56 protein-coding genes and 1 pseudogene (2 of these 57 running past the window's edge) are annotated in these 54,776 nt (G+C 72.5%); 34 read left to right on the top strand and 23 right to left on the bottom strand.

The features are described 5' to 3' along the window. Nucleotides 1-1,306, bottom strand: partial view of a KamA family radical SAM protein gene (locus ACTFTM_RS16860; protein ID WP_449561425.1) — the 5' portion only. The gene continues 86 nt to the left of window position 1, outside the view; 1,306 of the gene's 1,392 nt are visible here — the first part of the coding sequence; its start codon is at nt 1,304-1,306; its stop codon lies off the left edge, out of view. Between the two features lie 141 nt (nt 1,307-1,447). On the opposite strand from ACTFTM_RS16860, the gene kdd reads away from it, so the two are divergent. From kdd to ACTFTM_RS16815, 9 genes are all read left to right on the top strand, one after another. Beyond that, nucleotides 1,448-2,509, top strand: coding sequence for an L-erythro-3,5-diaminohexanoate dehydrogenase (gene kdd, locus ACTFTM_RS16855; protein WP_449561424.1), 1,062 nt, complete (start codon nt 1,448-1,450; stop codon nt 2,507-2,509). 4 nt (nt 2,510-2,513) lie between these two features. Then, nucleotides 2,514-4,079: an amidohydrolase gene (locus tag ACTFTM_RS16850; RefSeq protein ID WP_449561423.1), complete on the top strand. Its 1,566-nt coding sequence runs from the start codon at nt 2,514-2,516 to the stop codon at nt 4,077-4,079. 22 nt (nt 4,080-4,101) lie between these two features. Further along, nucleotides 4,102-5,658, top strand: a complete 1,557-nt coding sequence (kamD, locus tag ACTFTM_RS16845; protein ID WP_449561422.1) for a lysine 5,6-aminomutase subunit alpha — start codon at nt 4,102-4,104, stop codon at nt 5,656-5,658. Next, complete coding sequence (kamE, locus tag ACTFTM_RS16840) at nt 5,655-6,437, top strand: lysine 5,6-aminomutase subunit beta (RefSeq protein ID WP_449561421.1); 783 nt, start codon at nt 5,655-5,657, stop codon at nt 6,435-6,437. Before kamD ends, kamE begins: the two co-directional genes overlap by 4 nt. Next, nucleotides 6,434-6,844: a 3-aminobutyryl-CoA ammonia lyase gene (kal, locus tag ACTFTM_RS16835; protein WP_449561420.1), complete on the top strand. Its 411-nt coding sequence runs from the start codon at nt 6,434-6,436 to the stop codon at nt 6,842-6,844. The genes kamE and kal overlap by 4 nt, the downstream gene beginning before the upstream one ends. A gap of 100 nt (nt 6,845-6,944) precedes the next feature. Next, on the top strand, nt 6,945-8,282 hold the full coding sequence (locus ACTFTM_RS16830; RefSeq protein ID WP_449561419.1) for a glutamate mutase L: 1,338 nt from the start codon (nt 6,945-6,947) through the stop codon (nt 8,280-8,282). Nucleotides 8,283-8,838: 556 nt separating this feature from the next. Beyond that, complete coding sequence (lnt, locus tag ACTFTM_RS16825; protein WP_449566658.1) at nt 8,839-10,449, top strand: apolipoprotein N-acyltransferase; 1,611 nt, start codon at nt 8,839-8,841, stop codon at nt 10,447-10,449. 34 nt (nt 10,450-10,483) lie between these two features. After that, a complete protein-coding gene (locus ACTFTM_RS16820) occupies nt 10,484-11,293 on the top strand; it encodes a polyprenol monophosphomannose synthase (protein ID WP_449561418.1) in 810 nt (269 codons plus the stop codon). 62 nt (nt 11,294-11,355) lie between these two features. Beyond that, nucleotides 11,356-11,880 (top strand): FxsA family protein, encoded by a 525-nt coding sequence (locus tag ACTFTM_RS16815; RefSeq protein ID WP_449561417.1) that lies wholly within the window; start codon nt 11,356-11,358, stop codon nt 11,878-11,880. A 70-nt stretch (nt 11,881-11,950) separates the two neighbouring features. Here the strand turns inward: ACTFTM_RS16815 and ACTFTM_RS16810 are convergent, their stop codons facing one another. The 3 genes from ACTFTM_RS16810 to ACTFTM_RS16800 all read right to left on the bottom strand — a co-directional run bounded on the left by ACTFTM_RS16810 (nt 11,951) and on the right by ACTFTM_RS16800 (nt 15,096). Further along, a complete protein-coding gene (locus tag ACTFTM_RS16810; RefSeq protein ID WP_046564157.1) occupies nt 11,951-12,292 on the bottom strand; it encodes an RNA polymerase-binding protein RbpA in 342 nt (113 codons plus the stop codon). A gap of 237 nt (nt 12,293-12,529) precedes the next feature. After that, the gene (locus tag ACTFTM_RS16805) at nt 12,530-13,717 is read right to left on the bottom strand and encodes a hypothetical protein (protein ID WP_449561416.1); all 1,188 of its coding nucleotides are present in this window, start codon (nt 13,715-13,717) and stop codon (nt 12,530-12,532) included. Between the two features lie 26 nt (nt 13,718-13,743). Next, nucleotides 13,744-15,096, bottom strand: a complete 1,353-nt coding sequence (locus ACTFTM_RS16800) for an MFS transporter (RefSeq protein WP_449561415.1) — start codon at nt 15,094-15,096, stop codon at nt 13,744-13,746. Nucleotides 15,097-15,153: 57 nt separating this feature from the next. On the opposite strand from ACTFTM_RS16800, the gene ACTFTM_RS16795 reads away from it, so the two are divergent. From ACTFTM_RS16795 to ACTFTM_RS16775, 5 genes are all read left to right on the top strand, one after another. Continuing rightward, nucleotides 15,154-15,798, top strand: a complete 645-nt coding sequence (locus tag ACTFTM_RS16795) for a TetR/AcrR family transcriptional regulator (RefSeq protein ID WP_449561414.1) — start codon at nt 15,154-15,156, stop codon at nt 15,796-15,798. A gap of 58 nt (nt 15,799-15,856) precedes the next feature. After that, complete coding sequence (locus ACTFTM_RS16790) at nt 15,857-17,158, top strand: flavin-containing monooxygenase (protein WP_449561413.1); 1,302 nt, start codon at nt 15,857-15,859, stop codon at nt 17,156-17,158. Then, nucleotides 17,155-17,976, top strand: a complete 822-nt coding sequence (locus tag ACTFTM_RS16785) for an SDR family NAD(P)-dependent oxidoreductase (protein WP_449561412.1) — start codon at nt 17,155-17,157, stop codon at nt 17,974-17,976. Before ACTFTM_RS16790 ends, ACTFTM_RS16785 begins: the two co-directional genes overlap by 4 nt. Nucleotides 17,977-18,070: 94 nt before the next feature. Continuing rightward, nucleotides 18,071-18,547, top strand: a complete 477-nt coding sequence (locus ACTFTM_RS16780) for a DnaJ family domain-containing protein (protein WP_449561411.1) — start codon at nt 18,071-18,073, stop codon at nt 18,545-18,547. 120 nt (nt 18,548-18,667) lie between these two features. Beyond that, entirely contained in the window at nt 18,668-19,951 is a 1,284-nt protein-coding gene (locus ACTFTM_RS16775; RefSeq protein WP_449561410.1) for an MFS transporter, read from the top strand. Between the two features lie 159 nt (nt 19,952-20,110). Here ACTFTM_RS16775 and ACTFTM_RS16770 read toward each other — a convergent pair whose 3' ends face one another. Beyond that, complete coding sequence (locus tag ACTFTM_RS16770) at nt 20,111-20,686, bottom strand: maleylpyruvate isomerase N-terminal domain-containing protein (protein WP_449561409.1); 576 nt, start codon at nt 20,684-20,686, stop codon at nt 20,111-20,113. Between the two features lie 55 nt (nt 20,687-20,741). Between ACTFTM_RS16770 and ACTFTM_RS16765 the strand changes: the two genes are divergently transcribed. Further along, on the top strand, nt 20,742-21,728 hold the full coding sequence (locus ACTFTM_RS16765; protein WP_449561408.1) for a helix-turn-helix domain-containing protein: 987 nt from the start codon (nt 20,742-20,744) through the stop codon (nt 21,726-21,728). Nucleotides 21,729-21,738: 10 nt separating this feature from the next. On the opposite strand, the gene ACTFTM_RS16760 is transcribed toward ACTFTM_RS16765, so the two are convergent. Beyond that, complete coding sequence (locus ACTFTM_RS16760; protein ID WP_449561407.1) at nt 21,739-22,218, bottom strand: hypothetical protein; 480 nt, start codon at nt 22,216-22,218, stop codon at nt 21,739-21,741. 356 nt (nt 22,219-22,574) lie between these two features. On the opposite strand from ACTFTM_RS16760, the gene rox reads away from it, so the two are divergent. Next, nucleotides 22,575-23,999: a rifampin monooxygenase gene (gene rox / locus ACTFTM_RS16755; RefSeq protein WP_449566657.1), complete on the top strand. Its 1,425-nt coding sequence runs from the start codon at nt 22,575-22,577 to the stop codon at nt 23,997-23,999. Between the two features lie 11 nt (nt 24,000-24,010). Here the strand turns inward: rox and ACTFTM_RS16750 are convergent, their stop codons facing one another. The 4 genes from ACTFTM_RS16750 to ACTFTM_RS16735 form a co-directional block, all read right to left on the bottom strand. Further along, the gene (locus ACTFTM_RS16750) at nt 24,011-24,670 is read right to left on the bottom strand and encodes a dihydrofolate reductase family protein (protein ID WP_449561406.1); all 660 of its coding nucleotides are present in this window, start codon (nt 24,668-24,670) and stop codon (nt 24,011-24,013) included. A gap of 59 nt (nt 24,671-24,729) precedes the next feature. Next, the gene (locus tag ACTFTM_RS16745; protein ID WP_449561405.1) at nt 24,730-25,443 is read right to left on the bottom strand and encodes an AraC family transcriptional regulator; all 714 of its coding nucleotides are present in this window, start codon (nt 25,441-25,443) and stop codon (nt 24,730-24,732) included. Nucleotides 25,444-25,470: 27 nt separating this feature from the next. Beyond that, nucleotides 25,471-26,256, bottom strand: a complete 786-nt coding sequence (locus ACTFTM_RS16740; RefSeq protein ID WP_449561404.1) for a phosphotransferase enzyme family protein — start codon at nt 26,254-26,256, stop codon at nt 25,471-25,473. A gap of 316 nt (nt 26,257-26,572) precedes the next feature. Next, on the bottom strand, nt 26,573-27,094 hold the full coding sequence (locus tag ACTFTM_RS16735) for a DUF4396 domain-containing protein (RefSeq protein WP_449561403.1): 522 nt from the start codon (nt 27,092-27,094) through the stop codon (nt 26,573-26,575). Between the two features lie 194 nt (nt 27,095-27,288). Here ACTFTM_RS16735 and ACTFTM_RS16730 point away from each other — a divergent pair. The 4 genes and pseudogenes from ACTFTM_RS16730 to ACTFTM_RS16715 all read left to right on the top strand — a co-directional run bounded on the left by ACTFTM_RS16730 (nt 27,289) and on the right by ACTFTM_RS16715 (nt 33,073). Beyond that, a pseudogene (locus ACTFTM_RS16730) lies at nt 27,289-30,311 on the top strand (Tn3 family transposase). A 344-nt stretch (nt 30,312-30,655) separates the two neighbouring features. Then, entirely contained in the window at nt 30,656-31,243 is a 588-nt protein-coding gene (locus tag ACTFTM_RS16725; protein WP_449561402.1) for a hypothetical protein, read from the top strand. 24 nt (nt 31,244-31,267) lie between these two features. Next, nucleotides 31,268-31,873, top strand: coding sequence for a hypothetical protein (locus ACTFTM_RS16720; protein WP_449561401.1), 606 nt, complete (start codon nt 31,268-31,270; stop codon nt 31,871-31,873). Between the two features lie 252 nt (nt 31,874-32,125). Then, nucleotides 32,126-33,073, top strand: coding sequence for a tyrosine-type recombinase/integrase (locus ACTFTM_RS16715; RefSeq protein ID WP_449561400.1), 948 nt, complete (start codon nt 32,126-32,128; stop codon nt 33,071-33,073). 232 nt (nt 33,074-33,305) lie between these two features. Here ACTFTM_RS16715 and ACTFTM_RS16710 read toward each other — a convergent pair whose 3' ends face one another. The 5 genes from ACTFTM_RS16710 to ACTFTM_RS16690 all read right to left on the bottom strand — a co-directional run bounded on the left by ACTFTM_RS16710 (nt 33,306) and on the right by ACTFTM_RS16690 (nt 36,431). Next, nucleotides 33,306-34,001 carry a hypothetical protein gene (locus ACTFTM_RS16710; protein ID WP_449561399.1) on the bottom strand — a complete coding sequence of 232 codons (696 nt, stop codon included), beginning with the start codon at nt 33,999-34,001 and terminating at the stop codon, nt 33,306-33,308. Continuing rightward, nucleotides 33,998-34,492 carry a sigma-70 family RNA polymerase sigma factor gene (locus ACTFTM_RS16705; RefSeq protein ID WP_449561398.1) on the bottom strand — a complete coding sequence of 165 codons (495 nt, stop codon included), beginning with the start codon at nt 34,490-34,492 and terminating at the stop codon, nt 33,998-34,000. Before ACTFTM_RS16705 ends, ACTFTM_RS16710 begins: the two co-directional genes overlap by 4 nt. Before the next feature lie 89 nt (nt 34,493-34,581). Continuing rightward, nucleotides 34,582-35,043 (bottom strand): HNH endonuclease, encoded by a 462-nt coding sequence (locus ACTFTM_RS16700; RefSeq protein ID WP_449561397.1) that lies wholly within the window; start codon nt 35,041-35,043, stop codon nt 34,582-34,584. 22 nt (nt 35,044-35,065) lie between these two features. Then, a complete protein-coding gene (locus tag ACTFTM_RS16695) occupies nt 35,066-35,644 on the bottom strand; it encodes a nucleotidyltransferase family protein (protein WP_449561396.1) in 579 nt (192 codons plus the stop codon). 52 nt (nt 35,645-35,696) lie between these two features. Continuing rightward, nucleotides 35,697-36,431 (bottom strand): SDR family oxidoreductase, encoded by a 735-nt coding sequence (locus ACTFTM_RS16690; RefSeq protein ID WP_449561395.1) that lies wholly within the window; start codon nt 36,429-36,431, stop codon nt 35,697-35,699. A gap of 140 nt (nt 36,432-36,571) precedes the next feature. Between ACTFTM_RS16690 and ACTFTM_RS16685 the strand changes: the two genes are divergently transcribed. Next, entirely contained in the window at nt 36,572-37,057 is a 486-nt protein-coding gene (locus tag ACTFTM_RS16685; RefSeq protein ID WP_449561394.1) for an RrF2 family transcriptional regulator, read from the top strand. 24 nt (nt 37,058-37,081) lie between these two features. Here ACTFTM_RS16685 and ACTFTM_RS16680 read toward each other — a convergent pair whose 3' ends face one another. Continuing rightward, the gene (locus ACTFTM_RS16680; RefSeq protein WP_449561393.1) at nt 37,082-38,635 is read right to left on the bottom strand and encodes a glycosyltransferase family 39 protein; all 1,554 of its coding nucleotides are present in this window, start codon (nt 38,633-38,635) and stop codon (nt 37,082-37,084) included. A gap of 110 nt (nt 38,636-38,745) precedes the next feature. Here ACTFTM_RS16680 and ACTFTM_RS16675 point away from each other — a divergent pair, with 110 nt between their 5' ends. The 3 genes from ACTFTM_RS16675 to ACTFTM_RS16665 all read left to right on the top strand — a co-directional run bounded on the left by ACTFTM_RS16675 (nt 38,746) and on the right by ACTFTM_RS16665 (nt 41,058). Next, nucleotides 38,746-39,777 (top strand): aldo/keto reductase, encoded by a 1,032-nt coding sequence (locus ACTFTM_RS16675; RefSeq protein ID WP_449561392.1) that lies wholly within the window; start codon nt 38,746-38,748, stop codon nt 39,775-39,777. Continuing rightward, nucleotides 39,774-40,280, top strand: a complete 507-nt coding sequence (locus tag ACTFTM_RS16670; protein ID WP_449561391.1) for a mycothiol transferase — start codon at nt 39,774-39,776, stop codon at nt 40,278-40,280. Before ACTFTM_RS16675 ends, ACTFTM_RS16670 begins: the two co-directional genes overlap by 4 nt. 142 nt (nt 40,281-40,422) lie before the next feature. Further along, a complete protein-coding gene (locus ACTFTM_RS16665; protein ID WP_449561390.1) occupies nt 40,423-41,058 on the top strand; it encodes a GNAT family N-acetyltransferase in 636 nt (211 codons plus the stop codon). Here ACTFTM_RS16665 and ACTFTM_RS16660 read toward each other — a convergent pair. Beyond that, complete coding sequence (locus ACTFTM_RS16660) at nt 41,011-41,274, bottom strand: flavin reductase (protein WP_449561389.1); 264 nt, start codon at nt 41,272-41,274, stop codon at nt 41,011-41,013. The two genes, ACTFTM_RS16665 and ACTFTM_RS16660, sit on opposite strands and share 48 nt — an antisense overlap. A gap of 201 nt (nt 41,275-41,475) precedes the next feature. Here ACTFTM_RS16660 and ACTFTM_RS16655 point away from each other — a divergent pair, with 201 nt between their 5' ends. Together ACTFTM_RS16655 and ACTFTM_RS16650 are read left to right on the top strand one after the other, a co-directional pair. After that, entirely contained in the window at nt 41,476-42,246 is a 771-nt protein-coding gene (locus tag ACTFTM_RS16655) for a Scr1 family TA system antitoxin-like transcriptional regulator (protein ID WP_449561388.1), read from the top strand. After that, nucleotides 42,237-42,428 (top strand): DUF397 domain-containing protein, encoded by a 192-nt coding sequence (locus tag ACTFTM_RS16650; RefSeq protein ID WP_449561387.1) that lies wholly within the window; start codon nt 42,237-42,239, stop codon nt 42,426-42,428. The genes ACTFTM_RS16655 and ACTFTM_RS16650 overlap by 10 nt, the downstream gene beginning before the upstream one ends. Before the next feature lie 239 nt (nt 42,429-42,667). On the opposite strand, the gene ACTFTM_RS16645 is transcribed toward ACTFTM_RS16650, so the two are convergent. Continuing rightward, nucleotides 42,668-44,188 (bottom strand): helix-turn-helix domain-containing protein, encoded by a 1,521-nt coding sequence (locus ACTFTM_RS16645; RefSeq protein ID WP_449561386.1) that lies wholly within the window; start codon nt 44,186-44,188, stop codon nt 42,668-42,670. A 198-nt stretch (nt 44,189-44,386) separates the two neighbouring features. Here ACTFTM_RS16645 and ACTFTM_RS16640 point away from each other — a divergent pair, with 198 nt between their 5' ends. From ACTFTM_RS16640 to ACTFTM_RS16615, 6 genes are all read left to right on the top strand, one after another. Beyond that, nucleotides 44,387-44,593, top strand: a complete 207-nt coding sequence (locus ACTFTM_RS16640) for a hypothetical protein (RefSeq protein WP_449561385.1) — start codon at nt 44,387-44,389, stop codon at nt 44,591-44,593. A 148-nt stretch (nt 44,594-44,741) separates the two neighbouring features. Further along, the gene (locus ACTFTM_RS16635) at nt 44,742-45,272 is read left to right on the top strand and encodes a DUF2087 domain-containing protein (protein WP_449561384.1); all 531 of its coding nucleotides are present in this window, start codon (nt 44,742-44,744) and stop codon (nt 45,270-45,272) included. Next, nucleotides 45,269-45,784, top strand: coding sequence for a GNAT family N-acetyltransferase (locus tag ACTFTM_RS16630; protein WP_449561383.1), 516 nt, complete (start codon nt 45,269-45,271; stop codon nt 45,782-45,784). The genes ACTFTM_RS16635 and ACTFTM_RS16630 overlap by 4 nt, the downstream gene beginning before the upstream one ends. A 67-nt stretch (nt 45,785-45,851) precedes the next feature. Beyond that, the gene (locus tag ACTFTM_RS16625) at nt 45,852-46,277 is read left to right on the top strand and encodes an Hsp20/alpha crystallin family protein (protein ID WP_449561382.1); all 426 of its coding nucleotides are present in this window, start codon (nt 45,852-45,854) and stop codon (nt 46,275-46,277) included. A gap of 115 nt (nt 46,278-46,392) precedes the next feature. Continuing rightward, nucleotides 46,393-47,391 (top strand): tyrosine-type recombinase/integrase, encoded by a 999-nt coding sequence (locus ACTFTM_RS16620; RefSeq protein ID WP_449561381.1) that lies wholly within the window; start codon nt 46,393-46,395, stop codon nt 47,389-47,391. Between the two features lie 29 nt (nt 47,392-47,420). Then, entirely contained in the window at nt 47,421-48,266 is an 846-nt protein-coding gene (locus tag ACTFTM_RS16615; protein WP_449561380.1) for an LLM class flavin-dependent oxidoreductase, read from the top strand. Nucleotides 48,267-48,333: 67 nt separating this feature from the next. On the opposite strand, the gene ACTFTM_RS16610 is transcribed toward ACTFTM_RS16615, so the two are convergent. Together ACTFTM_RS16610 and ACTFTM_RS16605 are read right to left on the bottom strand one after the other, a co-directional pair. Further along, nucleotides 48,334-48,702, bottom strand: a complete 369-nt coding sequence (locus ACTFTM_RS16610) for a VOC family protein (RefSeq protein ID WP_449561379.1) — start codon at nt 48,700-48,702, stop codon at nt 48,334-48,336. Between the two features lie 43 nt (nt 48,703-48,745). After that, the gene (locus tag ACTFTM_RS16605; RefSeq protein WP_449561378.1) at nt 48,746-50,449 is read right to left on the bottom strand and encodes an acyl-CoA dehydrogenase family protein; all 1,704 of its coding nucleotides are present in this window, start codon (nt 50,447-50,449) and stop codon (nt 48,746-48,748) included. 183 nt (nt 50,450-50,632) lie between these two features. On the opposite strand from ACTFTM_RS16605, the gene ACTFTM_RS16600 reads away from it, so the two are divergent. Both ACTFTM_RS16600 and ACTFTM_RS16595 read left to right on the top strand, forming a co-directional pair. Next, nucleotides 50,633-51,043: an Rv0361 family membrane protein gene (locus tag ACTFTM_RS16600; RefSeq protein ID WP_433539223.1), complete on the top strand. Its 411-nt coding sequence runs from the start codon at nt 50,633-50,635 to the stop codon at nt 51,041-51,043. After that, nucleotides 51,030-52,241 (top strand): low temperature requirement protein A, encoded by a 1,212-nt coding sequence (locus tag ACTFTM_RS16595; RefSeq protein WP_449561377.1) that lies wholly within the window; start codon nt 51,030-51,032, stop codon nt 52,239-52,241. The genes ACTFTM_RS16600 and ACTFTM_RS16595 overlap by 14 nt, the downstream gene beginning before the upstream one ends. On the opposite strand, the gene ACTFTM_RS16590 is transcribed toward ACTFTM_RS16595, so the two are convergent. The 3 genes in view from ACTFTM_RS16590 to ACTFTM_RS16580 are tightly spaced (at most 56 nt apart) and all read right to left on the bottom strand, a layout consistent with a single transcriptional unit that may run on beyond the window. Beyond that, nucleotides 52,208-52,924, bottom strand: coding sequence for a thymidine kinase (locus ACTFTM_RS16590; RefSeq protein ID WP_449561376.1), 717 nt, complete (start codon nt 52,922-52,924; stop codon nt 52,208-52,210). The two genes, ACTFTM_RS16595 and ACTFTM_RS16590, sit on opposite strands and share 34 nt — an antisense overlap. Nucleotides 52,925-52,980: 56 nt before the next feature. After that, a complete protein-coding gene (locus tag ACTFTM_RS16585) occupies nt 52,981-54,375 on the bottom strand; it encodes an MFS transporter (RefSeq protein ID WP_449561375.1) in 1,395 nt (464 codons plus the stop codon). Between the two features lie 22 nt (nt 54,376-54,397). Beyond that, nucleotides 54,398-54,776: the final stretch of a glycerophosphodiester phosphodiesterase gene (locus ACTFTM_RS16580; protein ID WP_449561374.1), read on the bottom strand. It continues 389 nt past the right edge of the window; only the last 379 of its 768 coding nucleotides appear in the window; its start codon lies beyond the right edge, outside the window — the gene reads right to left on this strand; its stop codon occupies nt 54,398-54,400.

Here is a 54,776-nt window from a genome sequence, read left to right as displayed (position 1 = left end):
GCGCCTCCAGGTCGGCGGACTCGATGGAGGTGCGGTAGTTCTTGGTCCAGTAGGAGATGCCGCGCTCACGGTCGTAGTCGGTGAGCATGTGGACCCAGCGCTTGCCGACGAAGGGGACGTCGCAGACGATGCGCGGGGTGGCGTACCCGGGCAGGTAGCCCATGATGTCGTGCTGGAGTTGTTGGGCGTGCCAGACGGGGACCCGCCAGTGCTCGGCGTTGGGGATCATGTCGCACATGTAGAAGTAGTACGGCAGGATGCCCGCTTCGCCTTGCAGGGCGAAGCAGAGGTCGAGCAGTTCCGGGGTGGTGGCGTTGACGCCGCGCATGAGGACGCCCTGGTTGCGGACGTCGCGGACGCCGACGTCGAGGGCGGTCTGGGCGGCCTTGGCGACCAGTGGGGTGAGCGACTGGGCGTGGTTGACGTGGGTGTGGATGGCGAGGTTGACGCCGCGGCGGGCGGCGGTGCGGGCGACCCGTTCGAGGCCCTCGACGACGTCGGGCTGGAGCCAGTGTTGGGGGAGGCCCATGAGGGCCTTGGTGGCGAGGCGGATGTCGCGGACGGTCTCGATGTCGAGCAGTCGCATGAGGTACGACTCGAGGTTGCGCCAGGGGACGTTGGCGACGTCGCCGCCGGAGACGACGACGTCGCGTACGCCGGGGTGGGTCTTGAGGTAGGCGATGTGGGCGTCGTAGCGGTCGACGGGCTTGAGGGTGAGTTTGAGCTTGTCGACGGCGGGGGTGGAGTTGCCGACGAGGTCCATGCGGGTGCAGTGCCCGCAGTACTGCGGGCAGGTGGAGAGCAGTTCGGCGAGGACCTTGGTGGGGTAGCGGTGGGTGAGGCCTTCGGCGACCCACATGTCGTGCTCGTGGAGGCTGTCGCGGCTGGCGTAGGGGTGTGAGGGCCAGTCGGTGCGCCGGTCGGAGGCGACGGGGATCATGTAGCGGCGGATGGGGTCGGCGAGCAGCGCCTCGGTGCTCATCGGCTCGTGCGGCACCATCGTGTTGATCATTTGTGGCGGCACCAGCATGGACATGGTGGCCAGGGCCTTCTGGTCGGCTTCCAGGTCGGCGTAGAAGCTCTCGTCGACGAGGTCGCCGAGGACGGTGCGCAGCTGCTTGATGTTCTTGACGCAGTTGACCCGCTGCCACTGGGCGCTTTCCCACTGGTCGCGGGTGACGTGGCGCCAGCCGGGGAAGCGGGTCCAGTCGGGTTCGACGAGGGGGCGGCGGTGGTATTCGTACGGCTGCCCGGCGGTCGGTGTGGCGACCGGGGCGTGACGGGGTTGGGGGATGGTCTGGGTCACGGCCCCTCCTCGGTGGTGCGGCTGATCATCGAAGCTCGAAGGCTACTGGAAAATATTCGGCAAAGAAATTAGTCTGCCGTAAGTTTTCCCGTTACGCGAGCCCTGGTCGGGGCTTCGAGCGGCTTGGCAGGGGAGGTCGGCGTGACGTCACCGGTGGGTCTGCACCGCGTCGTGCAACCGGCGGGGGTGCTGCCGCAGGCGGCGTGGCGCCTGGACGCGTCGAGGGAGATAGCGCCGAACGAGGTGCGGATCCGGGTGCAGCGCCTGAACCTGGACGCGGCGAGCTTCCGGCAGCTGTCGGAGAAGCACGGCGGGAACGGTGACGCGGTGCGCGCCGAGGTGCTGGAGATCATTTCCACGCGGGGCAAGATGCAGAACCCGGTGACCGGCTCGGGTGGGATGTTGATCGGCGTCGTCGAGGAGGCGGGTCGGCGTTCCCCGCTGGGGCTCAAGGCCGGTGAGCGGGTCGCCACGCTGGTGTCGTTGACGCTCACGCCGCTGGTGATCACCGACGGGTTGGCCCGCTGGGACGGGCGCAGCGAGCAGGTGCCGTGTGACGGGTGGGCGATCCTGTTCGCGCGGTCGATCGCGGCGGTGCTGCCGGAGGACGAGGATCCGCAGCTGTCCCTCGCGGTGCTGGACGTGTGCGGGGCGCCGGCGCTGACGGCGCGGGTGGTGGCGCGTCACGTCGAGGACCGCCGGCGTGCCGGTGATCCGACGCCGGTGAGCGTGGCCGTGATCGGTGGCGCGGGCAAGAGTGGGTCGCTGTCCCTGGCCGCGGCGCGGCGTGCGGGCGCCGCCCGTACCGTCGGCGTTGTTCCGGTGGCGGCGGAGCGTGACGCGCTGACGGCGGCCGGGCTGGCGTCGGTGGTGGCGGTGGCCGACGCGCGGGATCCGGTGGGTCTGTCCACGGCGGTGACGACGGCGTTGGGTACGCCGGCGGACGTGACGGTGGTCTGCGTGGACGTGCCGGGCTGTGAGCACGGTGCGATCCTGGCGACCGCGGACGGCGGCACGGTGATCTTCTTCTCGATGGCGACGAGCTTCTCGGCGGCGGCGTTGGGCGCGGAGGGGCTGGCGGCGGACGTGACGATGCTGGTCGGCAACGGGTACGTGCCGGGGCACGCGGAGTTGGCGTTGGGGTTGCTGCGTGCCGAGCCGGGGGTGCGCCGGCTTTTCGCGGCGCGGATCGCGGCAGACTGAGGTCATGACGAACCCCTCGACGTTGTACCGCGGCGGCGTGTTGCACTGTCCGGCGAATCCGAGCGCGACCGCGCTGCTGGTGTCCGGTGGGCGGATCACCTGGTTGGGCACCGACGGTGACGCGCCGCCGGCGGACCGGGTGGTGGACCTGGGCGGGGCGCTGGTGACGCCGGCGTTCGTGGACGCGCACGTGCACGCCACGGACACCGGGTTGGCGTTGTCCGGGCTGGAGTTGTCCGGGGTGCGCTCGGCGGCGCAGTTGCTGGACGCGGTGGCGGCCTTCGCGGCGGGCCTGCCGGCGGACGCGGTGGTGCTGGGGCACGGCTGGGACGAGTCGGGTTGGTCGGATGCGACGCTGCCGGACGCGGCGGCGTTGGACCGGGCCGCCGGTGGCCGCCGGGTGTATCTGTCGCAGGCGTCGATCCATTCGGCGTTGGTGTCGTCGTCGCTGCTGGCCGCGTGCCCGCAGGTGGTGGACGCGCCCGGCTACGACTCCTCAGGTTGGCTGCGGCGGGACGCGCATCACGTGGTGCGGGCGGCGGCGCAGGGGTCGGTGACGCGGGCGCAGCGGGTGGCGGCGCAGCGGGTGGCGCTCGGGCACGCGGCGTCGCTGGGTATCGCCGCGGTGCACGAGTGCGGCGGTCCGGAGATCTCCGACGAGGAGGACTTCACGGGCCTGCTGGGGATCTCGGGCGCGGGGCTGCCGGAGGTGTACGGGTACTGGGGTGAGTTGGGCGGCGCGGCGCGGGCCCGGGAGTTGGGTGCGGTGGGCGCCGGCGGGGATCTGTTCGCCGACGGGGCGTTGGGGTCGCGCACGGCGCACGTGTCGCAGCCGTACGGCGACGGCGACGGGTGTGGTCACGGCTACCTGACGGTCGAGCAGGTGCGTGATCACCTCGTGGACTGCGCGGCGCACGGCCTGCAGGGCGGGTTCCACGCGATCGGTGACGCGGCGATCGGCACGGTCCTGGACGGGTTCGCGGCGGCGGCGGCGACGCTGGGGTTGGAGCGGCTGCGGGCGGCCCGGCACCGCGTCGAGCACGCCGAGATCATGAGCCGGCGGATGATCGCGCGGTTCGTGGAGTACGGGATCGTGGCGAGCATGCAGCCGGCGTTCGACCGGTTGTGGGGTGGCGCGGGCCGGATGTACGAGGCGCGTCTGGGCCTCGCGCGGTCGTTGGAGTCGAACCCGATGGGCGCGATGCACTCGGTGGGTGTGGCGTTGGCGTTCGGGTCGGATTCGCCGGTGACGCCGCTGGACCCGTGGGGGTCGGTGCGGGCGGCTGCGGCGCATCACAATCCGGCGCAGCGGATGAGTGTGCGGGCCGCGTTCGCGGCGCACACCCGCGGCGGGTGGCGGGCGGTGCACCTGGACGTCGAGGGTGTCCTGGCGCTGGGCGCGCCGGCGACGTTCGCGGTGTGGTCGACGCCGGCCGGTGCGGAGCGGGGCCTGCCGGTGCTGCTGGCGGAGGATCCGGACCTGCGCGGCCCGGACGACCCGACGCCGCTGCCGGTGTGCCGGCGGTTGGTGTTGCGCGGCGAGGTCATCTATGAGGAAGGGTCGTCGTGAGCGAGCAGATGAGCGGTGTGACGTGACCGGGAAGCTTGATCTTGATCCGGTGTTGGTGGCGCGGGCGCGGGAGTTGGCGCGTCGGGCCGGGCAGCCGGTGGTCGACCTGGCGCGCAGCCACACGACGGTGTCGGTGGAGCGGGCGGTGCTGCGCCTGGCCGGGGTGACGGGCGCCGACCCGGACGGCATTCCGTGGGTGAACCGGCTCGTCGACGCGGTCGTCGCGGACGTCGGCCTGGGGCACGGGGTGGCGGCGCCGGTGTTCGACGCGCTGGTGCGCGAGGGCAGCGCCGACGTGACGTTGCTGGCCCAGAAGGCCGCCGCCGGGTCGGTGCGGTTCGGCGTGCCGTCGGGCCGGGCGGCCACGGCCGCCCGGTCGGCGGCCCGCAAGGCGGTGGGCGCGGGCATCCGGCGTATCGACCGGCGGCGCGTCGAGCGGGAACGCCTCGTCAAGCGGCACGGCGACCCGGCGCAGCGGCCGTGGATCTACCTGATCGTGGCCACGGGCGACATCTACGAGGACATCCCGCAGGCGCAGGCGGCGGCCCGGGCGGGCGCGGACGTCATCGCGGTGATCCGGTCGACGGGCCAGTCGTTGCTGGACTACGTGCCCGAGGGCGCGACGCGCGAGGGGTTCGCCGGCACGTACGCCACGCAGGAGAACTTCCGACTGATGCGGGCGGCGTTGGACGCGTCGTCGAAGGAGTTGGGCCGCTACGTGCGGCTGACGAACTACGCGTCGGGGTTGTGCATGCCGGAGATGGCGACCCTGGCCGGGCTGGAACGCCTCGACATGATGCTCAACGACTCGATGTACGGGATCCTGTTCCGCGACATCAACCCGGTGCGCACATTCGTCGACCAGCGGTTCTCCCGGCAGGTCCACGCCCGGGCGGGGATCATCATCAACACCGGTGAGGACAACTACCTGACCACCGCCGACGCCGTCGACGAGGCGCACACGGTGACGGTGTCGCAGTTGCTCAACGAGTTCTTCGCCCACGAGGCGGGGCTGGCGGACTGGCAGTTGGGGCTGGGGCACGCGTTCGAGATCAACCCGGAGGTGCCGGAGTCGTTCCGCCTGGAGTTGGCGCACGCCCTGCTGGCGCGGGAGTTGTTCCCCGACGCGCCGCTGAAGTGGATGCCGCCGACCAAGCACATGACCGGTGACGTGTTCCGGGGCAACCTGCTCGACGGGTTCTTCAACCTGGCCGGGACGCTGACCGGTCAGGGCATCCTGCTGGTGGGGATGATGACCGAGGCGGTGGTGACGCCGTGGCTGTCCGACCGGGACATCGCCCTGCAGAACGTGCGGTACGTCCTCGGCGCGGCCGGTGGGCTGCACGAGGATTTCGTTCCGGCGGCCGGGGGGTTCATCCGTCGCCGCGCCAACCAGGTGCTCGGTGAGGCCCTGGACCTGCTGGAGCGCATCGGGGAGCAGACGCTGCTCACCGCGATCGCCGAGGGCACCTTCGGGATCATGAAGCGGCCTGCGGACCGGGGCAAGGGCCTCGACGGTGTCGCCGCGCACGAGGCCGACTACTACAACCCGGCCACGCACATCCTGGAGGCGGCGTGAGCGAGCGAACCGGCCCGCACAGCGGTGGCGGGAGTAGGCAGATCGTGCGCCCGTACGGGGACACCACCGGCGACGGCATGGTGCAGGTGTCGTTCACGCTGCCGGTGCCGCACGACAAGCGGGCCGAGGGCGCGGCGGTGCAGTTGGCCACCAAGATGGGCATCGACCCGGCGATGGTGGTGCACGCCAAACCGATGGGCGACGGGTTCACGTTCTTCGTCGTGTACGGGCGGGTCAACCACCTGGTCGACGTGGGTGCCGTGCAGGTGGTGGAGCGGGACTTCCCGCTGCTGTCGGCCAAGGACGTCAACACGGTGGTCAAGCAGCGGCTGCGGCGCAAGCTGTCCGTGGTCGGCGCGTGCATCGGCACCGACGCGCACACCGTGGGCATCGACGCGATCCTCAACGTCAAGGGCATCGCGGGGGAGAAGGGCCTGGAGTACTACCGGGAGCTGAAGGTCACCAACCTGGGCGCGCAGGTCAGCGTCCCGGAGCTGGTCGAGGCGGCCCGGCGTGAACGCGCCGACGCGGTGCTCGTGTCGCAGGTCGTCACGCAACGCGACGCGCACCTGCACAACACGCGGGAGATGTCGGCGGCGTTCCGGGAGGCCATGCCGGCGGGCAGGCGGCCCCTGCTGATCGTCGGCGGTCCCCGCTTCGACGAGACGATGACCGACGAGCTGGGCGTCGACCGGATCTTCGGTCGGGGCACCACGCCCGGCGAGGTGGCCAGCTACCTGGTACACGCCCTGATCACGCGACGGAAGGCGGACGCATGACCGACGACGCACGGCTCGGGTTGACGGTGACGCACCGGCGGTACGTGCCGTACGCGCACGCCCACTACGCCGGGAACCTCGTCGACGGCGCGTACGCGCTGGGACTGTTCGGTGACGTCGCGACCGAGGTGTGCATCCGCACCGACGGCGACGAGGGCCTGTTCGCCGGGTACGCCGACGTGCGGTTCGCCGCGCCGATCCGCGCCGGTGACGTGGTCGAGGTGACGGCGCGGGTGTCCCGGGTGGGCAGCCGCAGCCGCACCCTGGAGTTGAGCTGCGCGGTGGTGTGCCGGGGCCGCCCGGACCGCTCCGAGTCCGCCGCCGAGGTCCTCGACCCGCCGATCGTCGCGGTGACCGCGACCGGCACCGTGGTCGTACCCGCGTCGTCAGTGAGCCGCGAGGAGTGAGCCGGGGTTGCGAGCCCCGCAGTCGCGAACAGGGCAGACACAGTGAGCCGCGAGGAGTGAGCCGGGGTTGCGAGCCCCGCAGTCGCGAACAGGGAAACTCATGACCCTCGCGGTCTGCGCGGACGTCGGCTCGACGTACACCAAGGCGGCCGTGGTGGACCTGGCCGCCGGTGTCCTGGTGGGCGCGGCGGCCGCGCCCACCACGGTGGGCAGTGACGTGCTGCGCGGCCTGGACGCCGCGGTCACGGCGGCTACCGCCGGGCTCGGGCTGCGTGACGTGCCGTGGTACGTCTGCTCGTCGGCCGGCGGTGGGCTGCGGCTGGCCGTCATCGGCTACGAGGCCCTCGTCACCGCGCAGGCGGGCCGGCGGGTCGGGTTGTCCGCCGGCGCGCACGTGGTGCACACCGCCGCCGGGCGGCTCGACGCGGCGGCCCTGGTCGCGTTGCGGGCGGCCCGCCCGGACGTGGTGCTGCTGGTGGGGGGCACCGACGGCGGCGACGCCGACACGATCCGCCACAACGCGACCAGGCTGGCCCGCGCCCGCTGGCGCACACCGCTCGTCCTGGCCGGCAACGCGGACGTCCGCGCCGAGTTGACCGCGCTGCTGGCGGACGCCGGGGTGCCGGTGAGCGGTGCGGACAACGTGCTGCCGCGCATCGGGGTCCTCGCGCCGGCGTCGGCGCGGGCGGCGATCCGGGCGGTGTTCCTGCGGCACGTCATCGGTGGTAAACGACTGTCCCGGGGCACCCGTTTCGCGCGGCTGGTACGGGCGGCCACGCCCGACGCGGTCCTGACCGGGGTGGAGGTGCTGGCCGACACCATCGGCGGTGACCTGGCCGTCGTCGACGTGGGTGGGGCCACCACCGACGTGTACTCGGTGCTCACCCCCGACGAGCGGGCCACCGGGCCGGGCCGGGAGGTCGCCGGCAGCCTGTGGCGTGCCCGCACCGTCGAGGGTGACCTCGGCATGCGGTGGAGCGCCCCGGGCGTCGTGCGCGCCGCCGTCGAGGAGCGGCTGCTCGCCGACGCCGACGCCGACGACCTCGCCGACGCCGCAGCCCGGCGGGCGGCCGACCCGGCGTTCCTGGCCGCCGATGATGTCGAGCGGGCCGTGGACGCGCGGATCGCCACCCTGGCGGCGACGGTGGCGCTGCGCCGGCACGCCCGTGGTGTCGCCACCGGCGAGCGGACCGGGCGGGACCTGCGGGACGTGCGGCTGCTGGTGGGCTCCGGTGGGGTGCTGCGGCACGCGCCCGCCGACGCGTCGGGGCGGGTGCTGGCGGCGGTCCTGGCCGACCACGCGGGCGGGTGGGCGTTGCCGCGCGCCGCCCGCGCGGTCGTGGACGTCGACTACGTGCTGGCCGCCGGAGGGCTCCTCGCCGAGGAGCACCGGAGCGCGGCCGAGGCGCTGTTGCGCCACCATCTGTGCCCGCAGTGAGACACACCGATTCGACACGCCGTGGCGCAACACACGACAGGCCGGGGTGGGTTGACAGAGGACGGGGTGCAGCACGTACCGTCTTTGAGTCCTACCACGGGAGGCGGCTGTTGTTCGCTTCGTCCCTTCGTCCGCTGGCCGAGCGACATGTTTCAGCGTCATCGTCGCGGCGGCCAGGTCCAGCGGGCGGGGGTCGGCGGGGCGGCGCGAACCGGCCGCGATTACCGGTGTACGGGCAGGGTGAGGTGCACGGCCAGTAGACAACGGCCCGGCGGGGGCAGCCAGTCAACCGCCTGGTCGGTCCGAAGGTCGGCGTGCCCCATCCTCGCCCCACCGGCCGGGAAGGGCCTGGGAGCATCGGGGCGCGGCGCAAGCCGCGCCCCGATTTCATGTCCGCTCGACGTCGCTCCCCACCTCCGCGCCGATCTTGCGGTTGCTGTCGCCGGTCCGGGTGGGTATACCCCCATTGGTCTGCGCAGAAAGTGCAAGATCGCGGAGCGGGGGCACGGCCGGGTAGCCTTCGGCGGGTGATCGAGGTGAAGCTGCGGTGACGACCCTGGACCGGGACGAGAGCCACGTCCCCACGGTGACCGGTGCGCCGGTCGTCGCCGGTCGGCCGGTGCCGCTGCGCGTGGCCGCGCCGATGGCCGTGGTCGCCGGGTTGGCCCTGCTGCTGGCGTTCCCGCCGTACGGGGTGTGGCCCCTCGCGCCCGTCGGCGTGGCCCTGCTGGCCGCCGCCGCACACCGACGACGGTTGCGCGCCGGCGCCGGCCTGGGCTTCCTCACCGGGGTGGCGCTGTTCGCGCCCATGCTGGCCTGGACGAACCTGCACACCGGTTACCTGCCGTGGGTGCTGCTGTCGCTGTTGCAGGCCGGATACCTGGCGCTGCTCGGCGCCGGCACCGCCTGGGTGTCCCCGCTGGCCGACCGGGGCCCCTGGCAGTGGCCGGCGCTGACCGGGCTGCTGTGGGTGGGGCAGGAGGCGCTGCGCGACCGGACCCCGTTCGGCGGTTTCCCGTGGGGTCGTCTCGCGTTCAGCCAGGACGACTCGCCGCTGTTGCGCCTGGCCGCCCTCGGCGGCGCGCCGCTGGTCACCTTCGCCGTGGCCCTCGTCGGTGGTCTGCTCGTCGCCGCCGTCTGGCGGGGCTGGGCGGCCCGTCACGACGCCCGGCCCGAGTGGTGGCTGGCGGCGGCCGCGCCGACCGCCGTTGTCGTGGCCGTGGGCGCGGTGAGCCTGCTGGTGCCCGTCGCCGCCGCGGGCGGCGGCAGGGAAGTGACCGTCGCCATCGTGCAGGGCAACGTGCCGCGCCTCGGGTTGGACTTCAACGCGCAGCGCCAGGCCGTGCTCAACAACCACGTCGACGCCACCCTGGAGTTGGCCGCGCGGGTCGCCTCCGGCGCGCAGCGGCAACCCGACCTGGTGGTGTGGCCGGAGAACTCCAGCGACATCGACCCGCTGCGTAACCCGACCGCCGGCGCCCGCATCGCGCAGGCCGCCGACACCATCCGCGCTCCCATCCTGGTCGGCGCGGTGCTGCTCGGGCCCGGCCCCGGGCAGGTCCGCAACGCGGGCATCCTGTGGCGGCCCGACACCGGTGCGGACATGACGCAGCTCTACACCAAACGGCATCCCGTGCCGTTCGCCGAATATGTGCCGTTGCGGGACATCGCGCGCAGGGTGAGCGACAAGGTCGACCTGATCCGCAGTGACTTCGTACCCGGCAGCACCCCGGGCGTGGTACGCGCCGGCCCGGCGACGCTCGGCGACGTGATCTGCTTCGAGGTCGCCTACGACGAGGTGGTGCGCGACACGGTCACCGGCGGCGCGCAACTGCTGGTGGTGCAGACCAACAACGCCACCTTCAACGAGGCGGAGGCCCGCCAACAGTTGGCCATGGTGCGGCTGCGGGCCGTCGAGCACGGCCGCCCGGCGCTGATGGCCTCCACGGTCGGCGTGTCCGGGTTCGTCGCCCCCGACGGGCGGGTAAGCGATGCCACCGGGTTCAACACCCGGGAGGTCGTGGTGCGGCAGCTACGGCTCGACAGCGGGCGCACTCTCGCCACCCGCCTCGGCTGGTGGCCGGAGCTGGCCCTGGCCGGACTGGCCGTGGCCGCCCTGGTCGGCGCGGGTGTGCTGCGCCGCCGCCAGCGCGTCCTGCCCGGATAGCAGCAGCCGGTACGCCGGCGGGAGCGGAGGAACCGTGATCCAGGCGACCGATACGATCCGGCGTCCGGACGAGGTGCCCGGCGTGGGTCGGGTCCTCGTGGTGATCCCCACCTACAACGAGGCCGACAACGTCGCGGCGATCGTGGGGCGGGTCCGCCGGGCCGCCCCCACCGTGAGCATCCTCATCGCCGACGACAACAGCCCCGACGGCACCGGCGCGATCGCCGACGCCCTCGCCGACGGCGACCCGCACGTGCAGGTGCTGCACCGCAGGGGCAAGGAGGGGCTCGGGGCCGCGTACCTGGCCGGATTCGGGTGGGCGCGCGAGCGCGGCTACCACGCGGTGGTGGAGATGGACGCCGACGGCTCCCACGCACCCGAGGACCTGCCGGGGCTGCTGGAGGCCGCCCGCGACGCCGACGTGGTGATCGGGTCGCGGTGGACCAGCGGCGCGCGGGTGGTGAACTGGCCGCTGCGGCGGCTGCTGCTGTCGCGCGGCGGCAACCTGTACGCGCGCCTCGCGCTGGGTATGCCCGTCTCCGACGCGACCGGCGGCTACCGGGTGTACCGGACCAGCGCCCTGGACGCCATCGACCTGGAGTCGGTGACCTCGCAGGGGTACTCGTTCCAGGTTGAGCTGTCGCGGCTGGCGCACCGGGCCGGGGTGCGGATCGTGGAGGTGCCCATCACGTTCGCCGAGCGGGAACGCGGCGACAGCAAGATGAGCCCGCGCATCGTCGCCGAGGCGCTGTGGCGGATCACCAGGTGGGGTGTGCAGGACCGGCGGCAGGCCGTACGCCGCAGCCTCAACGGCACCCCCACCGGTCAGGTGCGGTGGCCGTGAGCGCGGGCGTGTCATGCTGGATGGGCGGTTCGTGTCGTGCCGCGGGATGGCGATGAGGTGAGATGCGCCGAGGACTGAGGTTCGTGCCGCTGGCCCTGCTACTCACGGTGGTGCTGGAGCTGGCGGTGTTCGTCGTCGTGGGCCGGGCGGTGGGGTTCGGCGCGGCGGTGCTGCTGGTGTTCGCCGCCTCCCTGCTGGGGCTGGTGCTGCTGCGCCGCGAGGGAATGCGCGCCTGGCGGGGGTTCCGCACGGCCGCGCAAGCCGGGCAGCCACCGGGACGGCAGGTGACCGACGGGCTCGTCGGGTTGGCCGGCGCCCTGTTGCTGGCGATACCCGGGCTGGTCAGCGGTCTGGTCGGGTTGTTGCTGATGGTGCCGCCGGTGCGCCGGTTGGCCCGCGCCGGGGTGCAGCGCGTCGCCGAGCGGCGGGTGTCGTCGATGGTGGCCGGTGACCTGTTCGGGCCGCGTACGGTGCGGGTGCGTCAGGGCGCGCCGCAGCCGCCCCCACGACCGCAGCCGGAGCAGCCGGTGGTCGTCGACGGTGGCCGGGCCATCGAGGGTGAGATCGTCGAGCCGGGCCGCCACTGAGCCCACACAGGCACACGACGGCGCCCCCGGGGTTTATCCCGGGGGCGCCGTGTCGTGCGGGTGGTGCGGCTCAGGCGCGGCCGCGGCGGGTACGAACCTCCTGGAGCCGCTCGGCGAGGATGTCCTCGAGCTCGGCGATCGAACGCCGTTCCAGCAGCATGTCCCAGTGGGTACGCGGCGGCTTGGCCTTCTTCTGCTCCGGCTCGCTGCCGTCGACGAGTCGGGCGACGCTGCCGTCGAACTTGCACTCCCAGGTCGTCGGGACCTCGGCGTCGACGGCGAACGGCACCTCGAACTGGTGGCCCTTGGCGCACAGGTACTCGCGGGTCTGACGCGGCGCGAGCTCCGTGTTGCGGTCGGATTCGTAGCTGACCGCGCCCAGGCGGCTTCCGCGCAGCATACGCTCGCCCATGATCGACTTCCCCTCGTTCGTGGTGCTGGTCTTCTGGGTGTAACGGCGCGTTCCCGTCGCCCCATTCCCGCCCGAGGGCGTGAGGCGTCCACGGGCGGGCCGGGACCAAGGGTAGCCGGCCACGACCGGGACGCCACGGCGGTGGCGTGTCGTGACCGCCACCGGGAATGTTAGGGCGTGTCAAAGCCCCCGGTCGAGCCGAGGACTTTGACACACGCCCTAACCGCCCGGGGGCCGTCAAGGTTGCGGCGACGTCGCATCCGGGTCGGAAGCGCCGGCGGCGGCGGGGGCGGCCGTGCCCAGGCGGGCCAGGGCCAGCGCCAGGTCGCTGACCTGGTCACCGAGCTGCGCCACCCGTCGCTGGGCCACGTCCCGGTCGGCCTCGGCGGCGTCGAGCCGTACCGTCAGGGCCGTGAGCCGGCCCTCGGCGGCGGCCGCGGCCTGCCGGGCGGCGGTCAGCTCGGCGGCGAGAGCGTCGCGCTGCTCGGTCGCGGCGGTCAGCTGCGCGCGGAGCCGGGCGGCCGTCTCGGCGGCCTCCTGCCGGGCGTCGTCGGCCTCGGCGGCGACGGCCTGGGCACGGTCGCGGGCCCGTTCGGCCTGCTCCCCGGCCCGGGCGGAGTCCGCGGCCTCGGCGCGGGTCCGCGTGGCGTCGGCGCGGGCCTGGTCGATCTGGCGGCGTACGTCCTGCGCCTCGGCCTGCCACCGTGCGGCCCGCTCGCCGGCCTCCGCGGCGTCCCGCGTGGCCCGTTCGGCGTCGGCGCGCGCCGTGTCCCGCTCGACGGTCAGGTCGGCCGCGCGCTGCCGTTCGGTGTCGCGCTCGGCCCGCAGGTCGCGTACCTCGGCGCGGGCCTGGTCGCGGTCGCGTTCGGCCTGGGCGCGCAGCGCCTCGGCGGCGCTGGCGTCGTGGCGGGCCTGGTCGCGGGCGGCCTCTGCCCGCTGGGCGCGCTGGTCGGCCGCGTCGGCGCGGTGTACGGCGGCCTCGGCACGTCGGGTGGAGTCGTCGGCCTCGGCGCGGGCCGTGCGGGCCTGCTCGCGGGCGCGCGCCGCGTCGGCCGACGCGGTCTCGGCGTCGTCGCGGGCCTCGTCGCGTTCGGTCTGCGCGGCCGCGACCTCGGTGGCGGCCTCCGCGCGGGCCTGCGCGAGTTGCCGCTGCACTCCCACCGGGGACAGCTCGGCGTGCAGCGCCTCGGTCAACGTCTCGACGATCTGGTCGAGGCGGTCCACCGCCTCCCAGGTGCGGGCCACCTGTCCGGGCAGGCCGGGGGCGTTGCGGTGGCGCATCCGGCTGTTGCGCGAGGCGCGTTGGCAGGCGCCGTCGTTGTCGCGGCAGTAGCGGAACGGCCGGCCCGCGCCGACGCGCTGCGGAACCGGCTGTCCACAGTGGGCGCAGGGGCGGGTTTCGGTGGGGGTGAGCGGGGCGTCCATCGAGGGCGAAGTCTAGTGCCGGCCGCTCAGGTCGCCGCCCGGGCCGTCGCGTCCAGGGTGTAGCGGCGTTGCAGCAGCAGGGCGGCGAGCATCGCCGCCGCCGGCAGCAGCCCGAAGCCGTAGCGGACCGCCGCGAGCGCCGCGTCGGGCTGCGCCGGTGACTCACCGGCGCTCGACGCCACGAAACCACCCACGGCCAGGCAGAGGGCGTACGCGTAGGGGCCCAGGGCGGCGCCGGTGGCCTCGGTGGCCGTCCACACCCCGGTGTACGTGCCGGCTCCGGTGGTGTCCCGGGCCGCGCGGATGACGTCCGGCAGCATCGAGAAGGGCAGCAGTTGCATGCCGGCGAACGCCACCCCGAGCACCGCCACCGCGCCGACGAGCACCGGCAGGCCGGCCGGGCGGCCCACCGCCAGCACCAGCGACCCGGCCGCGAACGCGCCCTGCGCGCCGAGCAGCGCCCGCTGCTTGCCGATCCGGCGGGCCACCGCCAGCCAGGCGGGGGTGACCAGCAGCGCCGGGGCGACGAACGCGGCCACCAGCACCGTGGTCAGGGCGGGGGCGCGCAGCTCGTACTCCGCGTAGTAGGGCACCCCGGCCAGGACCAGGTGGGTGGTGGTGGACATGGCCAGGTAGGCGGCGACCAGCGGGCGGAACTGCTTGTCGCGCAGGGCGGTGCGCAGCGCTCGCCAGCCGCCGTGGCTCGGCGCGGTGCTTGCCGACGCGACGCCGCGCAGCCGGGCGATGCCGGCCACGCCGACGAGCATGGCGGCCAGCATCGCGACGGCCAGGACCAGGGCCATGCGCTGGTAGCCGCCCCGGGTCGCGGTGTCGCCGCCGGTCAGCAGCGGGGCCAGCAGGCCGGAGGCCAGGATGCCGAGGGTCAGCACGACCATCCGGAACGCCATCAGCCGGGTGCGTTCGTCGTAGCCGATGCGCAGGTCGGCGGGGGTGGCCAGGTAGGGAACCTGGTAGGCGGCGAAGAGCAGGTTGCCGGCGACGAAGAGCACCGCCACCCAGGCGGCGGCCGGCGCGCCGGTCAGGCCGCCGGGCACCGCGAACAGCGCGGCGAACGCGACCGGCAGGGCGCAGCCGAGCAGCAGCAGCCGTCGTCGGTCGCCCCGGCGGGCCTGTTCGACGTCGGCGCGGTGCCCGACCCAGGGGTGCAGCAGCACGTCGGCGACCTTCGGCAGCAGCAGCGCCAGGCCGGCCAGCCACGGCCCGACGGCCAGCACGTCGGTGAGGAAGTAGAGCAGCAGCAGGCCGGGAACGGTCACCCAGACGCCCATGCCGAGCGAGCCGGCGGCGAACCCGGCCAGCGGGCCGCGGGGCAGCGTCGCGTCGGTGGCGGCCGCGGGCCGCCGGTCGAGCCCGGTCATCGCCGCATCCTCTCCGCAATCCAACAGTTGCTGGATTCTAGGGGCAGAATGGCGGCCATGACCATGCCCCGACGCCGTCCGGGTCGCCCCCGGCGCGACGAGAGAAGACCGACCCGCGAGGTGGTGCTCACCGCCGCGACCGCGCTGTTCGCCGAGCGTGGCTTCGACGCCGTCGGGCTGCGGGAGGTCGCCGCCGCCGCCGGGGTCGACGTCGCCACGGTCGCCCACCACACGGGTACGAAGGCGGCGCTCTACGAGGCGTGTTTCGCGCGGGTCTTCGCCGTCGAGCGGCAGGTGCTCACCGAGGCCGCCGAGCGGGCCCGTACGGCCCTGGACGCCGGCCCGCACGCGGCCCGACGGGCGTTGCACGACCTGGTCGACGTGTTCGTGGACTTCCTCCAGGACCACCCGGAGACCACCGCGCTGTGGCTGCGACGCTGGTTGGAGCCGCAGCGGCACGCCGAACTGGACCGGCGCTACGCCGAGCCGCTCTACCGGCTGGTGGCGGACCTGCTGACCGCCGCGGCGGCGGCCGGCGCGCTGGCCGAGCCGACCCCGCACATCACCGTACGCAGCCTGGTCTGGGCCACGCACGGACACGTCGTGGCGTTGGCCGCGGGCGCCCCGGCGGCCCGGGAACGCCGTGAGTTCCGGGCGTTCGTGCACCGCTTCCTCACCGCGTTGTACGGACCGACGGGTTGACGGGCCGCCGCCGCCCGACGATTATCCATCGGACGTTGGATTATGCGGGGGAGCGGCGATGCGGGCAGAACCCAGGGTTGCGGTGATCGGCGCCGGAGCGGCCGGACTCGCCGCCGTCAAGGCACTACGCGACGCCGCCGTCCCCGTGGTCTGCTTCGAGGCCACCGACCAGGTCGGCGGCCTCTGGGTGTACGGGGCGCCCGACTCGCCCGCGTACCGAACGCTGCACCTGAACACCAGCCGTGGCCGTACCGAGTTCGCCGACCACCCGATGCCCGCCGACTGGCCCGACTACCCGGACCACATGCGGGTCGCCGGCTACCTGGCCGACTACGCCGACCGCTTCGGGCTGCGCGACGCCATCCGCCTGCACCACACCGTCAACCAGGTCACCCGCCGACCCGACGGCACCTGGACGGTCACGGCCAGCGGGCCGGACGGGCCGGTCGAGGTCACCGTGGAGGCCGTGGTCGTCGCCAACGGCCACAATCGGGTGCCACGACTGCCCGAACCGCCGTACCCCGGCGTCAGCACCGCCGAGCAGATCCACAGCCACGACTACCGTGGACCCGAGCAGTTGGCCGGCCGGCGCGTCCTGGTCGTCGGCGGCGGCAACTCGGCGATGGACATCGCGGTGGACGCCTCGTACGCCGCCGAGCGGACCCTGTTGTCGCTGCGCCGAGGGGTCTGGGTGGTGCCCAAGCACCTGCTGGGCCGCCCCTCGGACACCCTCAACGGCGCGCTGGCCCGCCGGCTCCCGTGGCGGCTGCGCCAACGCATCAGCCAGACCATGCTCGCCGCCGCCGTCGGCAACCCCGCCCGCTACGGCCTGCCCGCGCCGACGCACGGCTTCCTGCAGGACCATCCGACGCTCTCGGACGGCCTGCTGTCCCGCCTCGCCCACGGCGACGTCGAGGCCCGCCCCGGTGTCGCCGCCCTCGACGGCGACCGGGTCCAGTTCACCGACGGCCGCGCCGAGCACGTCGACCTGATCGTGTGGTGCACCGGCTACCGGGTGGAGATCGGGTTCCTGCCGGCCGAGCTGCTGGGCGGCGGCGCCGACACCCTGGCGTTGTACCGGCACGTGTTCCACCCCGAGGCCCCCGGCCTGATGTTCGTCGGACTCATGCAGTCCACCGGCTCGGCGTTCCCGCTGGTCGAGGCGCAGGCGAAGTTGATCGCCGCGCAGCTCGCCGGCCGCTACGCCCTGCCCGACCCGGCTCGGCAGCGGGCCGCCTGCCGGGCCGAGCTGCGGGCGGCGACGGCGCGCTGGGGTCACCGCCGACCGGCGATGCGGGTGGACTTCGACGTGTACCTGGCCGAGCTGACCCGGGAGCTGAAGACCGGGGCACGCCGGTGACGGCTCTGACCGGACGGCGGGTCCTCGTCACCGGCGCGAGCGGCACCTTCGGCCGGCACCTCGGCGTCGCGCTGCGCGCCGGCGGGGCCCGGGTGGTGGGACTCGACCTGCACGCCGGTGAGGACGACGACCTGCCGGTGCTCGGCTGCGACCTGACCGACCCGGCCGCCGTCCCCGCCGCCGTGCGGGAGGCCGTCACCCGGCTCGGAGGGCTCGACCTGCTGATCAACAACGCCGGGGTGGGCGGTCCGGCCCCGGCCGAGCTGCCGCCCGACGAGGTGGTCCGCCAGCAGTTGGAGGTCAACCTGCTGGCCGCCTGGCGCACCACCGCGGCCGCCTTGCCGGCCCTGCTCGACGCGCGCGGGCGGGTGATCTTCGTGGCCAGCCGGATGGCGGTGCTGCCGCTGCCCCTGGCCGCCGCGTACGGGGTCAGCAAACGCGCCCTCGTCGCGTACGCCGACGCGCTGCGCCACGAGGTGGGCACCCACGTCGGCGTGAGCGTCGTCTACCCGAGCATGGTCGCCTCACCGATCCACGACAGCACCGCCGAGGCGGGCCTGTCGCTGCGCGGAGTGTCCCGCCCCGAGCCCGTCGAGGGTGTCGTCGCGGCGATCCTGCGCGCCGCCACCGCCCGCCGGGCGCCCCGGGATGTGGCGACCACCCGACGCGGCCGGCTGGAGATGGCCGTCGGCCGGCACGCTCCCGCGCTGGCCGACCGGCTGGTACGCCGTACCCTCGCGGCGCGGATCGCCGCCGGCGACCTGGACGCCGCGCCGCTGGCCGCGGGGATGCTCCGCCGTCACCGCGACCCCGGCTGAGCGGGAATGGCCGGCGGCCCGGCGACGCTGATCGGTTGCAGCGCGCTGTCGCCCGAGGCGGCGCGTTACGGTGGGCCAGGGGAGGTGCCGCAGGGTGACCGATGCGTGGGACGCGACCGTGGAGGCGCAGATCCGGGGCGCCGCGCAACGCGGCGAGTTCGACAACCTGCCCGGCATGGGCAAGCCGATCCCCGGGCGGGGGATGCCGTACGACGAAGCGTGGTGGATCAAGAGTTTCCTGGAGCGCGAGAAGCTGCCCAGCGACCTGCTGCTGCCCACCCCCCTGCAACTGCGTCGACGCATCGAGCAGGTCCCCGACGAGGTCCGCGACCTGCCCACCGAACAGGCCGTACGGGCCTTCGTGGGGCAGCTCAACGCGCAGATCGTGGCCTGGCTGCGCAACCCCGACGGCCCCCGGGTGGCGGTCCGGCCGGTGAACGCCGACGAGGTGGTCGCTCGCTGGCGTGCCGAACGCGCCCGTCCGGACGTGACCGCCACCGCCACCGGACCGGCCACCGTCCCCGCCCCAACCCGTCGGGGTTGGTGGCTGCGCTGGCGCCACCGCCGCTGACGCCCCGCCGCCCCGAACAGGTCCGTACGGTCCCGCACACCCGCTTTCGCCCCCGTTGCCCGCGCCGCCGATACGGTCGGCACCGGACGAGCTGACGGCAGGCACGGGATACGGGGGCACGTGAGCGAGCGCGCCGCGACGTACGCCGAGGTGTTCGCGGTGCGCGAGTACCGTCACCTGTTCGTCGCGTACCTGCTGTCCCTGGCGGGCGACCAGCTCACGGCCGTCACCGTGGCGTACCTCGTCTACCGCGAAACCGGCTCGGCGGCGCTGGCGGCCGCCGCGTACGCCAGCTCCTACCTGGCCTGGCTCGTCGGCGGCCCGCTGCTGTCCGGCCTGGCCGACCGGTATCCCCGGCGGCGCGTCCTGATCGTGTGTGACCTCGTCCGTGCGGCCCTCGTTGCGGTGGCGGCGCTGCCGGCCGTGCCCGCGCCGGCCCTGGTGGCGATGCTCTTCGCGGTCAACCTGATGCGGCCGCCGTTCGTGGCCGCACGGGCGGCGCTGCTGCCCGACGTGCTCGACGGCGACCGTTATGCGGTGGCCAACGGCGTGGACAACATCTGCGCCCAGGTCGTGCAGGTGGTCGGATTCGCCGTCGGCGGGAGCCTGGTGGCGCTGCTGTCGTTGCGCGGCGCGCTGCTGGTGGACGCCGGCACGTTCCTCGTCTCCGCCCTGCTGATCGCGCGCGGCGTCCGGGCCCGCCCGACGTCCCGCCCGCCGCTGGGCCGGGTCCGCACCGGTCGCACGGGCGGCCTGCGGGTGCTCGCCGCCGACCCCCGGTTGCGCGCCTACGTGCTCGTCCTCTGGACGGCCAGCGCGTTCACCTATGCCGCCGAGGGGCTGACGGCGCCGCTGGCCCGGCAGTACGACGGGAACGCCGCCACGGTGGGTGTGTTGCTGGCCGCCGCGCCGACCGGCATGGCGCTCGGTGGGGTCGCCCTCACCCGGTTCTGCCCACCGGCGGCCCGCCCGCGGCTGATCCTGCCTCTGGCCGCGCTGTCCGCCGGTGTGCTGACGGCGGCGTGGCTGGTTCCGCCGCTGTGGGTGCTGCTCCTGCTGTTGGCGCTGGCCGGGGCCGCGAGCGCCTTCGCCGTTCCGCTGAACGCCCTGTTCGGCCGGGCGGTGCCGACGGCCTTTCGGGGCCGCGCGTTCGGGGTCGCCGTCACCGGCCTGAGTGGCCTACAGGGGGCGGCGATGGTGCTGGCGGGTCTGGCCGCCGACCGGTGGCCGGCCACCACGGTGGTCGGGGTCAGCGGACTGTCGGGGGCGGTGGCCGTCCTCGCCCTCGGTCCACTGTGGTGGCACGCCACCCGTCCGGCGTCGTTCGGGGACCGGGTCGCACAAAGCCGAACGAGTCCGAACGCCGAAAGCCCTACCGCCGAGGTGGGCGGGCATCGACGCTGAGGTCGTCGGGCGGGCACGGGGCCGCCCTGAAGGGGAAAGGAGAAGCGCATGCGTGGCGTCCGCGAGCGTGGTATCAGCTGGACCTGACGCGGTTCCGAGCTGGCCGGTGCCGCGGTGGTCGTCGGTCCCTCGACCACCGCGGCACCTCCGCCGACGGGCTCAGTCCAGCGCGGCGCGCCACGTCCAGGAGGTACGCCGCGCGCGACCCGGCAGCTCACCCCGGCCGGTCATCCACAGCAGCACGTCGGGCGCGTCACCGGACGGCGCCTCCGGGAAGAGCCGCCGCAGCACCAGCGTGCTCAAATGGTGCGGCGGCTGCCACGGCACGCCGAGGCCGGCGGTGACGTCATGGGTGTGCAGCACCGTCTCGGCCACCCCCATCGCGGCGAACCCAGCCGGGTCACAGGGGCCCCAGTGCCAGGCCCGCGCGGTCGGTGCGGCGGCCTCGACGGCGACCGCGAGCAGCCCGGCGCAGGCACCCACCACGTCGAGCACCCGCGCCGGGCTCGCCGTGGCGGAGACCCGCAGGTCGTACGGCAGGTAGCTGTCCGGCGTCAGGCCCGTGACCTGGCCGGCGTACGCGAGCAGGTCGTGCGCGACGTGCGCGGCCGTCGTCCAGCAGCTCCACGTCAACGTGCCGGCGGGCACCGACCAGTCACGGTCGCTGTGCGGGCGCAGCACACGGACCATCTCGCCGGCCGCCGCCCGTACGTCGGCGCCGGTCACCACGGACATCGGTACGTCGATGCGTGCAAGAATTCATCCTCGTGATCGGGGGGAGGCGAACACCATGTTGCCCAACCTGGTGGTGGACACGACGGTACTGCCGCCGGCTGACCGGTTCGAGTTCTGGTACGCCCTGGTCGCCCAGGAGACGGCGCCCGCGCACATCACCAGCGCCCGGCTGGACAACTTCGTCGCGTACGCCCAGGTCATCGATCTGGGCCAGGTCCGGATGACGTCACTGAGGTACCCGTCGCTGGATTCCATCCGGCCCGCGAAGCTGGTCCGCCGTGCCGAGGCGGACATCTACCAGCTCGCGCTGCCGCTGACGGGCCGCAGCACCCTGGTCCAGGACCGCACGGAGACCACCCTCGTCGCCGACAGCCACCTCACCATGTTGGACGCCGCGCGTCCGCACATCGCCCGCCACTGGGCGGACGGTCCCGGTCTCGCGACGACGATCACCGTGCAGATGCCGCACGCGGCGCTGCCGTTACCGCCGGACCGCCTGCGCCGTCTGCTGGCCACACCGATGTCGTCACGTCTCGGCGTCGCCGGGCTCCTGGCTCACCATCTGCGCACCATCGCGGCGCACCCGGAGCAGTACGAGCCGAACCAGGCCGAGATGCTGGGCGGGGTGGCGTTGGACCTGCTCGCCGCCACGCTCGCCCAGCACCTCGACGTCGAGGGCGTTCTGTCGCCGGAGACACGGCAGGCCGCGTTACGCGCCCGCGTCGTCGACTTCATCGACCGCCACCTCGGCAGCGCCGACCTCAACCCGCGGAACGTCGCCGCCGCCCACCACATCTCCCTGCGTTCGCTGCATCGCCTTTTCCAGGGCGAGGCGACGACACCCGCCGAGCTCATCCGGGCCAAACGGCTGGAGCGGTGCCGGCGGGACCTGGTCAACCCACTGCACGCGCGACAGCCGGTCCACCTCATCGGCGCCCGGTGGGGTTTCGCGGACAAGGCCCACTTCAGCCGCCTTTTTCGCGCCCGCTACGGGCGTTCACCGCAGGCGTACCGGGCGGCGCACACACCGCCGGACCGGTGAGCCGGTGCCGCTACCGCCGTCGGTGGTCGGTCTGGTCGTCCGCGTCGAAGTCACGCACGGAGGCGCGGATCATCTCGCCGTACGGGTCGTCCGGTAGCTGGGCCAGGTGCTCCCGGGCTCGGGCGAGGTGTTCCCGCGCCGCGCCGGCGTTGCCCAGTCGCCGGTGACAGTCGGCGAGGTTGAGGTACAGCGACGGCAGGAACGCCCGTACCTGAAGCGAGGGCAGGTGCCGCCGGGCACGCTCGTCGGTCAGCCCGGACACGGCGGCCAGAGCACGTTCGTCCCAGCTCAGCTCCGCGTTGAGGGTGTCCTGAAGGTCGGCGAGGTGGTGGGCGAGGGTGCAGCGGTGCAGAGCGTCACCGGTCGGGCCGATCTCGTCCCACAGCGCGGTGAGCAGTTCCCGGGCTTCGGCGGCGCGGCCGGTCTGGCCGAGCTGCACCGCCTCGACGATGCGGGTCATGGTCGGGTCGGGGGCCATCTGGTCGTTCATGTCGCCGATGCTCGGGCCTCGACCAGCTCGAGGGTCAAACGACGTGTGGGCCAACGACCTGTCCAGAGCTTTCAGTGAGCCGGGCGATGCGGCGGTGAGCGGTGCAAACAGCTGGACGCGCTGTCGCGCGGGCGGTACCTTGCAGTCGACCGCGACACCGTCCGAGGAGGTGAGACCCATGACCGCTGGTTCGAAGTGGGTGCTCCCCTCGCCGTCACGGTTGGGCGACTGACGTAGGTGTCGCCGGGAGCGCCTTTCACCCAAGGCACTCCCGAAAGGCTGCTCCTGTGTCCTCCATTCATCTCGACCCCTCTCCGACGTCGCCGCCGAGCCGCGACGCGGATCGTCCGCCGCACCTGTTCGACGTGATCATCGTCGGCTGCGGGCCGACCGGCGCGATGCTGGCCGCCGAACTCCGCCTGCACGACGTGCGGGTCCTCGTACTCGAGAAGGAGAGCGAGCCTCCGTCGGCCGTGCGCATCGTGGGTCTGCACATCCGCAGCCTCGAGGTGCTGGCGATGCGCGGACTCCTGGACCGCCTGCTCGCGCACGGACGACGACGTCCGGCCGCCGGCTTCTTCGCCGCCATCGACAAGCCCGCCCCCACCGGGCTGGACTCCCCGTACGCCTACCTGCTGGGCATACGGCAGCCCGTCATCGAACGTCTGCTCGCCGAGCACGCGACCGATCTGGGCGCGCAGATCCGGCGCGGACGATCGGTCACCGGTCTCGCGCAGGACGACGAGGGCGTGACCGTCGAGCTGGCCGACGGCGAGCAGGTGCGCGCGCGCTACCTCGTCGGCTGCGACGGCGCACGCAGCACGGTGCGCAAACTCCTCGGCGTCGGCTTCCCGGGCGAACCCGCGCGGACCGAGACGTTGATGGGCGAGATGGAGGCGGACCTGTCACCGGAGGAGATCGCCGCGGCGACGGCAGCCGCCGGCGGCCCCCGGCACCGATTTTGGGTCCGACCCGCAGGCGTCGGCGTCTACAGCGTCGTCGTCCCGGCGGCGGATGTCAGCGACCGCGCGGTGCCGCCCACCATCGAGGACTTCCGACGACAGCTACGAGCTGTCGCCGGAACCGACTTCGGCGTGCACTCCCCGCGCTGGATGTCCCGCTTCGGCGACGCCACCCGGCTCGCCGAGCGGTACCGGGTGGGTCGGGTCCTGCTGGCCGGCGACGCCGCCCACATCCATCCGCCCATCGGCGGTCAGGGCCTCAACCTGGGCGTCCAGGACGCGGTCAACCTCGGCTGGAAGCTGGCCGCACAGGTGCGGGGCTGGGCCCCGGAAACCCTGCTGGACACCTACCAGGCCGAACGTCGCCCGGTCGCCGCCGACGTGCTCGACAACACGCGCGCCCAGACGCAACTGCTGTCCGACGAACCGGGCGCGCTGGCCGTACGCCGCCTGCTCACCGAACTGATGGACTTCGACGAGGTGAACCGTCACCTCCTGGAGAAGATCACCGGAATCGGGATCCGCTACGACGTGGGCGAGGGCCCCGACCTGCTCGGACGCCGCCTACGCGACGTCGACCTGCGGCACGGCAACCTGTACGCGCTCCTGCACCGTGGCCGGGGCCTGCTGCTGGACCGCACCGGGCGACTGAGCGTCGGTGGCTGGTCCGACCGGGTCGACCACCTCGTGGACCCGAGCGCGGACCTGGACGTTCCGGGTGTCCTGGTACGCCCCGACGGTCACGTCGTCTGGATCGGCGACGACCAGCGGGAGCTGGACGGCCATCTGGCCCGCTGGTTTGGCGGTCCCACCGGGTGAGGCCGCCGGTGTCAGTCGAGAACGGGCACCGAGCGCCCCTCGTTGACCGTGTACGCGCCCGTCGACAGGATGCCGAGGACCGTGGGCGTCAGGGTCAGCGAGATGACGCCGCCGGGCAGCACGCGGACGCTGTCCTCGGACGCGGCGAACGTCGCGGGCGTCGACCCGTCCGGGAACAGCCGCTTCCCGCCGCCGACGACGACGGGGTACTGCAGCAGCCGGTAGAGGTCGACGAGTCCGGCCTGGTGCAGCGTCTGTACGAGCTGCCAACTGCCGTGCACCTGGAGTTCCCCGCCCGGGCCTTCCTTGAGCTGGCGCACCGCGTCGATGATGCCGGTGCGCAACACCGTCGTCGGGCTCCAGTCGGCGTCCTCGTCCGTCAGCGTCTCGCTGACGACGTACTTCGGCAGGGTGTTCAGCTTGGTGGCGATCAGGTCGTCGGGCGCGGTGACCTTCGGCCAGTACCCGCCGAGCAGGCCGTAGCTCGTGCGGCCGAAGAGGAAGGCGTCGGCCGTACGGAACCAGCCCTCGACGACCTCGTTGGTGTGCGCGGACATGTGCGGGACGAGCCATCCGCCCCGGTCGAAGCCGTCCGAGCGGTCCTCGTCCGGGGCACCCGGTCCCTGCATGACGCCGTCGAGGCTCACGAAGACGTTGACGCTGAGCAGCACGGTTCTCCTCCGTAGGTGTGAATCGGGCCGGTCGCCCCCGGCGGCCGGCCCGACGGAGGTTAGCTGCCGGGGGTCGGGTCGGGCTTGTACAGGAACGACACCGTCGGGTCGGCGTCCGTTCCCAGCCCGCTCGCGGTGTGCCCGACGAAGCGCCGCAGCGCGTGTGCCAGGTGCGCCTGGTCGAAGTAGCCCAGCGCGTCGACGGCCGCGCGCCAGTCGAGGCCGTCGCGCAGCATGGTGGCCGCGGCGTTCGCGCGGTCGATCTGGGTCACGGCGGTCTGCGACAGGCCGGTGACGGTCCGGTGTCGCCGCTGGTGGGTGCGCGTGGACCGGTGCGGGTCGGCCTCCGCGTCCGCCAGGCGTGACGGCACCACCAGTCCGGCGTCGCGCAGGCGTCGGACGAACTGCTCGACGTTCTCGTACGTCGGCGTCTCCCAGTCCTCGCCGCCGATGATCACCCGGCCGCTGGGCGTCACCGGGAAGGACACGTCGCTGTCGACGATCGAGGTCGCGGGGTGCGGCCGGAAGACGGCGCCGAGTGTGAGCCGGATCCCGAGGAACTCGGCGTCCGGCGGGACCGGTGCCGTGGTCGCCCTGGTCTCCGGCCCGCGCAGCGTGACGAGGAGCTGCCCGGCCGTGCGCGTGACGATCAGGTGGCAGCACGTACGCGCCACGGACGTCATCGTCTGCTCGGCGTCGCTGGTGGTGCGCCACACGCGGTCGACGACGCGCCCCTGCGTGTCGGTCGGACGATGCTCGAATCGCAACGCCATGAGCCCTCCGTCGTTCTCGTCGCCTATTCAGGCGATGCCCCGGGTCAGGTCATCGACGTGCGCGATTATCCACATCGCGTCGCGTTGGTAGAGCCCGACGTGACTGCGGATATTCTCCTGTCCCTGATCGGCCCGGGTCTCGGTGAAGGCGGCGAGGTCGCGTAGTCGATCGACAGCGACCTGAAGGACGTGCGCGGGTCGCAGCTTCGAGCCGTACGCGTCGCAGAGGATGCGCAGGCGACGGGCCCGCTCGTCGAGGTGGCTGTCGAGAGCGTCGCCGTTGTCCGGATCCGCGAGCGGCACCAGCCGATAGGCGAGATAGGCCAGGTCCCACACCCGGGGACCGGGCGAGGCGGTGTCCCAGTCGATGACTCCGGTGAGGCGCCGCTCGGTGAAGACCATGTTGTACGGCGCGAAGTCGTTGTGGCAGATGACCTCGGCCGGCTGCCGCACCGGGGACTGCCACACCTCGTGGGCGGTGTCGAAGCTCGCGCTGGCCTGGTGGAGTTGCGCGAGGAAGACAGCCGCGTCGGTCAGGACCTCCTGGCTCCAGACCCAGTCGGGCAGCGGGTACTGAGGCACGACTCCCGGCAGGTACGAGACGCTGTCGCGTCCCCGCTCGTCGGTGCCCAGCGGCTGCGGTGCCCAGGAGAGGCCGTGCCGGCGAAGATGCCGCAGGAGGCGTTGGATCGTCGGACTCCAGGCGGCGGCACCTCGTCGCACAGTGGCACCGACACGCACCGCGCCTCCCATATTGCCCCCGTGCAGGGTCTCCTCCTGCTCGTCGACCACGTGCCCGCTGGGATCGCTCATGCCGGACATCCTGAACGGGTGCGCGGTAGCAGCGCCACAGTGGCAGCTCATCTTATTAAAGGATTACCGGTAACGATAATCCGTTAATTCTTGCCCACAAACAGGACATAACGTGCACGCACCATAATGACAGTTAAGATGCGTAAGCACTCAGGCTGTTGTTCCGGCGGTCCTTCGCCCGTCCTGGGTCGCCCATAGGTGCACGGAGAGCATGCCGACCATGGCGCCGCCTTCAGCGCTGGCTATGTCCGCCGCCTGTACACAGCAGCCGGCGGCGGCACCCCGAGCTGGGGGGCGGCCGCGCGGGCCGGTCGCGTCAGTGGGCGTGATGGTACTGGTGCACCACGGCGTGACCCTTGCCTCGCGAGATCATCCACTGGTTCACCGGGGTGGTCAGCACAAACGCCACGACCAGCGAACCCGCGAGGGACGCCCAGAACAACACGCTCGTCAGCCCGGCGTCCATCGCCCCGGGCACCCCGACGATGAACGCGTTGTCCAGCAGCTCCATGATGGCGATCGACACGGTGTCGGCGGCCAGGGCGACCGTCAGCGCCGCGCGGAACCCGACCCCGGCGCGCAACACACCGCGCATCGTCAGCCCGTACCCGAACACGAACGCCAGGACGATCGACAGCACGACCGTGGCGGCATTGTGCAACCCGAACGCGGTGCCGAGCACCATGCCCAACACCTCGCCGATCGCGCAGCCTGTCAAGCAGTGCAGCGTCGCCTGCGCGGCGACTGCCCAACTCGCCGCCGCTGCTGGATGCCCCTCGTTCTCGTGAGCCGCAACCGGCGTTGGCATGCCCGCGTGGTGGTGATGCTCGTGTGTCATGTCCGCCTCCTTCAACCCCGCCGAACATACCCCCTGGGGGTACCTGTGGCCAGGGGGCGTCAGCGGTTGTGTCCAGGCCCGTCCGTAGTTTCCAGACCAAAAACAACGCTAAGAACTGAGGGTTGATCAAGCTCTGATCTGGCCCGTAGCGTGCCGTCCCGTTCGGTGACGGTCGATGCTCGGGTGGTGGGGTTGTGGCGACTCAGGACGTGTTCTCGGCGGAGGAACTGGTGCGGCTTCGGGGGTTCCCGGAGATCAACCGGGCCGAGCTGATCCGGTACTTCACGTTGACCGGTGCGGACGAGGCGTTCGTGCGCCAGTTCCGCACGGGCCGCAACGTGTTGGGTGTGGCGGTGCAGTTGTGCACGCTGCCGTGGCTCGGGTTCGTGCCCGATGACGTCGCGGCGGCCCCGGCCGCCGTGGTGGGCCGGTTGTCGCAGCGGCTCGGGATCGCGATGGGTGAGCTGCGCGGGTACGGCGAGCGGGAACAGACCCGGACGGGTCATCTACGGGAGGTGGCCGGCTACGCCGGCTGGCGGTCGATGGACACCGCCGAGTGGAAGGACCTCGACGAGTTCCTGTTCGCTCGGGCGATGGAGCACGACTCGCCGAAGCTGCTGTTCCGGCTGGCCTGTGAGTACCTGCTGTCGTCGCGGGTGGTGCGGCCGGGGGTGATCCTGCTGCTGCGGCGGGTAGCTGCGGCCAGGGCCCGCGCTCGGGGTGAGACGTGGGCGCGAATGCGGCACCTGCTCACCGACCGGCGGTGCGCGGAGCTGGACCTGCTGCTGGTCCCGGACGCGTACCTGGGTCGGACGCCGCTGGCGTGGCTGGGTGTGGGGCCGACGTCGTCGAGCCCTGCGGCGGTGAAGGCGGAGCTGGAGAAGCTGACCTACCTGCGCCGGTTGGACGCGCACACCCTGGATCTGTCGATGCTGCCGGCGGAGCGGCGCCGGTTCCTGGCCGGGGTCGGGCGGCGGTTGACGGGGCAGGCGTTGCAGCGGCGTGAGCCGGAGCGCCGGTATCCGATCCTGCTGACCCTGCTGGCACAGTCGGCGGTCGACGTGCTGGATGAGACGCTGATGCTGTTCGACCAGGCGATTTCCGGTCGGGAGGCGGCGGCGAAGCAGAAGGTCGCCGAGGCCCTCGCGGAGCGGGCGAAGGGTGGGGAGAACCGGCAGGCGCTGCTGGACGAGATCCTGACCATCGTGCTCGACACGGCGGTCGGCGACGAGCAGATCGGCACGCTGCTGCGCTCCCGGATCGGGATGGACCGGATGCGGGCGGCGTGGGCCGAGCGCCGCGAGCGGCTGCCGCGTGATCATGGGCAGCTCAGCATGTTGGACGCGTCGATGTCGTACCTGCGGCAGTTCGCCCCGGCGGTGCTGGCGGCGGTCCAGTTCGCCGGCGGGCCCGGAACCGAGCAGTTGCTCCAGGCGGTGAGCGTGCTGACCGAGCTGTACGCCACCGGTGCCCGCAAGGTCCCGGCCGGTGCTCCGGTCGGGTTCGTCCCGACGAAGTGGGCCGGCTACCTGGTGGCGACGGAGCAGGCCGGTGACGTCACCGCGTACCGCCGCTATTGGGAGATCGCCGTGCTGGTCGGCCTTCGGGACGGGCTGCGCTCGGGTGATGTGTTCGTGCCCGGGTCGCGGCGGTACGCCGATCCGGCGTCGTTCCTGCTCACCCCGGCGGCGTGGGCGCCGCAGAAGGTGCAGTTCTGTCACCTGGTCGGCAAGCCGGTCGAGGCCGCTGACGCGCTCGCGCAGGCCGACGACGAGCTGCACGCCGCCTTGGCGGATCTGGAGACGCAGTTGGCGAAGGGCAATCCGGGCGAGGTGCGGCTCACCGACGATGGGGAGCTGATCATTCCGCCGTTGACCGCCGAGGACGTGCCCGCCGAGGCCGACGCGGTGCGCGCGGAGCTGGCCGGGATGCTGCCGAGGGTGCCGATCGCGTCGGTGCTGGTGGAGGTCGACGCGCGGACCGGGTTCACCGACCACCTGGTGCACGCGGGCGGGAAGGTGAGTCGGCCGGCGGAGCTGAAACGCAACCTGCTGTACGTGATCATCGCCGAGGCGACGAACATGGGCCTGTCGGCGATGGCCGAGTCCTGCGGCGTGCCGTACGACGTCCTGGCGTGGACCGCCGAGTGGTACTTCCGCCCCGAGACCCTGGAGGCGGCCAACGCCGCGGTGGTGAACTATCACCACCGGCTTCCGCTGACCCAGGCGTTCGGGTCGGGCACCCTGTCGTCGTCGGACGGGCAGCGGTTCCCGGTCAAGGGCAAGTCGATCACCGCCCGGCACCTGTCGCGGTACTTCGCCCGGGGACAGGGCGTGTCCACCTACACCCACGTCTCTGACCAGCACTCGACCTTTGACACGAAGGTCATCGTGGCGACCGCGCCGGAGTCGCACTACGTGCTCGACGGGCTGTTGGGCAACGCCACCGACCTGGCCGTGTTCGAGCACGCCACCGACACCCACGGCGCGACCCTGGCCAACTTCGCGCTGTTCGACCTGGTCGGCAAGCAGCTCTCGCCGCGCATCCGCGACCTCGGGAAGATCACCCTCTACCGAACCGGCCCGAACGCCGACTTCCTCACCCGCTACCCGCGCGCGGGCGGCCTGCTGACCCGGCGACTGAACACCGACCTGATCACGAGCACCTGGGACGACCTGCTGCGCGTCGCCGCGAGCGTGCAGGGCGGCCACGCCACCGCCGCGCCGTCGGGAAGCTGTGCTCCTCGAAACGGCAGCAGAACGCGCTGACCAGCGCGATCAAGGAGTACGGGGCGCTGCGCCGCACCGTCTACGCCGCCCGCTACCTCGCCGACGAAACCTACCGGCGGCGGATCTCCCGGCAGCTCAACAAGGGGGAGAACCTGCACGCCCTGCGCCGCTCACTCGCGTACGCCGGCGAGGGAGCGCTGCGCCGCCGCCACCACGAGCAGCAGACCGAGCAGATGTGGTGCCTGACCCTGGCCACCAACGCGATCGTCTGCTGGTCCACCGAGTACCACGGCCTCGCCGTCGGCGCGCTACGCCGCGACGACCGCCAGGTCGACGACGAGGTCCTGGCGCACATCTGGCCGACCCACCACGAGAACGTCCACTTCTACGGCACCCACTCGGTCGACATCGACGGCGAACTCGCTCAGCTCGACACCGACGGGTATCGGCCGCTGCGGCTGGCCGGGGCCACGGCGGCAAACCGCTGAGCACGGGCTGCGCCTGACGGTCGTCCCCTCAGGCGCAGCCCGCAGGTTCACGACGGCGGCCGGCCGACGGGTCGGCGGACCTCGCCGCGCGGGGTCCTGGCCGACGTCGGCCAGGACCCCGCGGCGTCTCGTTCTAGAACCAGAGGCTGCCCGCCGACGTGGATGTACCCCCACCACTGGCACGGCCAGGATCTCACTGCGTTGAATCAAGTCCGGATTGCGGACCGAGTGGCACCGTCGTTACCTATTGTGGGCAGACATGCACGGACGGTACCGTCAGCTCCGGAAACGTGAGAGCGGCGGTTGAACGAACACGTCAACGACGACGGGAAGCCGCAAGAGACATGGTGCTGAGACATTCGACGGACACGGCCGCTGCGGCCTGGCTCGCGAGTTCGCGGACTCCGGCGGAGCAGCTGATCACGTTCGGGCCTGCTGACTACGAGGCGTATGCCCGCTTGCGGTACATCCCAGATCCGACATCGCCCGATCAGCGCGAGACCGACGCCGATGTTCCGGCCGACCGCGAATTGTGGGCGCCGCAGGCGCGACGCGCGCTGCACGTCCTCGCACCATTCACGGCAACGCCTGACCAGTGCTTCTTCTGCGTCTGGGAGGGCGTAGCCGGAAGCGCCCTCTCGGCGGCCGAGCGGCAGGGCCCACTGGTGACCGTCCCGCACCGTCGGTACGTTCTCTTCACCGGCAGGCTCGCGGACTACATCGAGGGCCGCGCCGAACCGTTCGACGGGGATTCCGCTCCGGTCCCCGCCTTCGTCTGGCCGGCCGATCGCCGGTGGTGTTTCACCAGTGACGTCGACCCCCACTGGGCAGGGATAGGCGCTGACCAGGCTGCCGTCGACAGGCTGCTGGACACCATCGGCCTCGACGTGGTCCAGGCAATGCCCACCGACCGTTTCCCTGCCTATCGGTAAACCACCAACCACAGGGGAGGCACAGTGAAACGGTACGCAACAAGGACCGTGCGGGTCGCGGTCGCGACGATTGTGGCGGTTGGGGGTGTCAGTCTCGCCGTACCGGCAGCCGCGCAAGCCCGGGTCGACGGTGTTGTCTCCTACGCCGATGCCGTCCCGGGCCTCGCACCTGCGGGCCTCGCAGACCAGGCGCGGTACGTCGACGAGAACGGCCGAGAGATCGATCCCTCGGCGAACAGGAAACACGACGGCGGAAACACGACGGCGGCGATCGGGTGCACTCCCGACACCCTGCCTGACGACCCTCACTGGTCATCTCCGGACGCCTCTGGGCACGGGCAGTGGAACAAGGGCGACTGCACAGGAGCCACCGCTCACGTCACCAACTGCCTCTACGAGTACTACACGGACGGCACATGGCGCCGTAAGGCATGTTCGGGTTCGACGCAGCTCAAGCCCAAGTCGGAGAGTAACAACCGGTCGACCGCGCGCCGAACCTGCGATTCGACAGGCGCCCTGATCTCCTGGCGCAATCAGGTTGACGTGGACGTCGACGGCCAGGTGGATTCGTCAGGCACCGAATACCACCAAGCGAGCGTGTACTGCGTCGTCACCGGAGCAGACCAGTAAGAGCGCAGGTCGGCCTAGCGCCGAGCATCGGAACGGCCCGAGAGCAGCACCACGCTCTCGGGCCGTTCCGATGCAACCACCGAGTCGCGCACGCCGGAAGGTGGGGGTGCCGTTAACTGCCCTGTGACACAGAATTACGTATTCTCTGTCACAGGACCGATGATCAACCCATCTCCACCTGCGAGTCGCCGTCACCGCGGTGAGGGCGACTCGGCCACATTCTGTGTCACATGAGCGAAAGAGGTCGCTGAGGTGTCCGTGATCCCGCTGCCGACCACCCGACGACCGCCGACGCTGGTGGTCGCCGTCGACGCGTTCCTCGAACGGTTCCGCGACGACCCCGGCACCCGCGCCACCTACACCGAGACCCTGCGCCGGCTACGCGAGAGCGCCGGCGATCAGGTGCCGGTCGCCGCACTCACCCCGCAGCTGTACGAGCAGACGATGGCCCGCTGGGACCGGGGGGCCGCGAACACCTGGAACAAGCACCTGTCCGCGCTGACCTCGTTCAGCGCCTACTGCCGCCGCCAGGACTGGCTGACCACCGACCCCGGCCGCCGCCTGGAGCGTCGCAAGGTCACCCGGACCCGGGACAAGGCCATCCCGCGAGCCCGCCTGGAGCGGCTGTTCACCGACGACCGAAACCCGCTACGCGAGCGGGTGCTGTGGCGGATGCTCTACGAGACCTGCGCCCGCGCCCAGGAGATCCTCGGCATGGACGTGGCCGACCTGGACATGGAGTTTCGCCGCGCCCTGGTCGTCGAGAAAGGCGGCGACCGCGCCTACGTGCACTGGGAAACCCCCACCGCCCGCCTACTACCCCGGCTCCTGGCCGGCCGTACCGCCGGGCCGGTCTTCCTAGCCGACCGACGCGCACCAACCGCAGGGAGCCGCGCGCCGGCCCTGAGCGACATCTGCCCCGACACCGGCCGGGGCCGGCTGTCCTACCCGCGCGCCGAGTACCTGTTCAAGCAGGCCACCCAGCTTCACGACCCCCACGGCACCGGGCACACCCTCCACCAACTACGCCACTCCGGGTTAACCCACCTCGCGGCCAAAGGACGTAGCGCCGCCGAGTTGCAGGCCAAGTCCCGCCACCGACACCTGGCCACCCTCGGCATCTACGTCCGGCTCGGCGAGGAGACCTCCGCCCGCATCACCGCCGAGAACGACGAGCACCACCGACGGCACCGACGCTGACCCTCGCATCCCACGTACCGGGATCATGGAAAGCGGCGAAGTGCCCCCGCCCGATTCACCACGTCGGAACAGCCGTCCCTGGTGTAGCCCTAGATCAACTGCTTAGCGTTGTTTTTGGTCTGGAAACTACGGACGGGCCGTCCAGGCGCACCGGGCGGTAGCCGTCGGCGGCCAGCTGGGCGAGTTCGCCGTCGATGTCGACCGAGTGGGTGCCGTTCTGATCGGTGACCGTTCACTTGGTCGCGGTGGCCCATTCGGTCGCCCGCGAGGGGCTGTAGTACCGGGTGAAGCCACAGCCCCACGCGATCGGGTCGGCGAGCGCCGCGCCGCCCCAGCGGGGCATGCCGGACACGAGCAACCGGGTGCCGACCTGATAGGTGGGGCCGTGCTCGGACGTGGGATCGCCCGTCCCGGGCCCGCCGTCGGGTGGCGACATGTCCACCACGGCGGTGCCGCCGGAGCCACCCTTGAACCAGGCATGGACCTGGAACGTCACCGACCGCAGGTCCAGGGGAGGATGCGCGCCGCGCCCGGTGCGGGCCGGTCCGATGCCGGTAACGGTGCCGTCGAAGGCGAAGGCCTGCTCGGCGAGCGTCTCCGGTGCGTACGGCTTGACGCACTGCGCCGCGCCGAAGGCGAGCGGATCTCCGGGCTCAACCCCGGCCGGCAGGTCGGCCGCCGACGTCGAAGCGGCAGGTGTGACCGGGGAGGTGACCGAGGGCTGTGCCTGCGGCGTCGCGGCCGGCCGGTTGACGCCGTACACGCCCGTCGCGACGATCAGCGCGCTCGTGGCCCCCGCGACCAGCAGGGTCCGGCGCCTGCGGTGGACCTGGCGCACCGCCGCTGCGGCCACGGCCCGCTCGTCGGGGGCGTGGGCGGCATCGGCGGCGAACAACTCGCGCAGCTCGCGCTCGGTCGACTGGTTCATCGGGTCTCCCTTCGTGCGTCGACGGCCGCGGGCCCGCGCAGGCTCGCCAGGGCACGCGAGGCGGTGGCCCGCACCGAACTCTCGGTGACCCCCATGGCGGCGGCGATCGCCGCGTCATCCAGGTCGGCGTAGTACCGCAGGACGAGCACTGTGCGAGCGCGCGGCGCGAGGCTGCTCAACAGCACCCGCATCTGGTCCCGGGCCGCGACCGCCTCGGCCGGATCGCTCACCGTGGCGCCGGTCTCCTGGCGCAGGTCGGCGGGCCGCTCCGTCGTCCAGCGCCGGCGACGCCAGCTCAGGTGCGCGTTCACCAGCATGCGGCGTACGTAAGCCTCGGGGTCTGCCGCCGCGCGCACCCGCCTCCAGTGCCGGTACGCGTCGGCCAGCACGGTCTGGGCGAGATCCTCCGCCACCTGCCGGTCGCCGCTCAGGACGAACGCCAGGCGCACCAACGACCGGCCGTACCCCGCCACGAAATCCTCGAACGACACGCTCGCTCCCGTCAGTGCTCCTCACTGAAGAGACGCATCCGCCGCCGCCGCACGCTGTAACCCCGACGCGCAAATCTTCGGACGGGTTCCTAGCTGTGCCCGTACGCCTGCCGGGCCTCGGCCACCTCGGCGGCCTGGCGCTGTCGCCACCGACGCTGCGCGTCCCGGTTGCAGGCGCGGCAGACCCGGCGGTACGTGCCGGTGGCCGGGTCGATCTCCCGGTCGTGGCCGTTGCGGCAGCGCGGGTGGCGTTCGCGCGAGCGACAGATCTCCGCGCGCGTCACCTGGCGCAGGTGGGTGGGTTCGATGCAGTCGGCGACGCCGCAGACGTGGTCGACCTCCAGGTCGGGGTCGTAGCCGCCGACGAAGACGGCGTACGCGGCGATGTGCGCCCAGGCGCGCCCGGCGACCTTCTGGTGGACGCCACGCCGAGAGCCGTAGCCGGTGACGATGAGACAACCGGTCTCGACTCGGGCAGAACGAGCGAGCAGGTACTCCCGCAGGCTGTCGGGGGTGAAGTGGCGGGACAGCCCGTGAACGCCGGAGAGCATGGGCGCAGCCTACGACGGTCTTCTACCGGGGCAGTTCGGCTGCCTGCTCGGGTAGGTCCACGTCGGTGTCGTCGGCGACGTCGGCGCAGTCCACCAGCCGCACGGCCGGACCGTGGGTGCGCAGGTAGTCGCGCGCGCCCCGGTCGCCGGTCGCCGCCTCGGCGACGCCCGGCCAGTGGTCGCGCCCGAGCAGCACCGGGTGTCCGCGTCGACCGTCCGCATAGGTCGCCATGACAAGGGCGCTGGCGGTGGCGTCGCGGGCGACGCGCCGTACCGCCTCGGGGGTCAGGTCGGGCTGGTCGACCAGGGTGACCACGACGGCGGCGGCCGGGCTGGACGTCAGGGCGTCCAGCCCGGCCCGCAGCGACGAGCCCATGCCCGACGCCCAGTCGGCGTTGACCACCACGTCGGGCAGCCGGGTACGGGCGCGGACCTCGTCGGCCCGCGCGCCGAGCACCACCACGACCGGCTGGCAACCGGCGGCGGTGAGGATCTCGGCGGCGTGCTCCACGAGAAGGCGGCCCCGGTACGGCAGCAGGGCCTTGGGTTGACCGAGCCGGCGACCCGCGCCGGCCGCCAGGAGCAGACCGCCCGTGACCATGGCCCGAGCGTAGACCCGATGACCGGGTGCGCGCGCCGCCTCCCACCGCAGGTCAGCGCGCCAGCCACTCCCGGTAGGAGGTGGGGGCGAGGACGGCGTCCTCCTTGCCGATGAGCACGTCACCGGGGACCGCCGCGAACATGCCGGCGGTGTCGTCGGTGGTGACGGTGCGCTGGTCGCCGTGTGCGGCGAGGGTGATCCGGCCCAGCTCGTCGAGTGCGAACACGTCGGGGCCGGCGACGTTGCGGATGCCCTGAAGCGGCGCGCCCACGCTCACGTCGGCGACGGCCTGGGCGACGTCGGCCGCGGCCATCGGCTGTACGGGGGTGCTCGGCAGGCGTACGCCGGACTCGTCGGCGGTCCAGGAGATGACGGCGTCGATGAACTCGAAGAACTGGGTGGCGCGGACGATCGAGTAGGGCAGCCCGCTGGCCTTGAGGATGTCCTCCTGGAGGACCTTCGCGCGGTAGTAGGCCAGGTCGGGCACCTGGTCGACGCCGACGATCGACAGGACCACCGCGTGTCCGACGCCGGCCTGCTCGGCGGCGGCCAGGAGGTTGTCCATGGTCGTCTGGAAGAAGGCGGGGGAGTCCTCGTCGAAGGTCGGCGAGTTGGTGAGGTTGACGACGACCTCGGCGTCCGTGAGCGCCTCGGTCAGGCCCTGCCCGGTGAGGAGGTCGACTCCGGTCGACTGCGAGTGCCCGAACGCGTCGTGCCCGGCGGTGCGCAGGATCTGCACGACCTGGGAGCCGATCAGGCCCGTCCCGCCCATCACAGCGATCTTCATGTCCGTTCCACCTTCCCTGTGGGATTTTGTCCCGTTCGTCGCGGCATCCTTGCCGGAGCCGCCAAACTCGGACCTCTTATGTCCGAGAACTATACTCGGATAACGAGGGTCCGAGTATCAGGGGTGGCTAGGGTGAGGCGATGAAGATGTCCGGCGGGGTCGAGTGGGCGCTGCACTGCTGCGTCGTGCTCACCACCAGCAGCAGGCCGGTCCCGGCCGCCCGGCTCGCGGAGCTGCACGACGTCTCCGGCAGTTACCTCGCCAAGCAGCTTCAGTCGCTGGCCCGCGCGGGGCTCATCCACTCGGTGCAGGGCAAATCCGGCGGCTACGCGCTGACCCGGGCGCCCGAGACGATCAGCGTGCTGGACGTCGTCCACGCCGTCGACGGGCCGGGCCCCGCCTTCGTGTGCACCGAGATCCGCCAGCGCGGCCCGCTGGCCACCCCGCCCAGCGAGTGCACCGGCGCGTGCCCGATCGCCCGCGCCATGTGGGCCGCCGAGACGGCGTGGCGCGACGCCCTCGCTGGCATCACGATCGCCGACCTCGCCCGCGACGTGGACGTCGACTCCGGCCCCGAGGCCCTGGCCACCGTCCGTGCCTGGCTCACCGGCGACCCCACCGGCTGACCGGCCCAGCCGGCGCAGCCAGGGTCAGCCGGTGCGTCGTACCTCGGTGTCCCAGATCTCGGCCCACGGACGTCGCAGCCCCCGGCACACGTAGATCGGGCCGCCGTTCTCGTCGTTGGCCACCTCGACCCGCTGGTCCACCCGCCCGGCCAGCTCGCAGCGCGTGAACCAACCGTTGAGCGCGTCGGGGCGCTCCCAACCGACCGCGATCACCACGTCCGCGTCGGCGGGCGGCCGACCGAAGTCGACCATGCTGTTGTGACCGGAGTACGCCCGGGGCAGCCCTCGGGCCGGTCCGTAGCGCGCGACCGCCCCGGCCTCGCCGTAGTTGCCGGTGAGGACGACCGTCCGCGCGCGGTCCGACTCCGGCAGGCCACGGTGGACGGCGGCGAGCGAGTCGGCGAACGCCGGCCAACCGATGGTCTCCCCGGCGTCGTAGTTGACGTCGACCACGAACGCGGGCAGCCGGTCGGCCGGCAGCACCGGCAGCAGCAGCACGAAGCTGGGCAGCAGGAACGGCACCGCGCCGACCGCGAGCACCGCCCGCCGCAGCCACGCCGCGCCACGCGACGCCCAGGCGGCGGTCACCACCGCGCCCGCCGCGACGAGCACCAACAGCAGGGGAGCGTCGTAGTAGCCCTTGCCGCCGGCCACCAGCACCACGCCGAACACGACAACCCAGGCCCAACCGACCGCACGGTACGGCCGCCACGCCGGCCGTCGCAGCAACGCGACGAGACCGGCGATCCAGATCGGTACGGCGTACGGGCTGATGATGAGGAACTGGAGGGTGAACGCGTCGAGCCGGCCGCTGTAGGAGCTGTCCCCGTCGGAGATGGACGCGGCCACGCCGAGCTGCGGGAAGCCGTGCGCGGCCTGCCAGATCAGGTTCGGCGCGGCCAGCACCAGGGCGATGCCGGCTGCGGCGAGCACCCGACGGTCGCGCAGCAGCCGACGCGGCCCCGCGATCACCACCCCGGCGAGCAGGCCCACGGCCAACAGCGCCGGCAGCAGCTTGTTGAGCATGCCCACGCCGAGCACCAGCCCCAGCACGAGCGCCCACCGGGTGTCGCCGGTGCGCAGCAACCGCACCGCGCACCACGTCACGGCGAGCCAGACCAGCAGGTCGACGGTCGTGGTGCTGAGCAGGTGACCGCCGGCGAGCACGATGCCGGACAGCGCGCCCAGCACCGCCGCGAACATCTGCCCGCCCCGGCCACCACCCAGCTCCCGGGCGATGGCGGCGACCAGCAGGACCGCGCCCCCGGCCAGCAGCGCCGACGGCGTCCGCAGGACCACCAGGTTGCCCGGCGCGATCTCGTCGAGCAGGCGGGCCAGCGCCGGGACCAGCGGACCCTGATCGACGTAACCCCAGTCGAGGTGCCGACCGCAGAGCAGGAAGTACAGCTCGTCGCGGTGATAGCCGTACCGCCCGGCGAGCAGGAGAAGCGTCGCGCTGGTCACGGCGGCCACCAGCCACGGCCCTCGCGTACGCGGACCGGGCTGCGGCAGCTCGGTCGGTGTGGACGACCGGACCGGCGTCCGCGGTCGATCGGTGTCGGTGGCGGGCTCGCTCACCGGTCCATCATCGCCCGTCACGACGCCGCGTGGGTGCCCGCACGGCCTCCGGGTGCAGGTGCTCTGAGCAGGTGCGAAGATCAGCTTTGCGAATCGACCGGGAGGACGACATGCGATACCGCACTCTGGGCGCCACCGGCACGGTGGTGTCGACCCTGTGTCTGGGCACCATGACCTTCGGCGCGGAGACCGACGAGGAGGGCAGCTTCGCGCAGCTCGACCGGTTCGTCGAGGCCGGCGGCACCTTCCTCGACACCGCCGACGTCTACTCCAGGGGAATCTCCGAGGAGATCGTCGGCCGCTGGCTGCGGGCCCGGCCCGACGTGCGGGACCGCCTCGTCATCGCCACCAAGGGCCGCTTCCCGATGGGCCCCGGGGCGAACGACGCCGGCCTGTCCCGGGTGCACCTCACCCGCGCCCTGGACGCGAGCCTGCGGCGGCTCGGCGTCGAGGCCGTCGACCTCTACCAGGCGCACGCGTGGGACCCACTGACGCCGCTGCCCGAGACGCTGCGCTTCTTCGACGACGCGGTACGCGCCGGCAAGATCCGCTACGCGGGGGTCAGCAACTTCACCGGCTGGCAGTTGCAGAAGGCCGCGCTGCTCACCCAGCACCTCAACCTCACCCCGATCGTGACGCTGCAACCGCAGTACAACCTGCTGGCCCGGGAGATCGAGTTCGAGCTGGTGCCGGTCTGCGAGAACGAGGGCATCGGCATCCTGCCGTGGTCACCGCTGGGCGGAGGCTGGCTGACCGGCAAGTACCGGCGTGACACCACGCCCACCGGCGCGACCCGGCTCGGGGAGAACCCGCAGCGCGGCGTCGAGGCGTACGCCGGTCGTAACGCACAGGAGCGCACCTGGCAGGTGCTCGACGCGGTCGGTCAGGTCGCGCAGGACCTCGGCGCGTCCATGTCGGCGGTGTCGCTGGCGTGGCTGGCGGCCCGACCGGCGGTCACCTCGGTGATCCTCGGCGCGCGCACCACCGAGCAGCTCGACGACAACCTGACCGCCGCCGACCTCGTCCTGAGCGACGAGCAGATGCGGCTGCTGGACGAGGCGAGCGCGCCCCCGGTGGGCGACTACCCGTACGGCGGGGCCGGGGTCCGTCAGCGCGGCCGTGACCTGCCGAGCGGGTCATGATCCCCTTCCCCGAGCCGACCGCGCCGGCGGGCGACCGCACCGAGGTCTTCCTGCGCTACCTGGACTACTTCCGCGAGTCGGTGGTGGCCAAGGTGTCGGCGTTGGACGAGTCGGAGCTGCGCGGCAGCCGGCTGCCGTCCGGGTGGACCCCCCTGGAGCTGCTCACCCACCTGCGCCACGTCGAGCTGCGCTGGATCGAGTGGGGCTTCGAAGGCTCGGACGTCGCCGAGCCATGGGGAGACCGTCGGGACGACCGCTGGTACGTCGCTCCCGACGAGACCCGCGACGACCTTGTCGCGGCGCTGCGGGCGCAGGGCGCGCACACGTCCGCCGTGGTGGCCGCGCACGACCTGACCGAGATCGGTGCGCCGGGCCCGCGCTGGGACGGCGCGGACCCGGCGTCGCTGGAGCGGGTGCTGTTCCACCTGGTGCAGGAGTACGCCCGTCACCTCGGCCACCTCGACGTGGTCACCGAGCTGGCGGGCGGCCCGACCGGGGAGTGAGGCCGGCCGCAGTTCCTGCGGCGGGCGATGATCGCGCTCGAACATGGATGTAGTGGCCTCCTCGCTCAAGGGAGGCCACTACATCATGGATCGAGCGCGATCATCAGGAGGCGAGCGAGGCAGCCGGCCCGATAATGGGCCGATGCCGCTGCTCGTCACCCCCGCCCTGCCTGCCGGAAGTCTCGCCGCCCAGGAGCAACCCCACCTTGAGGTACGCCCCGGGCTGGCGCTGCGGCCGTGGCGTGACGACGACGCCCCGGCCGTACGCGCCGCCTTCGACTGCCCGGCGATCCAGCGGTGGCACGTGCTCCGGCTCGCCGACGACGCCGAGGCCAGGGCGTGGACGGCACAGTGGACCGGCCGGTGGCGGGCCGAGAACGCGGTGAGCTGGGCGATCGTCGAGGATGACGACCGGCCGGTCGGTCAGACCGGGTTGCGGGACGTGTCGCTGACCGACGCGTCGGCGCAGGTGTCGTACTGGTTGCTGCCCGCCGCGCGTGGTCGGGGCATCGCCAGCGAGGCGCTGGGGGCGCTGACGCGGTGGAGCTTCACACGGGCGGGCCTGCACCGGTTGGAGCTGAACCACTCGACGGCCAACGCGGCGTCGTGCCGGGTCGCCACGCGGGGCGGCTTCGGCGTCGAGGGTGTGGCGCGTCAGTCGATGCGGCACGCGGACGGCTGGCACGACATGCACCAGCACGCACGACTGCGCACCGACGGACCGACCTGCTCAGCGGGGCTGCGCCCAGTCGACGAAACGCGAGGTCAGGTCGGGTAGCGCCACGTCGGGGTTGAGCGCGGCGAGATCGGCCTCGGCCTCCTTCTGGACCGCCGCCAGATGCGTCAACAGCCCCGGACGGTCCTCGCGGTACCGACCGAGCAGGCGCAGCTTCGCGGTGGAACACGGCCAGAGGATGCCGCAGACCGGGCACCGCCACGACGGGCGCAACGGGGAGTGCGTCGGCTTTCTGGCCGATCCTTCGGTGTGGGGCATGCGGGTACCTCCCGGGTCGGCTTGGTGGAGGCGGGGTCCGCGTCCGGTCGCGGACGCGGACCCCGCTGCGAACGCGTCCGCCGGGTTCGGGTCCCTGCCGGCCGCGCCGTCGATACCCCACTTTGCCGGCAGTCTCTGGACAACCACACAGCGTTACGTAATCTCCTTGGCGCAGCCCATTTGCTCCCACGGAGGAACGGCATGAACCACGCCTTTGTCGCCGCGCTCGCCGAGGCCGGCCACACGGCCGAGAGCCTCGCCGACCGGATCGGTGTGCACCCGAAAACCGTCGCCCGCTGGGCGAACCCGGGCAACGTTCCCCAGAGCCGACACCGCGCGACCGTCGCCGAACTGCTGGCCCGCGACGCCGAGGCACTGTGGCCGGACGCCCTGCGTCGTCGGGAGCCGGTGTGGTTCCGACCGTGGGTCGACATCGAACGCGAGGCGGTGACCCTGCGGTCGTTCGAGTTGACGTGGGTGCCGGGGCTGCTCCAGACCGAGGCTTACGCGCGGGCGACCCTGGCCGGCGGGGTCCTCACGGCGGACGCGGTCGACGAGTTCACCGAGGCGCGGATGAATCGGCAGTCGATCATCGAGCGGGACACCGAGGGGCCACTGCTCATCGCCCTGCTGGACGAGGGGGTGCTGCGCCGCCGGGTCGGCGACGACCGGGCGCTGATGGCGGCGCAGCTCACGCGCCTGCTCGGCTACGTCGAGACGGACACCGTCCAACTCCAGATCGTTCCGGCGGACGCGCCCAGCTACCCCGGGCTCGACGGGCCGTTCACCATCGCCGATCTCCCTGACGGCTCGCGCCTCGCGCACGTCGACAGCGCCGCGCAGGCGCAGATCCTCGATCGGCCTTCGGAGCTTGTTAGCCTGGAGCGGCGGTGGGAGCGGATTCGCGGCGAGGCGCTGCCCCGGGGACGTTCCCTGGACCTTCTCAGAGAAGCGGCGGGATCATGGACATGACCGGGGCGCGGTGGCGCACGAGCACGAGAAGCGGTGGCAACGGCGGCAACTGCGTCGAGGTCGCCGACAACCTTCCGGGCGTGGTGCTCGTGCGTGACTCGAAGGACCGTGACGGCGCGACGCTGGTCTTCGGCCCGGACGCCTGGCGCGGCTTCGTCGCCATGGCCCGCGCCACCGGCTGACCGTCCACCCCGGTCGCTGCTTTCGGCGCTGGCGGCGGCCGTCTCGGACGGAGACGGATCAACCCAACCTGGTCAGCGCACGCCGACGGGTTCGGCCGGTTGCGGTTCGCGGGCCGACGACGGTCAGGGGTACGGGCGTACCGAACGCGTCGGCGGCGTCAGCGCGTAGCCCGGCCGCAGCCGGTCACGCTTTCGCCAATGCGCACTCCAGCGCCGTCACGTCCTCGCGGTCGCCCTACTTAGGCCGGTGTGTCCGCGTTCGCCGCCAAGCCCACGCGGCGCAGTCGGATCACCTCGCCCAGCTCGCTCAGTACCCGATGGTCTCGTCCGATGCCGGCGCAGCGTGACCGGATCTCATCGGCCTCCGCGACGACCGCGCCGATGCCGGTGTCGACCGGCAGGTCCAGGAGTGTCCCCGTCGTTGTCCTACACGCCTCAATCAGCTCGCCGCGACGTATCAGCGACACCGCACCGTCAAGCGCGATGTGGGCCCGGTCGACGACGTCATGTGACGGATACTGCGCCAGGGCCTGCTGGTGGCAGCGCGCGGTCGCCTCGAACGAGCCGACGCGGGCCAGCACATTGCCTTCGTAGAAGCGGAGCTTGCGCTCGGGAAAGCCGAAGAGCCCTCCGCTTCGTACGTCCCGGGGGATGAGATCAAAATTCCGGTTGGCCTGTTCCATTAGCGTCTGCGCCTCGGCGCCCCGGCCGATCATGGCCAAGGCACGGGCCTCGACAGCAGGCGCCATGGCACCAGCGACGGATGGAAGTCCGCTCGCCAAGTGCCGGGCCGATCGCGCGGCGCGCGCGGCGTCAGCTGGCCCGGCGTAGTAAAGGAGAAGGAGAGCCTCCCGGGTCCGGATCCACGCCCGCAGACCACGGTCCTGGACTTCCTCGGCGGCCAGTTTGCCCACCTGGAACCAGCGGCTCGCCTGCGCGGGTTCGCCCAGGTCGACACAGAGCACGCCGATGAGCCCGGCCAGCTGCGCTGCGACCGTGGTCAGCCGGATTTGACTCTGCAACGACTGGCGGTAGGCGAGAAGCTGTTCAACGTCGTCAAAGTCCAAGATCGCGCTGCCGAGAAGCTGGATCGCCGGCTTGGTGCGATAGGAGTTGCCGTGCAGAGCAGCCTGCTCCTCCCACCAGTCCACGGTCGTCTCGGTGACGCTGCGGTGCTGCAGCGTGTTTGACATGTGTTCCCGAGTCAGGTCGAGCGCCCGCAATGCTGGACCCGCCAACCCGCCACCCGTGATACCCAGCAAGGCCCGCAGGGTCTCCCGCCGCTTCATACGATCACTACTCTCCTCATTGGTGCCAGGCCGTACCATCTCTGCCGCGGTGACACCGGCCTGTAGTACAGAAGCCAGTGCGGGCTGCGGGTCACGTTCTGGACCGACCGGTTCGCTCTCCGGAACCATCGTTCGGTAATCCCTGCCGAAGCCCAACAGGTCCGGCCGGGCCTTGTACAGGCGGCAGAGTGCGTCCATGTAGCGCGGCGATGGCCGCTCCACGCCGGTCTCCCACCGGGACACACGGTGATGTCCCAGCATCGGCGCCGGCTCACCTTCAGCGATGATCAATTGCTGGATCGCTCGCGCGACCTCGTTCAACGTTCTGCCGGAGGCGAGCCGGTGTGCCCGCAACAGACTGATCCCGCACCGGCTGTGGAGCTCGGCGACGATCTGACCGGTCGGCCAGTTTCGCTGCCGGGCGACATCGAGCACCGCCTTGACCGCCGTCCGCTGCTCATGCGCATTCATCAACGACACCTTCCGCCAGTGCACTGATCGTAGGTCGGCCTGCACAAAGAGCGGGCCACTCGCGCCGCAATGTGCGGCTCACGCACACTCCTCGGCGAGAAGGTTCGGATCGACGCACATCGTCGAATGGGCGCGCTTTCGGGGCAGCTGTCGGCCATGTGAGCATCCCACCAGGACGCAACGTCAAGGGGGCCCCCAATGCCGACCGAGCAGACAGTCACCGGCGCCGAGGCAGTAGAGGCACGACAGACGCCGGAAGCCGCAGTTCAGCCGACCGCCGCGGATATCAGCCGATTGCTGCGCCGCGAGCAGATCCTCTTTTTCCTACTGGGCAGCATTCTCGCGGTGCCACTGAACGTTCTCGCGACCTTTCTGTACGTTCTCCTCGATTCCGCGTGCCGATGACTCAAGCCGACAAAGGACTCGTCGATCTCGTCGGGACTGACACCATGTGGATCGTTTCGGCGTACGCGCCGCTGGGCGGCCGGGCCCGGCGGGGCGTACCCCGGAAATTGCCTGGCGGCGCCCGTACCCCGATGCGAGGGTGACCGGCATGACTGCGCACGCTCTGGCCGGGGCCCTGGCCGACGACGGACGGCGACGGATCTTCGCGGCGGTCGCGTTGGGATCGACAAGCGTGCCCGAGGTCGTGCAGCGCTCCGGCTTGGCCGCGCGGGTCGTGCTCACCGGGCTGCGCCGGCTCGCCGACGCGGGCCTCATCACCGGCGGTGACGGCGCGCTCGCGGTCGACGAGGCGTTCCTGCGGGCGGCGGCGCGCGACAGCCGCCCGACCGACGACGCCGGGTCGGCCGACGATCCCGTGCTGCGCACCTTCCTGCGCGGGAACGTCCTGGTCGGCATGCCGGCGCAGCGCGGACGGCGGCGAGCGCTGCTGGCGCACATCGCGCAACGGTCGTTCGAGACGGGCACCCGCTATCCGGAGCGGGCCGTCGACGACGCGCTCAAGCCGTGGTGCGCCGGCGGCGCGTCGGACCACGCCACCCTGCGCCGCTACCTGGTGGACGAGCGGTTGCTCACCCGCGAGCAGGGCATCTACCAGCGGACCGCCGAGGACCACGCGTGACCACGGCCGTCCGGCCGCAGTGGGTGATCGACGCCGTCCGTCCCGACCATCCGGACGCGACACTTCTGTTGCGCGAGTACATGACGGAGATGGTGGTGCGCTACCACCGCCGCCCGGCCCGACCCGGCGAGGTCGACGCCGCGCTGGCCGAGATGCCCAGCGACGACCTGGCGTACCCGACCGGTGTGCTCCTGCTCGCGCACCGCGGCGCGGATCTGGCCGGCTGTGCCGGGCTGCGGTGGCGGCCCGATTTCGCCGAGCTGACGCGGGTGTTCGTCCGGCCCGCGCATCGCGGCACGGGGGGAGGGGCCGCCCTGCTGGCCGCCGTCGAGGCGCGCGCCCTGGCGGCTGGCGCGGACCGGATCCGCCTGGACACCCGCGCCGACCTGGTCGAGGCCCGTGCGCTGTACGCCCGGCACGGCTACGCCGAGATCCCCGCGTACTCGCAGGGCCCGTACGCGGAGCACTGGTTCGAGAAGGAGTTGACGGCCGGCTCGGAAGGCGCTAAATAAGAAGAGGAAGTTGAGTCACCTCGACTCAACCATCACCTTCGGCCAGGAGAACCGAGGAGGCATGACCATGTTGATGCGTACCGACCCGTTCCGCGAGGTGGACCGGCTCGCCGAGCAGTTCTTCGGTACGGCGGCCCGTCCGGCGACGATGCAGCTCGACGCGTACCGCGACGGAGACTACTTCTACGCCGCGTTCGACCTGCCCGGCGTCGACCCCGACACCATCGACTGCACTGTCGAGCGCAACGTCCTCACCGTTCGTGCCGAGCGCCGTCGACCCGCCGGCGACGGTATCGAGCTGGTCGCCGCCGAACGCCCGATGGGCACCTTCACCCGGCGACTGTTCCTCGGCGACACCCTCGACACCGACAAGCTGGAGGCGGGCTACGAGCACGGGGTGCTGACGCTGCGCATCCCCGTCGCCGAGCGGGCCAAGCCCCGCCGGGTCACCATCACCGCCAACGGCAACGGCCGACGGCAGATCAACGCCTGAACCGCGGCCTTCGACGGCCGGCGCCCACACCGAGGGCGCCGGCCGTCGGCGTGCGGTGTCACCGCGTCGGCGCGCCTGCGTGGCAATCCCATCCGCTGCTGAGAACCTTTTTCACATGGTGTCCTCCGACGCGCCCGTGCTCACCCGTCCCACCGCCCGACCGGCCCTGCCGAGCGCGCCGATGGACGTCACCGAGGCATGGCTGCGCAACCGTCGGCTCTCCGAGCACACCCGCGACGCCTACCGACGCGACGTCGCCGCCTTCCTCGGCTGGTGCGCCCAGCACGACCTGGACCCGCTGCGGGCCACGTTCCTGCACGTCAACGAGTACGCCCGCACGCTGGAGTCCACACTCGTGGCACGCAGCGGCCGGCCGTTGACCCCGGCGACCGTCGCACGCCGGCTGTCCGCCCTGTCGAGCTGGTACGACTTCCTCGTCAAGCTCGGCGGCGTACCCGCCAATCCGGTCTCCGGCGCGGACCGGCCCCGCGTCGACCGGGACCACTCCGCCACCATCGGACTCACCCCCGAAGAGGTCGACGCCCTGCTCACCGCCGCCGACGCCGAGACCGGTCCGACGGCGGCGCGCAGCCGGGCCGCGATCGCGCTCCTGGCCGACCTGGGCCTGCGGGTCGGCGAACTGGTCTCGTTGGACCTGACCGACCTCGGCGCCGAACGTGGGCACCGCAGCGTCCGCTTCGTCGGCAAGGGCGGCAAGCAGCGCCGTCGCGCCCTCACCCCGGGCACCGCGTACGCGGTGGACGCGTACCTGGCCCAGCGGGCCGCCGCCGCCGGCGTGCCGGTGACGCAGCTCAGCGGGCCGCTGCTGGTCACCGCCACCGGCGCACGACTCGACCGGCACTCCGTCTTCCGGATGGTCCGCCGCCTCGCCCGGGCGGCCGGCATCCCGGCATGGGCGCGACTGTCCCCGCACTCGCTGCGACACGCGTTCGCCACCACCGCCCGCTCCGAGGGCGTCCCCCTCGAAGACGTGCAGGACGCCATGGGGCACGCCGACCCGCGCACCACCCGCCGCTACGACCGGGACCGGCACAACCTCGACCGCGATCCGGCGTACGCGGTGTGGGCCGCGCGGTCGCGTCGGCGCGGCTGACCGTCGTACCCCCGTGTGAGGGTCGCCGGATGAGACACGGTCTGGAGATCCCCTGCGGCGGCGACGACCTCGACGTCGCCACCCTCGTCGAGCTGGGTGAGCTGGCCGAGCGCGCCGGCTGGGACGGGGTGTTCGTGGAGGACTACCTCATCCACCACCGCGGCGACGACCCGTCCACCTACGACCCGTGGTTGGTGCTCACGGCGATCGCCGGGCGCACCGGACGGATACGCCTGGGCACCACCGTCACCGCGCTGCCCCGACGCCGTCCGGCGAAGCTGGCCCGCGAGGTGCTGACCCTCGACCACCTCAGCGCCGGCCGGGCCACGGTGGCCGTCGGCGTCGGCGACCCCGGCGACCGGGGCCTGGCCGCGTTCGGCGAACCGACCGAGGTGGCCGTCCGCGCCGCGATGCTCGACGAGGGCCTCGACCTGCTGACCGGCCTGCTCAGCGGCGAGCAGGTCGAGCACCGGGGCGTCCACTACCGCGCCGAGAAGGTGGCGCTGCGTCCACCGCCCGTGCAGTCGCCCCGGGTGCCGGTCTGGGTCGGCGGCAGCACCCAGGCCGGGGCGGTGCGGCGTCGCGCGGCCCGCTCCGACGGCATCGTGCCCTACAAGCTGACCGACACCGACGGCTGGGCCGACTTCACGCCCGACGAGGTTCACGAGCTGGTCGAGGCGCTGCCGGGGACGCGGGCCGACGGTCAGCCGTTCGACGTGGCGATCGGCGGCCGGCGTCGCCGGCCGGACGAGCGCGCCGAACGGGCCTACCACCGTGAGCTGGCCGCCGCCGGGGCGACCTGGTGGCTGGAGTACGTCCCGGTCGGCGACCCGGCGGCGATGCGCGACGCGGTGGCCCGCGGCCCGCTGCGCTGAGCGCCGCCGGTCAGCCCGGCGGCGCGAACGGCCCGTCGCGGTCGTCAGCGCGCGGCCCGCTGCCGCCTCAGCCCTGCGGTCGGCGGCAGAGGCAGAACGGCTGCCCGATCGGGTCGAGGAGCACCACCCACGTGTCGCCGGGCTGGAACTCGGGCTTCGACGCCCCCGCGGCGACGAACTCCTTCTCGGCCACGGCCAGGTCGTCGACGTAGAGGTCCAGGTGGTAGCGCTTCTGCCCGGCCGAGTCGGGCCAGGCCGGCGGCTGGTAGCCCTCGACCAGGCCGAACCCGATGGACACGCCACCATTGCGGATCATCGCGTACTCGGCCTGGCTGTGGGTGATCTCCCAGCCCAACACCCGGTGGTAGAAGGCGGCTTGCCCGGCCGGGTCGGAGCTGTCCAGATTGACCATCGCGAGGTCAGCGGTTGTCGTCATGCCCGCAGTCTGCCCGGCACCCCCGACAAACCCCGTCGACCGGTCAGCAGAGCAGGTCCAGGTGGTGGTGGGCGTCCTCGGCGATGTCCTCGTGCCGCAGCCACCGCCGCGCCCACAGCCGGGCCGCCAACTCCGCCTGCTCGTCACCCCAGGCGGCGTGCTCCACGAGCAGCGCGGCGGTCAGCGCGTACGCCAGACGCAGCGCCAGGGCACGGGCGCCCGCGATGACGGTCGCAGCGCCCGGGTCGGCGGTCACCGCGACGATGGTGTCGCGGAGCTGCCCGGCGACCGTGGACAGGGTGTCGGCCAGCGCGGGCGACAGCGGCCGGGCCAGGTCGACGGCGGCGGTCAGCCGGCGCAGCAGCGGCGTACCGGCGTCCTCCCGGGTCAACGCGCGCAGCACGTCCAGGGACAGGACGTTGGTGGTGCCCTCCCAGATCGGCAGCACCTGCGCGTCGCGCAGCAGCCGGGGCACGCCGGTGTCCTCCACGTAGCCGGCGCCGCCGAAGCTCTCCACGTACTCGCTGGCGGAGCTGACGGCGAGCCGGCCGGTGGCGAGCTTGGCCAGCGGCGCGACGATGCGCAGCTCGGCGACGGCCTCCGGGTCGGCGCCGACCTCCACCCGGCCGAGCAGCGCGAACGCGTGTCCCGCGAGGGCGAACGCGCCCGCCGCGTCGACCGCGAGGGTGCCGAGCGTGGCGCGGTGCAGGGGCGAGGACGCCAGCGGGCCGCCCGCGACGTGGCGAGCGTCGGCGAACGCGCGGGCGTAGGCGAGCCCACGGCGCATGCCGCCGGCAGCGGCGGCGGCATTGTGCACCCGGGTCACCACGACCAGGGTCATGGCCCGGACCAGGCCGGGCACCGCCGGGTCGCCCAGCGGCACCGCGTACGCGTCGCGCAACCCGATCTCCGCGGTCGGCAGCGCCCGGGTGCCGAGCTTGTCCTTGAGCCGGTGCACCACGACACCCGGGGCGGGTGCGTCCGCCGCCGCGCCGCTGGCCAGGGGCGAGTCGACCGCGTAGCGGGGTACGAGGAACGGGGCGAGCACCCGGCTGCCCCGCCCGGCGCCCTCGGGGCGGGCCAGCGCCACCGCCATCGCCGCGTCGGCGGCCGAGCAGAACCACTTCTCCCCGGTCAGCCGCCACGAACCGTCGGCGGCCGGTCGGCCGATGGTGCTGGAGCGGCCCAGATCGGAGCCGCCCTGCGACTCGGTCATCCACTGCCCGCTGGTGATCGCCGTGTCGGGGTCGGTGGAGGTCAGCCGGGGCAGCCACGCGTCGCGGACACCCGCGTCGACGTCGGGCAGGCTGAGCAGCGCTGCCGCGCCGTCCGCCATCGCCACCGGGCAGGAGAACGTGGCCGACTCCGGCCCGTACAGGTGCAGCAGCGCGTGCTGCACGACCCGCGCGGCGGCGCCCCACGTGCCGCGCGCGTCAGGCAGGTAGGGCAGCGCCACCACCGCGTGCCGGGCGGCGGCGGCCCGCTGCGCCTGCCAGCCGGCGGACACCTCGATGCGGTCGACCCGGGCGCCCCACGGGTCGTAGCGGAGCAGCGTCGGCGGGTGCGCCTCGGCGTCGGCGTGCGCCGCGCGCAGCGGCCCGGTGACGTCGGCGGCCAGGTCGGCCAGGCGGCCCTTCGCGGCGGCGTGCCCGGCCGCGCCGAGATGACGCTCCAGCCAGGACCGCAGCAGGGCGTCACCGGCGTACGGGTCGGCGGGGGGTGGTACCGGCTGCACGAAGCGGCTCATCGATCGGCTCCCTGGCGCTACGGGGGTGTGCGCCGACGGTAGACGATGCGTCGCCGCCGCGAACAGAGCATCGGGCGTACCCAGTTTCCGGCTTGTCCTGCCTCACCGCGACGGCGTTCTCTACGGTCGGTAGTCGTGGGTGCCGGTCAGTCGTGGAGCCGACCGGCCCGGCGGCGCCGCCCGATGCGTGCCGGGCTGGCCTTCGCCGGGTTCGGCATGGCGCTGTGCTGCGTCGGAGTGGCCGGACTGGGTGCGTGGAACCTGCAGACCGTACGGCAGGCCGCCGGTCCGATCCGGGAGACCGCCGACGGGTTCCTCAGCGAGGTGGCCCTCGGTGACAGCGATCGGGCGTACGAGCGGCTGTGCGCCGACGCGCGGACCCGGTGGAGCGCGATCGGGTTCACCAGTTGGGTGCGGACCCCGCCCATGGTGACCGACTACGAGATCACCGACGTGTCGGTGTCCACCAAGGGTGGGCGTCCGCGCGGCACGGTGACCGTGAAGGTGACCCGCGACGGTGGCATCAGCGAGGAACGCCGCCTGCCGGTGGTCCGCGAGGGCGGGGACTGGCGGGTGTGCGGTGACCCCTTCTGAGCCACCGGCCGTCGATCTGGCGCACCCCCGGCTTCTGCGCCGGCGTCAGGGCGTCGAGCCGACCACCTCGACCGAGTTGTTCTTCGACCTGGTCTTCATCTTCACGATCACCCAGGTGTCGCACTACCTGATCGCGCACCCCGACTGGCGTGGCGCCGCCCGTACCGCCCTGCTGTTGGCGCTGGTCTGGTTCGTCTGGGTCTACACCACCTGGGTGACCAACTGGCTGGAACCGGACCAGGGCCCGGTACGGGCGATGCTGATCGGGGTGACGCTGGGCAGCCTGCTGTTGTCGGCGACGATCCCGCAGGCGTTCGCCGGGATGGGTCTGCTTTTCGCGGTGGTCTACGTCAGCGTGCAGGTGGGCAGGACCGCGTTCGCGTTGTGGGCGGCGCAGGGCAATCCGTGGCTGGTCGACGGGTTCCAGAAGTCGCTGCCCTGGATCGCCGCCACGTCGGTGCTCGTGGTCGTCGGCGGCCTGGTCGACCCCCCGGCCCGGGAGGTGGTGTGGGCGGCGATGATCGTGCTTGAGGTGGTGGGCCTGTCGATCGGCTATCCGCTGCCGGGGCGGGAACGCAGCCGCCCCGAGCGGTGGATGGTGGAGGGTGGGCACCTGGCGGAGCGCTGCGCGGCGTTCGTCCTCATCGCGCTCGGCGAGTCGATCCTGGTCACCGGCAGCACCCTCACCGCACACGTGGACCGGGTGCGCCTCGGCGCGTTCGGTGTGGCGTTCGCCGGCTCGGTGGCGCTGTGGTGGGTGTACTTCGCGAGGTCGGCGCCGGCCGCCACGGAGGTCGTCGCCCGCGCGGGCGCGCGTACGGGGGCGCTCAGCCGGCTCGCGTTCAACTACCTGCACCCGGTGATTGTCGCCGGGATCGTCGTCACCTCGGCGGGTGACGAACGGCTGCTGCACGCCCCGGGGGAGACGGCCACCACGGTCACCGCCCTGTTCACCCTGGGCGGTCCGGCGCTGTTCCTCGCCGGCCACGCCGCCTACAAGGCGGTGCTGTGGCGGGCGCTGCCGACCAGCCGGATCACCGCCGTGGTGGTGCTGCTGGCCCTGATACCGGCCTGCGTGGGGTTGGGCGCGACGGTGGTGACGTGCGCGGCGCTGGCAACGGCGGTGACCGTCGCGGTGGTCATGGCGGATCGCCTGCGGGCGTCTCAGTCGCGGGGTCCGAGGTCGCCGCTGCGGTAGTGCCGGCGGCAGAGCACCTGGTAGCGCACGTCGGCGGTCTCGACGGTGTCGCCGATGACGACCTGCTCGCCCTCGCGGACCACCCGCCCGTCGACGACCCGGGCGTTCAGCAGCCCTTCCCGGCCGCACCAGCAGAGCACCTCGACCTGGATGCGGGCCACCTCGTCGGCCAACTCGAACAGGCGCTGCGCGGCGGGGAACAGGCAGGACCGGAAATCGGTGGCGAGGCCGAACGCGAACACGTCCACGTCGTAGCTGTCCACCAGCTCGGCCATCTGCTCGACGTGCTCGACGGTGTAGAAGCACGCCTCGTCGCAGATGAGGTAGTCGACGCGTACGCCGTCGGCCCAGCGTCCGCGTACGAGCGCCCGCAGGTCCAGATCGTCGGTGACCTCGATGGCCTCGTGGGCCAGGCCGATGCGGGTGGTGACCTGTGGGCCCAGCGACCGGTCGATGCGGGTGGTGACGAGCCCTCGGCGACCCTGCCGGGCGTGGTTGTAGTTCATCTGCAACGCCATCGTGGACTTGCCGCAGTCCATCGGCCCCCAGAAGAACTTCAGCGCCGCGGCGTGCACCGGCCGCCCGTCGAGCCCGCGCGCGGCCGCGCAGCCGGCGGGGGCGTGCGGCTGGCCGGGGAACGGGTGGGCCAGGCAGACGGGGGTGGCAGCGGCGTCGTCGGTCACGGTCGGGCAGCCTAGCCGATCGACCGGTCCCCATCGGTCAGGTGCGTCGCACGTGCTCAGAGCACCCGGGGTGGCGTGTTGCCGACCGCGATGATCGCCCGGCGCATCGGCACCGCCAACAGCAGCACGAAACCGACCACGAAGAACCCGACAAGTGAGATCAGGCCCACGCGGTAGGAGGCGGTGAGTTGGAACACGATGCCGAACGCGAGAGGACCGAGCCAGCTCGTGCCCTTGTCGCTGATCTCGTAGAAGCCGTAGTACTCGCCCTCCTTGCCGGCGGGGATGAGCTGGCTGAACAGGGACCGGCTCAGCGCCTGACTGCCACCCAGGACCAGGCCGATGCCGGCACCGAGCGCCATGAACGGCAGCGGCGCCTCGGGGGGCAGCCAGAACACGCCCAGGATCACCCCGGTCCAGAGCACCAGACTGATCAGCACCGTCTTGCGCGCGCCGATGCGCCGGGCCAGCGCGCCGAGGAGCAACGCGCCGCCGAAGGCCAGGAACTGCACCAGCAGGATCGTGACGATCAGGGTGCTCTGCTCCAGCCGCAGCTCCTCGGTGCCGTACTGGCTCGCCAGCGTGATGACGGTCTGGATGCCGTCGTTGAAGACGAGGAACGCGAGCAGGAAGAACAACGTCAGCGGGTACGCCCTGACCTCGCGCAGGGTGTGACCGAGCTGCCGGAACCCGTCGGTGAGCACGTTGCCGCGTGCGGCCAGCGGGGCCGCCGTGCTGGGACGGTCGCGCAGCCACCGCAGCGGCACCAGGGTGAACGCCGCCCACCACACACCGGCGGAGACGATCGACCAGCGGGCCAGGTCGAGGGTGCGCTGCGGGTTGTCGTCCTCGCTCAGCAGGGAGACCGCGGCCAGGTTCAACGCCAGCAACAGGCCACCGCCGAGGTAGCCCAGCGCCCAGCCACGACTGGAGATGCCGTCCCGCTCGTCCGGACCACCGAGCTGCGGCAGGAACGAGTTGTAGACCACGATCGCGGCGCCGAAGGAGATGTTGGCGACCAGGAACAACGCGCCGCCGAGCAGGTACCGGTCGCCGGTGACGAAGGCCATCGCGATGGTCGCCCCGGCGCCGGTGAACGCGGCCCCGCCGAGCAGGCGCTTCTTGTGCGCCGACCGGTCGGCGATCGCCCCGATGACGGGCAGCACGAACACGGTCAGGAACACCGACAGCGAGATCAGGTACGGGTAGTACGAGCCGGCCGCGACCCGGATGCCCAGCGGGTGCACGTACCCGTCGCAGGTGTCCGCGCCCAGCTCGCAGCCGGCGGCCGTCTCGGCGACGGTGGTCAGGAACGGGCCGAGGAACACGGTGATCACCGTGGACTGGAAGGCGGAGTTCGCCCAGTCGTAGATGTACCAGCCTCTGCGCTCGCGGGGGGTGCTCGCCGGAGGCGGGGTGTCGGTCACCGTGGGGGTCACGGTCTCGGCCATCGAGGGGTTCCTTCGGTGCTGGTCACGCGGTCCAGTGGCCGCGACTGCGGTAGACGTCGCGCAGCACGCCGACGTGATCGGTCATGATGCCATCCACGCCACGATCCAGTAAGTCGTGCATCTGGTCCGGTTCGTCGATCGTCCAGACGTGCACCTGAAGGCCGAGCCGGTGGCAGTAGTCGACGAACCGGCGGTCCACCACCGGCACCCGCCCGTAGCGCGGCGGCACCTGCGCGGCGACCACCGACGGCGGCAGCCGCAGCGGCCGGCCGTGCAGGGAGGCCAGGCGCAGCCGGGCGACTCCCCGCATGCCGAGGCTGGTGGCGACGCGTCCCCCGGTGAGCGCCCGCAGCCGGGTCAGTCGGGCGTCGCTGAACGAGGCGAGCAGCACCCGGTCCGCC

This window comes from Micromonospora sp. RB23, from assembly GCF_053585025.1.
Note: the sequence above shows the minus strand (reverse complement) of the source record. Positions and strands in the feature narration are given on the sequence as shown.

Bases quoted from the DNA above. Each gene is read 5' to 3' on its own strand.
- ACTFTM_RS16850 (WP_449561423.1), top strand. From the start codon at position 2,514: ATGACGAACCCCTCGACGTTGTACCGCGGCGGCGTGTTGCACTGTCCG.
- ACTFTM_RS16610 (WP_449561379.1), bottom strand. From the start codon at position 48,702: ATGACGACAACCGCTGACCTCGCGATGGTCAATCTGGACAGCTCCGAC.
- ACTFTM_RS16815 (WP_449561417.1), top strand. From the start codon at position 11,356: ATGCGCCGAGGACTGAGGTTCGTGCCGCTGGCCCTGCTACTCACGGTG.
- ACTFTM_RS16605 (WP_449561378.1), bottom strand. From the start codon at position 50,449: ATGAGCCGCTTCGTGCAGCCGGTACCACCCCCCGCCGACCCGTACGCC.
- ACTFTM_RS16710 (WP_449561399.1), bottom strand. From the start codon at position 34,001: ATGAACCAGTCGACCGAGCGCGAGCTGCGCGAGTTGTTCGCCGCCGAT.
- ACTFTM_RS16585 (WP_449561375.1), bottom strand. From the start codon at position 54,375: ATGGCCGAGACCGTGACCCCCACGGTGACCGACACCCCGCCTCCGGCG.
- ACTFTM_RS16645 (WP_449561386.1), bottom strand. From the start codon at position 44,188: ATGAATGCGCATGAGCAGCGGACGGCGGTCAAGGCGGTGCTCGATGTC.
- ACTFTM_RS16685 (WP_449561394.1), top strand. From the start codon at position 36,572: ATGAAGATGTCCGGCGGGGTCGAGTGGGCGCTGCACTGCTGCGTCGTG.
- ACTFTM_RS16625 (WP_449561382.1), top strand. From the start codon at position 45,852: ATGTTGATGCGTACCGACCCGTTCCGCGAGGTGGACCGGCTCGCCGAG.
- ACTFTM_RS16735 (WP_449561403.1), bottom strand. From the start codon at position 27,094: ATGACACACGAGCATCACCACCACGCGGGCATGCCAACGCCGGTTGCG.
- ACTFTM_RS16640 (WP_449561385.1), top strand. From the start codon at position 44,387: ATGCCGACCGAGCAGACAGTCACCGGCGCCGAGGCAGTAGAGGCACGA.
- ACTFTM_RS16740 (WP_449561404.1), bottom strand. From the start codon at position 26,256: ATGAGCGATCCCAGCGGGCACGTGGTCGACGAGCAGGAGGAGACCCTG.
- ACTFTM_RS16830 (WP_449561419.1), top strand. From the start codon at position 6,945: ATGACCCTCGCGGTCTGCGCGGACGTCGGCTCGACGTACACCAAGGCG.
- ACTFTM_RS16745 (WP_449561405.1), bottom strand. From the start codon at position 25,443: ATGGCGTTGCGATTCGAGCATCGTCCGACCGACACGCAGGGGCGCGTC.
- ACTFTM_RS16660 (WP_449561389.1), bottom strand. From the start codon at position 41,274: ATGCCCCACACCGAAGGATCGGCCAGAAAGCCGACGCACTCCCCGTTG.
- ACTFTM_RS16765 (WP_449561408.1), top strand. From the start codon at position 20,742: ATGTTGCCCAACCTGGTGGTGGACACGACGGTACTGCCGCCGGCTGAC.
- ACTFTM_RS16655 (WP_449561388.1), top strand. From the start codon at position 41,476: ATGAACCACGCCTTTGTCGCCGCGCTCGCCGAGGCCGGCCACACGGCC.
- ACTFTM_RS16695 (WP_449561396.1), bottom strand. From the start codon at position 35,644: ATGGTCACGGGCGGTCTGCTCCTGGCGGCCGGCGCGGGTCGCCGGCTC.
- ACTFTM_RS16700 (WP_449561397.1), bottom strand. From the start codon at position 35,043: ATGCTCTCCGGCGTTCACGGGCTGTCCCGCCACTTCACCCCCGACAGC.
- ACTFTM_RS16810 (WP_046564157.1), bottom strand. From the start codon at position 12,292: ATGGGCGAGCGTATGCTGCGCGGAAGCCGCCTGGGCGCGGTCAGCTAC.
- ACTFTM_RS16805 (WP_449561416.1), bottom strand. From the start codon at position 13,717: ATGGACGCCCCGCTCACCCCCACCGAAACCCGCCCCTGCGCCCACTGT.
- ACTFTM_RS16620 (WP_449561381.1), top strand. From the start codon at position 46,393: ATGGTGTCCTCCGACGCGCCCGTGCTCACCCGTCCCACCGCCCGACCG.
- ACTFTM_RS16800 (WP_449561415.1), bottom strand. From the start codon at position 15,096: ATGACCGGGCTCGACCGGCGGCCCGCGGCCGCCACCGACGCGACGCTG.
- ACTFTM_RS16670 (WP_449561391.1), top strand. From the start codon at position 39,774: ATGATCCCCTTCCCCGAGCCGACCGCGCCGGCGGGCGACCGCACCGAG.
- ACTFTM_RS16690 (WP_449561395.1), bottom strand. From the start codon at position 36,431: ATGAAGATCGCTGTGATGGGCGGGACGGGCCTGATCGGCTCCCAGGTC.
- kal (WP_449561420.1), top strand. From the start codon at position 6,434: ATGACCGACGACGCACGGCTCGGGTTGACGGTGACGCACCGGCGGTAC.
- ACTFTM_RS16665 (WP_449561390.1), top strand. From the start codon at position 40,423: ATGCCGCTGCTCGTCACCCCCGCCCTGCCTGCCGGAAGTCTCGCCGCC.
- ACTFTM_RS16650 (WP_449561387.1), top strand. From the start codon at position 42,237: ATGGACATGACCGGGGCGCGGTGGCGCACGAGCACGAGAAGCGGTGGC.
- ACTFTM_RS16725 (WP_449561402.1), top strand. From the start codon at position 30,656: ATGGTGCTGAGACATTCGACGGACACGGCCGCTGCGGCCTGGCTCGCG.
- ACTFTM_RS16675 (WP_449561392.1), top strand. From the start codon at position 38,746: ATGCGATACCGCACTCTGGGCGCCACCGGCACGGTGGTGTCGACCCTG.
- ACTFTM_RS16760 (WP_449561407.1), bottom strand. From the start codon at position 22,218: ATGAACGACCAGATGGCCCCCGACCCGACCATGACCCGCATCGTCGAG.
- ACTFTM_RS16600 (WP_433539223.1), top strand. From the start codon at position 50,633: ATGCGTGCCGGGCTGGCCTTCGCCGGGTTCGGCATGGCGCTGTGCTGC.
- ACTFTM_RS16615 (WP_449561380.1), top strand. From the start codon at position 47,421: ATGAGACACGGTCTGGAGATCCCCTGCGGCGGCGACGACCTCGACGTC.
- ACTFTM_RS16790 (WP_449561413.1), top strand. From the start codon at position 15,857: ATGCGGGCAGAACCCAGGGTTGCGGTGATCGGCGCCGGAGCGGCCGGA.
- ACTFTM_RS16635 (WP_449561384.1), top strand. From the start codon at position 44,742: ATGACTGCGCACGCTCTGGCCGGGGCCCTGGCCGACGACGGACGGCGA.
- ACTFTM_RS16795 (WP_449561414.1), top strand. From the start codon at position 15,154: ATGACCATGCCCCGACGCCGTCCGGGTCGCCCCCGGCGCGACGAGAGA.
- ACTFTM_RS16770 (WP_449561409.1), bottom strand. From the start codon at position 20,686: ATGTCCGTGGTGACCGGCGCCGACGTACGGGCGGCGGCCGGCGAGATG.